This window comes from Shewanella sp. 2_MG-2023 (assembly GCF_030548905.1).
GTDB lineage: Bacteria > Pseudomonadota > Gammaproteobacteria > Enterobacterales > Shewanellaceae > Shewanella > Shewanella electrodiphila.
The window spans coordinates 1-57671 of the sequence record NZ_JAUOSO010000023.1 but is presented as its reverse complement, the minus strand read 5'-3'; the positions used below and the strand labels follow the sequence as shown (position 1 = coordinate 57671).

Sequence of the window (57671 nt, the reverse complement as noted above, 5' to 3'; positions counted from 1 at the left end):
TTGCAATATGTCTTCAGTTGTTTGGGTTAAGTAACCACGTTCATCAACGGCATCGATAATCGCTGTAGCAATTACCAGATCGTTTTCAGAAAAAGGGGTGAGATTTTTTTGCCACTCTAAATGCTCATATAAGCCTTCTGTGGTTTCACCCTGAAAAGGCATATCGTCATCACGAGCCACTGCGCCAGAACCTGAACTTGGGGATGCTGTGTAAACTTCATCCCATGTGGTATCCATTGGTAATTCGTCAGGCATGGATTCTTTGGTCAACGATTCAGTGGTGTCTACGGTTGAGGTGTCTTTTTCAACAGTCACTTGGCTGTTATCACTAAAATCAGTATCGGTTTGCTGGGCGTTTTCTTTTACAGGTTCTTTTGCTTTAGCAAACTCATCTTCGAGCTCAAGGAGTGGATTTGAGTCAAGTGCTTGTTGAATTTCTTGCTGTAGCTCCAATGAGGAAAGTTGCAATAAGCGAATGGCTTGTTGCAACTGTGGGGTCATAGTCAGGTGTTGACCCATTTTAAGTTGGAGTGAGGCTTTCATTTACCGCTTATCCCTAATTGAGTTTCATCATCGCGACTAACAATTGTGTGGGTCTAGCACCTTTTTAAACTGCTTCTAGGCTTAAGCTTAACCTTGGCTTAAGTTCAGTCTAGAACATTGCACTAAAAAGTGGGACTGATACTGGTCGCGACATGCCATATTGTGCACTAAAGAATGCTAACTATAGCTTGAATTGCTCACCTAAGTATACTGACCTGACTTGCTGATTGTCTAAGATTTCAGCAGGCGTGCCTTCTGCAATTAAATCACCGTGGCTAACAATATACGCGCGCTCACATACATCAAGCGTTTCACGAACATTATGGTCGGTAATGAGTACTCCAAGTCCACGATTTTTTAATTGTTGAATAATTTTCTTGATATCTATCACAGAGATAGGATCGACACCGGCAAAAGGCTCATCTAGCAGAATGAACTTAGGATTTGCCGCTAATGCGCGTGCGATTTCAACACGTCGACGTTCACCACCCGATAATGCCATACCTTGGCTATCGCGAATGTGAGTAATATTAAACTCTTCTAATAAGTGCTCTAACTCTTCGATGCGCTGCTCAGTCGTTAAACTTTTGCGGGTTTGCAACACCGCCATAATATTATCGTGTACGGTTAACTTGCGAAAAATGCTGGCTTCTTGCGGTAAATAACCAATGCCTTTGCGTGCACGCAGGTGCATTGGATCTGCCGTGAGATCATCTGAATCAATTAATATGCGGCCTTTATCACTTTTAACTAAGCCAACGACCATATAAAAGGTGGTGGTTTTACCTGCACCATTTGGCCCTAATAGCCCAACAATTTGACCTGTTTTAACGGTAAGACTGACATTTTTGACCACTTGGCGACTTTTGTAGCTTTTAGCCAAGTTTTCAGCTGTTAAGGTAATTTGGGTCATTATTGAGTTTGCTCTAGCGCTGGTGTTTCAGGTAATGCATCTGAAGCTGGTTGCTCATCAATTGATGCAGGTTTAGCTATTGCAGGTGTTTCAGATTCAGTTGCTGCTGCCGAATCTAAACCATTTTCAGTGTTTTCGATAACGGCATCAGATTGATTTTCAATTAACTTCTCAACTGTTTCTTCAGGTGCTTGCTCTGTGACTTCTTCTGTTGAAACAGGCTCAGATGAGGCGCTATCTGGTTGCTCTGAAGTGTCTTTCGATTCATTTAAATCAGGATAGTTTTCAGGCTGGAAAATTGTGATGACTCGGTCTTTTCCGTCGCCAGTACTTTCAGCGATCAATTGCTGTTTTTCAATATTATAACTGATGAGGTTACCGGTAACTTGGCTACCTGCTTGATCAAGTTTAGCGTTACCTTTTAAGGTTAAAATACTGCTGGCTAGCTCATATCTGATTTCATTGGCACTGGCTGTACCAATACGACCATCATCTAACTCTTGCGAGAATGTAGCCGGATTACCGGTGGCAACCATGGTTTTTTGACCGCCAGACTCTTCACTAAATGCGCGCAATTCATCTGCATTAATGTTAATCGTGCCTTGGGTGACGTTAACAGGGCCAAAGAAAATAACTTGGTTATTTTTAATGTCTGCTTTTTGGCTCACAGCTGCGACTTTTAGCTCTTGTTGTAGATCGCCTTCTTTAGCGTTAACGCCAGTCATTCCAATTAGGCTTATTCCAACTAGGCTCAACTTTACAAAATGTTGTAGTGAGACAGTAAGGTTATTACTTTGCTTCATACGTTCCTTCTACTTGACTTAAAAGCTCTAATTCTTCGGCATTTAAATCAGCGTAAAGGCCTAAGCCTTGTATATTAAAATCTTGACCTGTGACATATATTTGTCTGTCAGACGTCATGATCATAGTGTTCAAATCGAGAGCCAACATAGTGGTTGTCAAAGATTGTACTGGTTCATTGATGTTTATTGCATCAATAATAACATTATTTTGTAGCACTACTTTGCCAGTTTCTTTATTAAGCTTGCCTAAATCAGCAGTTAATTGCCACTCAGCTTCACCATTTTCTGGATAGACAAGATAAACAGGTTCAGTGAACAAGGTTTCATTTGTTTGCTGAAAATGTTCCATGTGTTTTGCTGATACACGACTTTGGACTAAGCCTTGCTCGTTAAATTCAGTACTACGTAAGTCATTAGCTATAAACTCAGGACGAGCAGGATCAGGCAGCTTTGATGCTTCCATCTGGCTGCGCTTGACTTGGACTTGCCAATATAAAATCAGTGCAGCGCCAAAGAAGGCTAAAATGGCCAATGTGGTGCGGCTCATATACTCATTCCATGGGCCGATTCAAATTTGTCTTGGCTAACCAATAGCAGATCAGTTAATTCGCGTAGTGCTCCATTGCCGCCATTTATACTAGTAATCATTTGGCAGTGACGTTTTACAAAAGGGTGACCGTCTGCAACACAAACCGCAAGACCCACTTCTTTCATGACGGGTAAGTCGACCATGTCATCACCGATATAGGCGACTTCATCAGGTTTGACATTATAAATGCTCAGCAAGTCTTTAAACGGGGTAAGTTTATCATCCACGCCTTGATAGATATGGCTGACGCCAAGAGCTGTCATTCTATTTTCTACAATGGCAGATTTACGGCCTGTGATCACAGCGACTTGAATACCGCTGGTTAAAATTGAGCGGACGCCATAACCATCTCGAGTATGAAATGCTTTGAGTTCTTCACCTGCATTACTTAAGTAGATGCGGCCATCGGAAAAAACGCCGTCAACATCACAGATAAGCAGTTTGATTTTTTTAGCGCGCTGCCAAATGTCATCACTGACAGGGCCATATAAGCCTTGATGAACTTGTGTTTCAGACATATTAAATGACTCCTGCTTTAACCATATCGAGCATGTTTAATGCGCCAACAGGCTGTTGATTGTTATCAACCACGATTAAGCCGTTAATGCTTTTTTCATCCATAATTTGCAATGCTTGTGCAGCCAAAATATCGGCACTGATGGTAATACAGTTTGGTGTCATGACATCGGCAATGGCTGTGGTACGTAAATTCTTTTCTGCATCAATCACGCGGCGTAAATCTCCGTCAGTAAATATACCCACAAGTTGACCGCCATCATCAGTCACAGCAGTCATGCCTAAACCTTTATTTGAAATTTCATATAAGGACTCAGTGATACAGACACTGCTGTTAACTATAGGTACATCAGCACCTTGATGCATAACATCTGACACTTTTAACAGTAATTTGCGGCCTAAAGAGCCGCCTGGGTGAGATAAAGCGAAATCATCACGGGTAAAGCCCCTTGCTTGAAGCAAAGCGACAGCTAGTGCATCGCCCATGACCAATGTTGCCGTTGTGCTTGAAGTGGGTGCGAGTCCTAACGGACAAGCCTCTTCAGGTACTTCAATACAAAGATGCAATTTCGATAAGCGCGCCATATTCGAGTCAGGTTTCCCTGTAACCGCGATAACCGGTACGCCCATTCTTTGAATTACTGGTAGCAAAGTGAGAATTTCGCTTGATTCACCAGAATTTGAAATTGCTAAGACGATATCATTTTTAGCCAAAGCCCCTAAATCGCCATGGCTTGCTTCACCTGGGTGAACAAAAAACGCTGGTGTGCCTGTACTGGCGAGAGTGGCTGAAATCTTGTTACCAATATGGCCCGATTTTCCCATACCCATGACAATGACTTTGCCTTTACATTGCAAAATAAGTTCACAAGCTTGGCCAAACTCATCGGAATCAACATATTGATAGAGGTTATCTAATGCCGTTTTCTCGATATCAATGACCTGGCGGCCCCATTGGCGCAATTGTTTCTGATCTATCATAGGTCTCTCGCTCTGTTCTAACACTAATTAAACATTAGCATTAGTGAGATAAAAGTCTTTATGCCCCGTTATTGAGATTGAAATAAGACAATCTGGTACGCAATAAAGACGACTAATAAAATGACGCCATGCCAGCGAGTTAGCTGCTTTTTGGCGCCACTGGATAAAACGAGTACTGCTAATGCGGTACTGGTACCCAGCACCATATAAAAATCTCGGCTACTTGCTTGCGCATCAATCTCACCTGGAGCGATGAGCCCAGGAATAGCCAATACTGCTAAAATATTAAATAAGTTCGATCCGACAATGTTACCAATGGCGAGGTCGTCTTCTTTCTTCAACACCCCAGCAATACATGCAGCAAGCTCAGGTAAGCTGGTACCCACTGCAATAATGGTCAATCCGATGACTAAGTCGGAAAGCCCGAATGTCTTGGCAATGCCTACAGCACCAGTCACCATCCAATCGGCAGAAAGCGGCAGTAGGATCATGCCCACAATGATCCAGATAATAGCATGTAATGTGGGTACATTTTTAGGGATCTCTGCATCAGATTCGTCAGATAACGGATCTATTTGCTTATTTCTCATGGCTTGCCAAATGAAATAGCCCATTAATCCAAAAAATGCGACTAATAAAACACCGCCTTCAAAACGAGTTAGCATGCCGTCATGGATGAGGTAACCGGCTAAAACAGTCGCTGCTAGCATTAGCGGTATTTCTCTTTTGAGTGTTTGAGAACTCACTGAAATAGCACCAAGTAGGGCAGTAATACCAAGAATTAAGGTGATGTTAGCAACGTTTGAGCCCAGCACATTACCTACGGCTGTATTGCTCATGCCTTCCATTGATGCTGTGGCTGCGACAAACATTTCGGGTGCTGAACTTCCCATTGCAACAATGGTTAAACCAATCAGCATTGGCGGCAGTCCAAGGTTACGAGCGAAAGCGGCTGCGCCATATACGAAGCGATCTGCGCTCCAAACTAATACGCCTAGGCCAGCGATTAGCATCAAGATATTAAAAAGCATGTTTGTCCAAAAAAAGTGTTGATAGCTATATTTGTGCAGAATTTTAACAAAAATATGAGCAGATGCGATAATTGTTGTGGATTGTAACTCATGGTGATTGATTTGTTGTAGGTTCTTACACAATTTCGTACAATTCAGATCTACATCTTGCGGGCCAGGAAGGCTATTATTTCCTCTATGTCAGATTCAAGTTCATTACAAAATACATCCCCTTTGGTTGAAATTCGTCATATGAAATTCAATCGTGGTTCACGTGTCATCTTTGATGATATTTGTTTGAACATTCCTAAGGGAAAAGTTACCGCAATTATGGGCCCCAGCGGCATCGGTAAAACGACGCTCCTTAAATTAATTGGTGGTCAATTAACCCCAGACAGCGGTGAAGTATTATTCAGTGGTGAAAATATTCACCAACTCAAACGTCAGCAATTATTTGAGCTGCGTAAACGCATGAGCATGCTATTTCAAAGTGGTGCCTTATTCACCGACATGAATGTATTTGATAATGTGGCTTTTGCATTACGTGAGCATTCTGGTTTACCTGAAAGCATTATTCGTAAAGTGGTGATGATGAAGTTGCAAGCGGTGGGATTACGAGGCGCAGCTCAGATGAACCCTAATGAGTTATCAGGTGGTATGCAAAGGCGAGCAGCGTTAGCGAGAGCGATTGCCTTAGAGCCTGAAATGATCCTTTATGATGAGCCATTTGCTGGGCAAGATCCTATTTCAATGGGGATGCTGGTGAAATTAATCGGTGAGCTATCCAGTACCTTAAAACTCACTTCTGTCGTTGTTTCCCATGATGTTGACGCTGTTCTGAGCATTGCTGATTACGTGTACGTGATTGCTGAAAAGAAAGTGATTGCCTCAGGGACTCCCGACGAGCTTAGAGCATCAAATAACCCTCAAATTGAACAGTTTATTAATGGCCGACCAGACGGGCCTGTGCCTTTTCATTTCCCCGCTGAAGATTACCAACAGGAGATGCTAAATGGGCGTAGTTAGTCGTGTGGCGGACTTAGGCCGAGTTGCATTGGATGTTTTAGCAGGGCTAGGCCGTGCAGGCTTAATGCTTTGGGGTGCGATTATCAATGTGCCTAATATCAGTAAAGGTTTGCCATTAGTGGTTAAGCAAATTTATGTGCTTGGTGTGCGCTCAATGGTGATAATCATCGTATCAGGCTTATTTATTGGTATGGTTTTGGCGCTTCAAGGTTATACCGTTTTAGCTGATTTTGGCACTGTTGAAAGTTTAGGCCCGATGGTTGCGCTGAGTTTACTGCGTGAACTTGGCCCTGTCGTGACGGCATTATTATTTGCGGGACGTGCAGGTTCAGCATTAACCGCAGAAATAGGCTTAATGAAATCCACTGAGCAATTATCTAGCTTAGAGATGATGGCTATCGATCCATTAAGGCAAGTGATTGCGCCGCGTTTTTGGGCAGGGGTGATAAGTGTACCTTTATTAACAATGATGTTCTGCCTCGTTGGTATTTTAGGTGGTCATCTTGTTGGGGTTGAATGGAAAGGCATCGATAGCGGGTCTTTTTGGTCAATACTGCAAGCATCTATCGAATGGCGCCAAGATATTGTGAATTGTTTGATTAAAAGTGCTCTATTTGGCGTGGTAGTAACTTGGATTGCTTTGTACCGCGGGTATGAGGTCACGCCAAACCCAGAAGGGATAAGTAAGGCAACCACTTCGACAGTGGTGCAAGCAAGTTTAGCGGTACTCGCACTCGACTTTTTGCTTACAGCAATCATGTTTGGTCAGTAACAAATTTCGCATTCATTAATTAAGTGGTTGAAGCATATGTTGACAAGGAAAGTAGAATTATTCGTTGGGCTCTTTTTACTAACAGGGTTGTTGGCATTTTGTGTATTGGTGTTTAACGTTGCCAATGTGGAACTAAAGTCGAGTAAAGAGACCTATACTTTAAGAGCTGAGTTTAACAATATCGGCGGTTTAAAGGTGCGTTCACCTGTGAAGGTTGGCGGTGTTGTCGTTGGCCGAGTCTCGAAAATTACACTGGATAATAAGAAGCTGGTGCCCGTAGTTACCTTAACCATGGATAAAGAGTTTAATCAGTTCCCTGAAACGAGTAGCTTATCAATTTTAACGTCAGGGTTATTAGGTGAGCAATTTTTAGGGCTGACCCCAGGCTTTATGGACGATGACATAGAAATGTTAGCAGATGGGGATAGAGTGCATGACACTCGCTCTGCATTGATTTTAGAGGATTTAATTGGGCAGTTATTATATAGCGTTTCTTCAAAGGACAATTAGGAGAGAAGTATGAGCCAAGTCTTTAAACGTATTTTGCAAACTATGGTGTTGTTAGTTGGCAGTGCTGTGAGTCTCACAATGTCAGCGAGTGAAGTGACAAGTGAAGTTATAGATACTCATGATCCTTTTAAGTTAGTCCAGCAAGTATCGAATAAAACCTTTGATCGCTTTAATACTGATAAAGCGTTAATTGATGCAGATTTAAGTCATTTAAAGGTGATTGTGCGTGAAGAATTAATGCCATATGTCGATTACAAATATGCTGCTTATAAAGTCATGGGGCAGTATTTACGCGACACGACACCAGAACAACGTGAGCGTTTTGTCGAAGCGTTTGAAGGTTACTTGGTGGCGACTTACGCTCAAGCCTTTACCGAGTATACAGGTCAAAAAGTACAGTTTTCCCCTGCGAGTGATTTTGCCGATGAGAAATTCGTCGATGTAAATGTGCAAATTATTGAAGATGGCCGCCCACCGATTAAAGTGATGTTTAAAGCAAGACGCCTTAAAGATGATAGTTGGAAGGCATTTGATTTAGTCGCTGAAGGGGTGAGTCTACTTGCGTCAAAACAGTCTGAAATTTCAAACTTAATTCGCCAGAAAGGGGTGGATTCCGTAATTGAAATGCTAAAAGATCGTACCCAACAAGAAATCAATTACAAACAGGATAAGGAAAATGCTGCGTGATTGAGTTTTTACAACAAGGTGACACTTGTGAAATTAAAGGGCAATTAAGGCAAACAGAGGTCATTGATTTATGGCCAAAACGACAACAGTTGTTTACTGATAGCACGCAAGTGTTAGACTTGTCTGCTTTAGAGTATGCCGACAGCGCAGGCGTCGCATTTTTACTTGAGCTGATATGCTTAGGTAATTGCAGTAAAAGCACTACTCAGCCAAGAACATTGGCAAATCCGAGTACACATCTAAAAAAACTCATTGAGTTATATGATTTAGAATCCTTTTTTCTAGAAAACTAGCATTGAATTTAAGGTAGCAAATTCCATGGATTGCAAAGTAATCGAACAAATTTTATCAGACGCACTCACTGTAGATGAAGTTCATGTCACGTCTGACGGTAGTCATTTTAAGGTCGTTGCCGTAGGCGAATGCTTTGATGGCATGAGTAAAGTAAAGCAACAACAGACGATTTACGCACCATTGAATGAATTCATAGCCAGTGGTGAGTTGCATGCGCTGACCATCAAAACTTTTACGCCGACACAGTGGAAGCGTGAAAAACTATTTAATATGTAATTTCAGAGAGTCAGTGTGGATAAACTAACAATTCAAGCCAGTCAGCCGCTTTCTGGAAATGTGACCATTTCTGGGGCGAAAAATGCCGCTTTGCCGATTTTGTTCGCAAGTGTGCTAGCAGAGACTGACTTTATCGTTTCTAACGTACCGAGTCTTCGAGACGTCAATACAACGTGTAAGTTATTGCGTTGTTTAGGCGCAGAAGTGAAAGAGTTAGGCGACAGCAAGTACTGTATTTCAACTCAAAACTTAAATGAGTTTTGTGCTCCTTACGATCTCGTTAAAACCATGCGAGCGTCTATTTTAATCTTAGGCCCATTACTCGCAAGGTTTGGTACTGCAGATGTATCATTACCTGGTGGTTGTGCCATTGGTGCCCGCCCTGTAAACCTTCACTTGCAAGGCTTAGAGCAAATGGGCGCTAAGATTGAAGTGAAAGAAGGTTACATCAAAGCGCGTGTTGATGGCCGTCTTAAGGGCGCGCATATCTTTATGGATATGGTCAGCGTCGGCGCGACTGAAAACTTACTTATGGCCGCCACACTTGCAGATGGTGAAACAATCATCGAAAACGCTGCGCGTGAACCTGAAATTAATGATTTAGCCCATTGCTTAATTAGCATGGGGGCCAAAATATCTGGTGTAGGCACTGCAACACTAAAAATTGAAGGTGTTGAACGCTTGTCTGGCTGTGAGCATCGAGTGATGCCAGATCGAATCGAAACCGGTTCGTTTTTGGTTGCAGCAGCAGTAACGCGCGGAAGTATTCGTTGTGTTGATGCTGACCCTTCATCACTTGAAGCTGTACTTGCCAAACTTGAAGATGCAGGTGCGAAAATTACCACAGGTGATGATTGGATCGAGCTTGATATGCAGGGTAAACGTCCTGTCGCTGTTAATATTAAAACAGCGCCATATCCTGCATTTCCAACCGATATGCAAGCTCAGTTTTGTGTACTTAATGCATTAGCTGAAGGCACCAGTCATGTGACTGAAACGATTTTTGAAAATCGTTTTATGCATGTACCTGAGCTAAGTCGTATGGGCGCCGAGATGGAACTTGAAGGTAATACTTGCATCATTAAAGGTATAGAGCGCATGAATGGTGCTCAAGTGATGGCGACGGATTTACGTGCATCAGCAAGTTTAGTGATTGCGGGCTTAATGGCTGATGGTGTCACAACTGTCGATCGGATTTATCATTTAGATCGCGGCTATGAACATATCGAAGATAAATTTGCAGGCTTAGGCGGCAAAGTGGTTCGCGTTAGCTAAGCTAATATCTGTATTGATAACTAAAGCCGCTTTTTGAGCGGCTTTTTTATGTCTTAATATTTAGTCATCATGAATTTGGAGTGATTAAAAAGCCTGCATAAGCAGGCTTTATTTGAGGATAAACCAGTTTAAATTAACTATCAGTAGGGAGCTTCTCTCCAATAACAACGGGTAGTTCTAGTGGTTTGCCTTCACGAATAATAGTGATATTCACTTGATTACCTGGTGTGGTTTCAGCAATTCTATCCATTAACATTTCAACGCCTGGTACGCTTTCTTCTTCGTATTGAATAATCACATCACGAGGACGCAGCGTTGCTTTTGATGCTGGGCCATTTGGATCAACACCTGTGACTAATACGCCTTTAAGGTCGGGTAAGTTGAGAATTTGCGCCATTACAGGACTCAAAGGTTCGCCTGAAATACCCAGTGCACCACGGATCACGCGGCCGTTAGTAATCAATTTCCCCATAATGCTATGGGCAAGCTTTATAGGAATAGCAAAGTTAATCCCGTGACCACCACCTTCAGCGCCAATTTGGAAAGCAGCAGTATTAATACCAATAAGCTCACCACCGGTATCAATTAACGCGCCGCCAGAGTTACCAGCGTTAATTGCTGCGTCAGTTTGTAAAAAGTCGAGATAACCAGAGCTTAAGCCATTGCGACCTGTGGCACTGATGATGCCTTGTGTGATGGTTTGACCTAAATTATATGGATTACCAATGGCTAAAACCACATCACCCACTTGTGCGGGGTTATTAAGATTAATAGGCACAATAGGCACATTGTCGCCATCAATTTCAATTTTAAGGACCGCTAAATCAGTGATTTGATCTGAACCCACAACTTCAGACGTAAACTTACGACCATCTTGCAGCGCGATAACAATCTCATCGGCTTTTTTGATCACGTGGTAGTTAGTTAAAATGTAGCCTTCTTTGCTCATGATCACTCCGGAGCCAAGGCCTTGGAGTGAGCTTGAGTTCAGTGGACTATTTTGATCTAAACTTAAGCTGTATATGTTTACAACTGCTGGAGCGGCTCTACGTACAGCGCTAGCAAATGACAATTCATTATGATGTTGAGTCGTCGTTAAGCCGTTATTGAAGCTATTGTTGTTAGTAATGGAATTAACAAATAAGAATACAGCAGCCATGACCAAACCAAATACCACAGCCTTGCTTAAGTAAAGAATAGTGTCTTTGAAGTTCATTGGTCGACTACATATAGGAAAGATGAGCAAATATTATCATGACTAAAAAAATTAAGCATCGTAGCGACAAACTACAATGCTTAATTTATGTTTGATAATAAGATTTAATTTAAGGCTTTATCTCAGTACTAAGTACATTAATTTGTTATCGCGGAGCACCTTTAACGCAACAGCACCTTGTGGATTCTTTAGCTCTTCTTTTAACGCGTTCAGGTTTTTGACCTTACTGCGATTTAAGCCGACAATTAAGTCTCCTTCTTGAAGGCCATTTCGTGCTGCTGGAGAGCCCTGTGCAATACTCGTAATTTCGATACCTTTACGGCTATTACTCAGTTCTGCCCCTTCTAACATTGGGTGGAGGGCATTATCGGCAGAACCTGAACTCGAGGTTGATTCACCTAGAACTACGTTCGCGGTTTCTTCATCGCCATCACGAATAATGCCAATTTCAACTTTTGCACCAGCGCCCATCGTGGCTACTTTGGCTCTAAGCTCTTGGAAATTTTTAATCTTTTTACCATTAACGCTAACAATAATGTCGCCAGCTTCTATGCCTGCTTTATCAGCGGCGCTATCAGGCATGACTTCACTGATAAACCCGCCATGTTGGGTTTCAAGGCCAAACGCTTTTGCCAGCTCGTTATCTAAATCGCGCCCCGTGACACCAAGTACGCCACGCTTCACTTCACCATGTTCAATAATTTGATTAATGAGGTTGTTCACCATATTGGCGGGAATTGCAAAACCAATCCCGACGTTACCGCCACTTGGTGCAACGATTGCTGTATTGATACCGATAAGCTCACCATTTAAATTAACGAGTGCGCCGCCAGAATTACCGCTGTTAATCGCGGCGTCGGTTTGAATAAAGTTCTCAAGCATTTCAATGCCAAGGCCACTACGTCCTAGAGCACTAACAATCCCTGAAGTTACGGTTTGTCCAAGGCCAAATGGGTTACCAATAGCCACAGCAAAGTCACCCACTCGAATATCATCTGAGTTAGTCTGTTTAATTGCCGTTAGGTTTTTTGCTTCAATTTGCAGTAGCGCAATATCAGATTCTGGATCAGCGCCTATTAATTTAGCATCAATTTCTCGTCCATCATGTAGGCCAATTTTGATTTCATCCGCGCCGTTAATGACGTGGTTATTGGTGACGATATAGCCTTCTTTGGCATCAATAATAACCCCTGAACCTAAGCCTCTGAATGGTCGCTCTTGGACTTGCTCTTGCGGCGCATTAGGGCCAAAGAAATACTTAAATACATCTGGGATTTGTTGTTTCGATGTTTGGGTACCACTTACCGCAACCGATACAACAGCAGGTGTTGTTCTTTCAAGCATGGGCGCTAGGCTTGGTAATGCTTGACCATCAACAGTTTGGGGAATTGCCGCTTGTGATAAGGCCGGCATTAAAGATAGCGAGGCTGATAAAATTGCTGCTGAGAGTAAAGTTAATTTTGGTTTCATTAATTATTGCTCCTTGAAAAATTAAATCATGGCTCGGTAAAAGTTTACAGTTATCGCCTTTGATCAAATTTAATCTGATAATCGTACATGGTATATATAACCTCGGAGTCTATGCTGTTTCAATAAGTTCAGCCTATATTAACAAAGGTTAATTTTTTGTAGTTATAAACGTTACCTCAATTGTAGCTGCATGCTATGATTGTTTCGAATTTTCAGCAGTATAAGAGAGTCGTACTTGTGTCGCAGTTAAGCCCTTGGCAGCATTACCAGCAAGATTTAACCCGTGATGGTTTTTCTCACGATATAGCACAAGAGCAAGCGGTAAAATCGCTACAACGAGTTTATGAAGAAGTCATTGCTGCCGATGTCCAACCTTCAGGTATTGGCAAGTTGTTTAGTGCGATAGGATTGAAAAAATCTGACTCATCGATTCAAGGACTGTATTTATGGGGTGGAGTAGGGCGCGGTAAAACCTACTTGATGGATACCTTTTATGATGCACTGCCTACAGATAAAAAATTGCGTGCACATTTCCATCGTTTTATGCACCAGCTGCATCATGATCTCGGTGAAATGGAAGGGGTACAAGATCCGCTCATTAGCATTGCTAAGAAAATGGCGCAGCAATATAAGATAATCTGCTTTGATGAATTTTTTGTCTCAGACATTACCGACGCGATGTTACTGGGCACCTTATTCCAATATCTCTTCAAAGAAGGTGTTGCCTTAGTGGCGACCTCTAATATCATTCCTGACGACTTATATAAGAACGGGTTACAACGCGCACGCTTCTTACCTGCAATTAAACTGATTAATGAGCATTGTGAAATATTAAATGTCGATTCGGGAATTGATTACCGTTTACGTACTCTTGAACAAGCAGAGATTTATCATTTCCCCTTAGATCAGCAAGCGGATACCAATTTAATCACTTACTTTGGTCAACTCGCGCCAGAATCAGAAGTGCTTACAGGTTCTATTGAAATTGAAGGCCGTGAGATTGCTATTCGCCAACAATCTCAAGGTGTCTTATTAGCTAACTTTAGAGACTTATGTGATGGTCCTCGTTCGCAACGTGACTATATGGAAGTGGCGAGGCTGTATCACACTGTTTTAGTGAGTGGCCTCGAGCAAATGGGGTCTTCAACCACAGGTGACGATATCGCGAGGCGCTTTTTGGCCATGGTCGATGAATTTTACGAACGTAATGTAAAACTGATTATTTCTGCAGAAGTCTCATTAGAAGATATCTATACCGATGGCTTATTGAGCTTTGAGTTTAGGCGCTGCCGTTCAAGACTGATTGAAATGCAGTCTCATGACTATTTAACTTTAGAGCATCTTCCTTAAATAGGGCATATATCAAATTGCTGTTTAGGCTTACTTATATAGGTAACTTATTCGCTAGCTATATTTGAGTTGACAGGCTTGAGTGTTTATTGAACAACTCATGTCGGTGGGATAGTGAATATTCAGCATAAAATCCAGAAATCACCTTCATAGGTGATTTTTTTATAATTATGAAAAAATTAGATGATTTTTAACTCAAGTTTGTCTATAATCCGCCACCTGCCCTCGTTACTCCACCGAATTTGGGTGGAAGATTTAAACCAATTTCAGCTCGAAGGGGCTTTGAAATGGTCATTGTGTTGATTGCATGTGCAGTCAGCATTGAGACAGAATTTTAATCATTGGGTTTTTGTAAAATGAAGACTACATTTACTGCTACACCAGAAACAGTCACACGTGACTGGTTCGTCGTTGATGCTGAAGGTAAAACTTTAGGTCGTATCGCTACTGAAATTGCTACTCGTTTACGCGGTAAGCATAAGCCAGAGTATACTCCTCATGTTGACACTGGTGACTACATCATCGTTATTAACGCTGAGAAAGTTACAGTGACTGGTAACAAAGCTAAAGGCAAAGTTTACTACTCACATTCAGGTTTCATCGGTGGTATCAAGCAGATTACTTTTGAAAAGCTGCAAGATCATAAGCCTGAGATGATTATCGAGAAAGCAGTTAAGGGTATGTTACCAAAAGGTCCTTTGGGCCGCGCTATGTTCCGTAAACTTAAAGTTTACTCTGGCGCTGAACATAACCACGCTGCACAACAACCACAAGTTCTTGATATCTAATCCGGGAGTAAGCTAATGTCTGCAACTCAGTACTACGGCACTGGCCGTCGTAAAACATCAACTGCTCGCGTATTCGCTAAAGCAGGTAGTGGTCAAATCGTTGTTAACCAACGTCCACTAGATGTATATTTTGGTCGTGAAACTGCTCGTATGGTTGTTCGTCAACCACTTGAGCTAGTTGAAATGACAGATAAACTTGACATCTATGTAACTGTTAAAGGCGGTGGAACCACTGGCCAAGCAGGTGCAATTCGTCACGGTATTACTCGTGCATTGCTTCAGTTAGACGAAGCTCTACGTCCTTCTTTACGCGGCGCTGGTTTCGTTACCCGTGATGCTCGTAAAGTTGAGCGTAAGAAAGTTGGTCTACGTAAAGCACGTCGTAAGCCACAATTCTCAAAACGTTAATTCGTTTTTGGAATTCAAAAAGCCCAGCTATATGCTGGGTTTTTTATTGCCTTTTTTTTATCAAATACAGCTATGATACAAAATGATAATGGTGTTTCATTTGTTTGATGCTGCCACTGTTCTGTTGTTGAGTTAATAATAAATTGTGGGATGAATGATGGATTTTCAAGTGTGGATGTTTGCGATTGGTTTAGTTTTGGTTTTAGAAGGGATTGGACCGTTACTATTTCCACTGCAATGGAAAAAATATTTAGCTGAGATTTCGAGCCAAAATAAGAATGTTCTCAGGAGGTTAGGTGGATCATTGGTGTCTGCTGGCATAGTACTATTAATAATTTTCGCATAAAATACTTGCAATACACCCCCAAAAATCTGTTAAAATTCGCCTTTATACCGCAACCTTGCAGCAGACGATGGGCAAAAACGTAGTAGTACTCGGCACTCAATGGGGTGACGAAGGAAAAGGTAAGATTGTCGACCTTCTAACAGAACAGGCAAAATATGTAGTTCGTTACCAAGGCGGCCACAATGCTGGTCATACTCTTGTTATCGACGGCGATAAAACAGTACTTCATTTGATTCCGTCAGGGATCTTACGCGACAATGTGAAATGCATTATCGGTAATGGTGTAGTGCTCGCTCCCGATGCTTTGATGAAAGAGATCAACATGCTTAAAGAGCGTGGTGTTCCTGTCGAAGAGCGTCTTCTTATTTCAGAAGCATGTCCACTAATTCTACCTTTCCATTGTGCTCTTGATGTGGCTCGCGAAAAAGCGCGCGGCAATCAAGCTATCGGTACAACGGGTCGTGGTATTGGTCCAGCTTATGAAGATAAAATTTCTCGTCGTGGTCTTCGCGTAGGTGATTTGTTCAATGCTGAACTTTTCGCTGTTAAGCTAAAAGAAGTGATGAAATATCACAACTTCATGCTAACCGAATACTATGATTGTGAAGCTGTTGACTATCAAACAACGCTAGATGATGCATTAGCTATCGCTGATTATCTGAAAAGCATGTGTACTGATGTGACTGAATTACTAGATACTGCCCGTAAAGCGGGTGAGCCAATCTTGTTTGAAGGCGCACAAGGTACATTACTTGATATCGACCATGGTACATACCCATATGTGACTTCATCAAACACTACAGCAGGTGGCGTAGCTACTGGTTCTGGTTTTGGTCCTCGTCACTTAGATTATGTATTAGGTATCATGAAAGCTTACACCACTCGTGTAGGTGCTGGTCCATTCCCAACAGAGCTTGAGAATGAGATTGGTGACTACTTAGGCCATAAAGGTCAAGAGTTCGGTGCGACAACTGGTCGTAAACGTCGTCCAGGTTGGTTAGATGCTGTGGCAATGCGCCGTGCAGTTCAAATCAACAGTGTAAGCGGCTTCTGTCTAACCAAACTTGACGTTCTAGATGGCCTAGAAGAAGTTAAGATTTGTGTTGGTTACCAGTATCCAGATGGGTCTGTTGAAACAGTGACTCCTTTAGCTGCTGAAGGTTACGAGCAGGTAACACCTGTTTTCGAAACTATGCCAGGCTGGAGCGAAACCACTTTCGGTGCGACATCAATTGAGCAACTGCCACAAGCAGCACTTAATTATATTGCGCGTATCGAAGAGTTACTTGAAGCGCCAGTTGATATCGTATCAACGGGTCCTGACAGAAACGAAACAATCGTATTAGTTAATCCATTTAACTAATACATTGAAGGCCGCTAATTAGCGGCCTTTTTATTGTGTAGTTGACCTAGTTTTATTGATTGAAAATTTACATCGAACATTCACTGTTATCCTCCAGTTACCTTCGTCATTTTCTCCTATCTAATACAAGCGATTCAGTTTTCTATTGTGTTGAATAATTGCGGTTTGTGCAGTTAATACTCAAGAATTGAGCTATAATGCCGATGCATTGGGTAACTAAAGTGTCATTGAGAATCGTTATGCTGCGTTTAAGTTTATTGTTGTTGTGTTTTATTCCATATATTACCGTTGCCGAAATGGCTTCAGTGGATATTTATAATGATGAGCAATTACTTAAATTGATCCGAACGAATCAATATTTACAGCAAGTTAAAGCCGATGATTGCCAGCTAGTACAAGACATCGAAGCGAGAGCCGAAGTGCTAAAGCAGCCCATGTATCAATTTTTGTGGGGTGAGATGCTTAATCATGGTGTTTGTGTGCCGCAGCATGCATCCAGAGGCATGAAACAATTACAAATTGCTGCAGAGCAAGGTAGCGCAGAGGCGATGCTAAAACTGGCCGAGTATTACTATCACGGTAAAATGGTAGTCAAAGATAAAAATCGTGCAGTGCAGTATGTGATGCCTGCTGCTGCTAATGGCGATGTGCCAGCACGATTAATGTTAGTTCGCCTTTTTGGCGAAGGTTATGGTAGCCCTGTAGATTACAAGTTAGGTTACCATTGGTTATATAACAGCGTATTTAATGATGAAGCGACACAGAAAAAAGCGTCTTCATTATTGCAGACATTAGCCGCTAAGATGCCCGCGAGTATAGTCGCGCGAGCACAGCAGCCGCAGCTGCACTAAACGCTAATACTCCAACATTGGAGTAAATTATTTGGAAATTGAATGATCAACGATCCTCATTTTGAGAGAGAGCAAGACAAGTACGAAAACCCAATCCCTAGCCGTGAATACATCTTAGAGTATTTACGCGCCCAGAAATCACCTGTGACTAGAGAGCACATTGCCGCAGCATTAAACATGGTCGATGAAGATCATCTTGAAGCGTTAAGAAGACGTTTGCGTGCAATGGAGCGTGATGGACAACTGGTGTACACCCGCGGACATAGCTATGGTTTACCTGAAAAGATGGATTTACTTTCAGGGAGCGTGATTGGTCACCGAGATGGATTTGGATTTTTTAAATCTGATGAAGGCGGAGATGACTTATTTATTAATAACCGCGATATGCAGATGTATTTTCACGGCGATAAAGTCCTAGCACAAAAAGCGGGCTCAGATCGTCGTGGACGTCGTGAAGCACGTATTGTACGTCTAGTTCAGCAACGGGCAGCACCATTAGTAGGCCGCTATCACGTTGATGCTGGCATGGCATTTGTTATTGCTGATGATAGACGTATTACCCAAGAAATCTTAATTGCTAAAGAAGACAGCAATGGCGCTCGCGCAGGCGACGTGGTTGTAGTTGAGTTAACTCGCAGACCTGGCCGCTTTGTTAAAGCCGCTGCGAAAGTCACAGAAGTACTTGGTAAAACGATGGCCCCCGGTATGGAAATTGAAATTGCACTGCGCAATTATGATTTACCCCATAAATGGTCATCAGTGATTGAGAAAAAGCTCAAGCGCATTCCTGATGAAGTACCAGAGTCTGATAAGCAAGGACGAGTCGATTTACGTCACTTACCTTTAGTGACGATTGATGGTGAAGATGCCCGTGATTTTGATGATGCAGTTTATGCTGAGACAAAACCTAGCGGTGGCTGGCGTTTATGGGTAGCGATTGCTGATGTGAGTCATTATGTGCGTACTGATTCTGCATTAGATGAAGAGGCGCGTGCCCGTGGTAACTCGGTGTACTTCCCATCGCAAGTTATTCCAATGCTGCCAGAGAAAATTTCCAACGGCTTATGTTCGCTTAATCCGCATGTTGACCGTTTATGTATGGTCGCAGAAATGACAATTTCAGCGGCGGGTAAGTTATCTGGCTATAAGTTTTATCCTGCAGTGATGCATTCACATGCAAGATTTACTTATACCCAAGTCGCAGCAATGCTCGAAGGCGGCGAAATCGCGCCTGAGCATGAAGCACTATTCCCGCATCTTCAATGTTTACAGTCTCTGTATTTAACTTTGAACGAGCGTAGAGCTGAACGCGGTGCAATTGCATTTGAAACCGTTGAAACCCAGTTCATCTTTAATGAACAACGTAAGATTGAAGCGATTGTGCCCCGTGGACGTAATCAAGCTCATAAGATTATTGAAGAGTGCATGATCCTCGCAAACGTCGCTTCTGCTAAGTTTGTGAAGAAACATAAAGGTGAAGTGCTATATCGTGTCCATGAAGCGCCATCTGAAACTAAGCTAGCAAACTTTAAAGAGTTTTTAGCTGAACGCGGATTATCAATGAATGGCGGTGATGAACCTACACCATCTGATTATCAAGATGTGATGCTGAAAATTGCTGATAGACCGGATGCAGAACTGATTCAAATCATGTTACTGCGTTCAATGCGCCAAGCGGTATATAGCCCTGATGATGATGGTCACTTTGGGTTAGCATTAACCGAATACTCGCATTTCACTTCGCCAATTCGACGCTATCCAGATCTGGTGTTGCACCGTGTGATCCGCTATTTATTAGCTGCACAAGATGGCAATGTTAAGGATAAATGGACTCCTGAAGGGGGTTATCATTATGACCTTGAAGAGTTGGATAAGTTAGGCGAAGAATGTTCAACGACTGAACGCCGTGCAGATGAAGCGACGCGTGATGTAGCTGATTGGCTTAAATGCGAATACATGCAAGATCATGTTGGTGATGATTTTGAAGCCGTTATCGCTTCGGTAACAAGCTTTGGTTTATTTGTGAGGCTGAAAGATCTCTACATCGATGGCTTGGTGCATATTTCAAGTTTAGTCAGTGATTACTACCAATTTGATCCAATGCGTCAACGTTTGATTGGTGAAAACACCAAGAACGTATATCAAGTGGGCGATGAAGTGAATGTAAAAGTGGCCGCAGTTAACTTGGATGATCGTCAAATAGACCTTATCATGCTTGGCGATCATGGGAAGAGCCGTAAAAAAGCTAATCGTAAACCGTTAACAGCACGTGAACGCGCTAACCTTGAAGGCGCTAAAGCGGGGGTTGGAAAATCTGGTTCAAGCAAGTCAGGAGCGGGTAAAGATAGTTCTGATGCTAAAGATGAGAAAAGTGGGGCAAAACGTAGCCCAAGTACTAAAAAGCCACGTTCTAAATCTAGCGCTAAGAAAAAAAGTGCAGGAAAATCATCTAAAAAACCGGTAAACAGTTCAGCTACAACAGCTGCAAAAAAACCATCTAAAGCAAAGCGTAAGAGAAAATAAGTAAATGAAAAAACAAGATATCATTTTTGGCATACATGCTGTTGAAGCTTTGCTACGAAATGCACCAGAGCGTGTGATTGAATTATGGGTAGTACAGGGACGCGAAGATGAACGTGTACTGCCATTAATTAACACTGCAAACCAATATGGTGTTTCTGTGCAGCGCTCTGGACGTAAAGTGCTTGATGACAAATCAGCAAGTAGCCAACATCAAGGTATTGTCGCACGAGTGAAACCAGCCAAAATACTCACTGAAAATGATTTAGATGCCTTGCTTGAAAAAACAGAGCAGCCATTTCTACTTATTCTTGATGGTGTTACCGACCCTCATAACCTTGGTGCATGTTTGCGAAATGCGGATGCTGCAGGGGTTCAAGGTATTATTGTACCAAAGGATAATTCAGTTGGTTTAACTGCAACCGTGAGTAAAGTGGCATGTGGCGCAGCTGAAACTGTTCCTTTGTTTCAAGTGACTAATCTTGCCCGCACTATGCGCCATATTCAGCAAAAAGGTGTGTGGATTATTGGTGCTGCAGGTGAAGCAGATTGTGAATTGTACCAAGCCGACTTAAAAGGTCCACTTGCTATCGCAATGGGCGCTGAAGATAAAGGCTTGCGCCGCCTAACACGTGAAAGCTGCGATTCAATCGTATCTATCCCAATGGCGGGTAGTGTTTCAAGTTTAAATGTATCTGTTGCAACGGGTATTTGTTTATTTGAAGCGGTGCGCCAGCGTAAAGGCTAATCTTGCTAAGATAAATTATCAGCATTAAAAAACGGGCTTATGCCCGTTTTTATTTGCTTTGAATTTGAATGCTACTGGAAAGTATAAAGCAGGTTAAACGTGGTAATGGTATCGGTTTTAAAACTGTCTTCAGGAACAACGGCGGTGTACTTAACATTAACGCCAATTTTAAATGCCCAATCCTGTAAAAAGGTATTTTTATAACTTAAATCTAAAGTCAGGGTATTGTTGTCTTCACCGACTTCTGAGGTGAGATCGGCATTTAAACTGGTATATTCCTGTAGCTTGACCGAATACTTTGCTGCAGTACGTAAAATGATGTCTTGGTTGGCTTCTGGATTTAAATCGGAATCGGTGGCTTTAGGCAAATCATAACGATAACCAGGACCCACTTCTAAACTGAGTTTGGTTTGGTAATTGGAAATAATATCGAAACCGTAACCAGCAGATATCGTTGACAGTTTGGTATAACTACCAAAATCATCCCAAGTGAATTCCCCGCGTCCGAATACATAACCGCTATCCAGTTTATAACTAGATTGCGCGTAAAGATCATATTTTTCAGCTGTCGTCGATTCATCATCAGCTGCATAGTAGGCTTTTAAGGTTAATTCTTGTCGGGCTTTTTCAGTGTCGTAATTTAAGTAAGTACGGCCATTGAAGTTTTGCGACTGGTTGTTACCGGTGTTTAGTTGCATTCCCGCTTCAATTTCAGCGTTAAAGTCACTTGGTGGCTCTTTGTAATCTGGTGGTACTAATGCCCATGCAGAAGATGAGGCGAGCAAAGTAGAAGTAAAAATGATGACTTTATTCATTACGCTTATCTATGGGTTGTTATGAGGAACGCCTGGAATACGGATGAAGCGTCATAATACCTGTATTCGTGTAGGCTGCAAAGCAATCCGTTACTTAAACACTGTCTTGAAGGGTTAAGTTATTCATTTTTATATCGTATTTATGTGTTGTTAAGTTAAATGACAGTCTCACTTTTAGTAGAGACTAAACGAATAGACTTGATGGCAAAGTATTACTTGAGTTTGCTGTTGTGTTTATGTACTATGTCGCGCTCAAATCAGTCATTTAATTTCGTTCCTTGCCTCCAACTTGGTCTGACTGAGCCACACGTGAGGCTAATTAACCGTAAGGAGCAATAAATGCGTCATTATGAAATCGTATTTATGGTTCACCCAGATCAAAGTGAACAAGTCCCAGGTATGATCGAGCGTTACAGCAGTGTAATTACTGATGCTAACGGTACTATCAGCCGTCTAGAAGATTGGGGTCGTCGTCAATTGGCTTACCCAATTCAAGACCTACATAAAGCTCACTATGTTCTTATGAACGTAGAAGCAACTGCAGAGTCTATCGAAGAGTTAGAAACAGCTTTCCGTTTCAATGACGCTGTTCTGCGTAACATGGTAATGCGCACTAAAACTGCTGTTACTGAAGCTTCTCCAATGGCTAAAGCAAAAGATGAGCGTGATTCACGTCGTGCTCCTACTGCTGCACCAGCTGCTGAAAAAGAAGTTGAAGCAAGCGCTGAAGAATCTGCTGAATAATTAATCTGTGGTTAATCACTTAGTATTGTCAGGAACGATAACTCGTTCTAAGCGGTTTGATAGCCCAAGCGGGATTCCACATAAGGTAATCACGTTAGAGCACAAAGCGCAGCGGTATGAAGGCCAGATGTTGAGAAACGTTTATTGCCTCATCCAAGTCATATTAAGTGGACAACGTTTTAATAGCGTTACAGAAGAATTAAAAGCAGGCGTGCAGGTCCAAGTTGAAGGGTTTATCTCTATGCAGCAAGGACGAAATGGCCAAAATAAATTGGTTATGCACGCCGAAAATGTCGAATTGAAAACTTAGGAGACTGTCAACATGGCACGTTATTTCCGTCGTCGCAAGTTCTGTCGTTTCACCTCTGAAGGTGTTGCAGAAATTGATTACAAAGATATCGTTACTTTAAAAAACTACGTAACAGAAAGCGGTAAGATTGTTCCTAGCCGTATCACTGGTACTAGTGCTAAATATCAACGCCAACTAGCTCGCGCGATTAAGCGTGCTCGTTATCTTTCTCTACTGCCTTACACTGATTTACATCAGTAATCGCAGTATTAATCAGAGGAATTAGATAATGAACGTTATTCTGCTTGATAAAATCGCTAACCTTGGAAACCTAGGTGACCAAGTTTCAGTTAAAGCCGGTTACGCACGTAACTTCCTTTTGCCACAAGGCAAAGCTGTTGTTGCTAATGACGAAAACGTTAAAGTTTTCGAAGCACGTCGCGCTGAATTAGAAGCTAAATTAGCTGCTGAATTAGGTGTTTGTGCTGCACGAGCTGAAAAGCTTGCTGCATTAGAAGCAGTTGTTATCGCTTCTAAAGCTGGTGACGAAGGTAAACTATTCGGTTCAGTTGGTACTCGCGACATCGCTGATGCAGTTACTGCTGCTGGCGTTGAGCTTGCTAAAGCTGAAGTACGTCTACCTTTAGGTGCTTTACGCACTTTAGGTGACTTCGAAGTTGAAGTTCAGCTTCACACTGAAGTTAAAGCTGTTGTTAAAGTTTCTGTTGTTGCAGAAGACTAATAGCAATTTGCTTTAAAGAAAACACCGCCAATTGGCGGTGTTTTTTTATGTCTGGAATATGTAAATTGCAATGAGATGGGCTGCATACTTTGACTTGAAATAATTCAATGAAAGTAATTTTGACGAAAGTAATCTGGACTTACTCTGGCAAAAAGTTCAGGCAAAAAACTCATGAAAAAAACGCATAAAAAAGGCACTTTGATAAAAGTGCCTTTTGTTTCATGAACAAGAGAATTAGTCTCTGACTAACTCTAACTCATCTATTAAGTTTTGTGCATTATCAACCTTATCCATCATCCAAAGGATATAACGGAAGTCGACATGGACTGCGCGGGTAATGGTTGGATTGAAGAACCAATCTTTAGTAATCGCTTCGTAAGTTGAATCAAAGTTCAAACCAACTAACTCACCTTTACCGTTGAATACCGGCGAACCTGAGTTGCCACCTGTAGTATCAACACTTGATAAGAAGTTAACCGGCACAGAGTTAAACTCTTCTGGTTTATCAAGACACGAGAACAAGCTGCAAATCCATGAGCGAGGATCTTGATAGACAGACGCAACAGTATGGTTGCCATAGTCATTAGTTGCGATTGCATCTAATAACTTCTTCGGTGCGTTATAAGGCGCTTCACCAGTGTGCTTACCTACAATGCCTTCTAAGCGCGTAAACGGCTGCTTGTAAAGGGCATCTCTTGATTGGTAACCATCTACCATGCCGTATGTGATACGTAAGGTACGGTTTGCATCTGGATACACAGGCCAATCATTGGCTTTGTAGTAAGCAATAATGGCTTCCATATATTCTGGGCGTGCAGTAGACAACTCACCTTTTAATGTGTTTTCTGCTTTCTCTTGCGCCATATTGGTGTCGTGCAGTGCAACAGCTAAACGGATAAATGGATCAGAGCTGGTTTCAAATGCTTGTGCATCTTGTTCCATCCAAGCAAGTCGTTGCTCTTTATCAGTAAGACCTGTTAAAGCGTAGTAGCCATCTAATTTTGCTGATAGTGCCTCTGCATCAGAGATTTTATTCAGTGCATCATCTAAAATTGCCACGCGCTGGCTTTGTGCCATGTATGCATTTAAATCTTGAAGCCAAAGCGTTTTATCAACAGATACATCAAAACTGCGTTCTAAGCGTGTTAAGTTAGCGGCGAACATTTTCATGTCTCGCTCTTGAAAGCCTTGTTCACGTTTTGCGTCAGGGAGCTGTTTTTCTTTCGCTAAACGATACAGTTTTTTCGCTGCTGACAATAACGAACTTGATTGCGCATTATTGAAAAAGTAATCCGTTTGAACTTGAGTTTGCTGCTTGGCAAGCAGAGCTTCTAATTCAGTGATTAAGTTCTGGTTTGCTTGAGTGTCTTTTTTCAACCAAGCTAAGAAATCATTCTCACGATCTTGCTTAATGCCGACAATATCAGTGGCTTTAAAGCCATCTAACAAGCCGTTAAGTTTCTTCATACGGTTAGCCATTGACGCAAGGCTGCCAGCATATTTTATCGCGATAGTATTATTATCTGCCGCCATTTGATTAATGGTGTCGATTTGTAGCTGATAGCGCTTGGCGTATGTTGGATACATCCAATCACTGGCAAACTCTAATTCACTGGTTAGGCGATAACGACTGGTAGAACCTGGGTAACCTGCAGCAAAGACTCCGTCACCTGCTTTAACGCCGTCAGCATTAATTTTTAAAAAGCTCTTAGGCTCAAACGGTACGTTGTCTTCAGCATAGCTTGCTGGTTTACCGTCTTTGCCAACGTAAGCACGTAAGAAAGTAAAGTCGCCTGAGTGGCGAGGGTATTCGTAATTATCGATGTCACCGCCAAAAGCGCCGACGCTTTCTGGTGGTGCATAGACTAGGCGAACATCCCGAATAATCAGCTGTTTAATTAAGTAGTACTCTAAACCGTTATGGAAACTACTAACCGAACAGCGGTAGTTTTCATCGGTTTCACATTCTTTAATGAGTGCTTTGCGGTTTGACTGAATATCTTCGTAACGTGCTAGCGGCTCGCTACTTAAATTGGCATTTACTTGTTTAGTGACATCCGTTACGGCTTCAGTAATGTATAATCGCTCGTTTGGACCCGCTGAAGGTTCTTCTGCTTTAGTATTGGCAAGAAAGCCATCGGCCAAGTAATTATGTTCTGTTTTACTGTTATATTGTATTGCTCGGTAGGCACAATGATGATTGGTAACAACTAGACCTTGGGGCGAAACGAAACTGGCGGTACAATAGCCGAGGCCGACAACCGCATTCATTGGGTATTGGGTTAGATCTGCAAGTTGTTTTGCAGGAATTTCGATGCCACGTTGTGCTAATTTATCTGCGATAGAAGGCATTTGATAGGGTTGCCATTGGCCTTCATCGGCATGGGCTAGCCCGGAAGACAGCACAAGGGCTGCAACGAGTGCAATACGCATGTTCTTTCCTTAAATATTATTATTGTTAGTCCGCATGAGCGGTAATGTTGCACATTTTAAGGTGCAACATGTTTGCATGACCTCGGTGTTATACCATATTTTACAAACAGGTTGGGAATTGGGAGTTTTAATGTCACAAAAAGGTCCTTTTAAGGCTAAAGAAAGGTTAAGAGATGCACAAGTTGATGCGCTCAAATTACCGCCTCACTCTATTGAAGCTGAACAGTCTGTTTTAGGTGGCTTGATGCTCGATGCTGAAGCTTGGGACAGAGTCTCAGAGGCTATCGTGGCAGATGATTTCTACTCTCGCTCTCACCGAATGATTTATGCGGCGATGAGCCGTCTTGTTGAAACCGGCCAACCTATCGATTTGATTACGGTATCTGAGCGACTTGAAGTTGAAGATCAACTTGAAGATGCCGGTGGTTTTGCCTATTTAGGTGAGATTGCTAAAAACACCCCGAGTGCAGGTAATATTTTATCGTATGCCGATATCGTACGTGAGCGCGCGGTTGTGCGTGACATGATTGGTGTCGCCCATGAGATTGCCGATGCAGGTTATAACCCAGAAGGACGTAATTCAGGTGACTTACTCGATTTAGCTGAAACTAAAGTCTTTAAAATTGCAGAGTCGCGAGCGAATGCCAATGAGGGCCCTGAAGGGATTAAATCGATTCTTGAAAAGACTGTCGATAAAATTGAGCAGTTATACAATAACCCACATAACGGTGTAACAGGGGTTTCGAGTGGCTTTAGTGACCTAGATAAAATGACCGCTGGTTTTCAGTCTGGCGATTTGGTCATTGTGGCAGCGCGTCCATCGATGGGTAAAACTACCTTTGCGATGAACCTGTGTGAACAAGCTGCGATGAATGAGGATAAGCCGGTACTTATTTTCAGTTTAGAGATGCCGTCAGAACAAATTATGATGCGTATGTTGGCGTCTTTAGGCCGAGTGGATCAAACTAAAATTCGTACCGGTCAGCTCGATGATGAAGATTGGGCTCGTGTGTCATCGACCATGGGTATCATGCTTGAGCAAGGCAAGATGTACATTGATGATGGCTCTGGTTTAACCCCAACAGAAGTACGCAGTCGTGCTCGACGGATTGCCCGTGAGTATGGCGGTTTATCGATGATCATGATCGATTACCTGCAGTTAATGCAAGTGCCTTCATTAAAAGATAACCGTACCTTAGAAATTGCAGAAATTTCTCGCTCACTGAAGTCTCTGGCTAAAGAACTCGAGATTCCAGTTATTGCACTTTCACAGCTTAACCGCTCGCTAGAGCAACGTGCTGATAAGCGACCTGTTAACTCGGATTTACGTGAATCTGGTTCGATTGAGCAAGATGCGGATTTGATCATGTTTATTTATCGTGATGAAGTGTATAACGATGATTCTGAACAAAAAGGTGTCGCAGAAATTATTATTGGTAAACAGCGTAACGGCCCGATTGGTCGAGTGCCTTTGACCTTCCAAGGCCAGTTCTCTCGCTTTGATAATTACTCAGGAACGCAAATATTTGATGAAGATTAATCCTGTTTCATAAATCAGTATTGTGTCTATAAATTGCTATTATCAAACAAGCCTCTGTTAATGAAACAGAGGCTCAATTTTTTGTTTTCATGGTGAAGAACACCTGAATATATTCGTCATTTAAGGTTAATTATTTGAAACCGTTTCCCCGTGCTGAAATTAGTCGTCAGGCTTTACAGGATAACCTTGTCAGGCTGAGAGAGATTGCTCCTAACAGTAAAGTCATGGCAGTGGTTAAAGCTAATGGTTACGGTCATGGCTTACTGAATGTTGCACAGTGTGTAGATAATGCCGATGGATTTGGTTTAGCAAGGCTTGAGGAGGCGCTGCAATTGCGTGAAGGTGGGGTGAAAGCGAAACTGCTATTACTTGAAGGTTGCTTTCGTCAGACAGATCTCCCGTTATTAGTACAGCATCAAATCGACACCGTAGTTCATCATGAATCTCAGCTTGAGATGCTTGAAAACTCGACATTATCAGCTCCTATCACCGTGTGGCTCAAAGTGGATTCAGGTATGCATCGACTGGGTTTTGGCTTAGAACAGTTCGATGATGTATACCAGCGTTTAATTGATTGCCCCAACGTGAAAAAGCCGGTTCATTTAATGACACACTTTGCCTGTGCTGATGAGCCTGACAATAATCTCACTCAGCAACAAATGGATGCGTTTACTCAACTCATATCTGACCTTCCTGGGGACCGTACTTTAGCAAACTCAGCAGGTACCTTATTTTGGCCTCAAAGCCAATGTGATTGGATAAGACCTGGTATTGCTTTATATGGGGTTTCTCCTGTATTTGGGGATAAGGGGACCCATCACGGTTTACAACCTGCGATGGAGTTAGTATCTAATTTGATTGCTGTTCGTGAGCATAAAGCGGGTCAAAGTGTGGGTTATGGTGCGCATTGGACTGCCGATAAAGACACTAAATTAGGTGTGGTCGCGATTGGTTATGGTGATGGTTATCCCCGTAATGCACCTGAAGGAACGCCTGTTTGGTTAAATGGTCGAAGAGTGCCGATTGTTGGCCGCGTATCGATGGACATGCTAACGGTTGATTTAGGCGCAGAAGCGACAGATCAAGTTGGTGATCTTGTACAGTTATGGGGACAAGCACTAGCCGTTGAAGAGGTCGCTGAACATATTGGTACCATCGCTTACGAACTCGTGACCAAACTCACCCCACGAGTGGTTGTCGATTTACAAGAATAAAGCCCTTAGGGGCATCTAGATGTTGCAAGGCTACACACGTTTAACAGTGCCTTGTATTAGAAGGAAGATTGAGTGCAGTTGTATAAAACCGCGCTAGTGACTTACTGCGTTATTTATAGTGGTTGGGCCTTTGCTCAAACACAGCCTATTCAAAGCCTTATGTCAGAAGATACTATTGTATCTGTTGACATTGCGGGCGACGATAAGCAAACAACATCAACGTCAGTTGAGTTAGAAAAGAATAAACAAGCCAAGAATTCAGCCGACAGTTATGATGCTGAATTTGTTGCTGTGCCCATTATATTTTCAACTGAAACGTTGAGTACAACAATTGGTGGTGCTGGTGTCATAAAGCATGCTGGGCAAGCTCAAGCCGTTGCACTGGGTATAGGTTTATATTCAGCCAATGACAGCTGGCTAAGTTATGCTGGATTCTACAATTATCAAATTCCCAAACTCGATCAATGGTTATTCAGCGCGGAGTTATTTCGTGGCCATTATGAGCAAGGCATATACTATCTCCCGCAAGCAAACACCGAGACTGAAACTGAACGCATAATCAGTGTAGGCGATGAAGGCTTTTCAAAATTACATATTAAATATGTTTTGCCGATGGCTGGCGGGGCAAACGGCGCTGCAGCGTCTCTAGCCAGAAAGAAAAATGCAATAAGCTGGAATCCACTAGAGTCAGGTGTCACATCGATAACTTTGACGCCCTTTAATAAGTATCGCGAACTTGAAACGCTGGATTATTTACCTGATGAAGCAAATGGCATAGAGCTGGCTTTAGATTGGGATAATCGTGACTCAATGAATAACAGTTCAGAGGGCGGACAAACCAATCTTACATTAACGCTTGGCAGTGAAGTAAGCGATAACCCAAGTTGGTTTATGTGGGAATTTGAACAAAGTGCTTTTATGTCACTGGGAAGTAATGGCTGGTTTGAAGAACAAGTACTCGCCGCCAACGTCTATATTGCCGATACACCAAGTTGGAATAGCTTTGATGGCGATAGCCAAAGTTACCAGCGCCCCCCAACCTTTGCAGGCGTTTCACTCGGTGGGTTTGATAGGTTAAGAGGTTATGACTCGAAGCAGTTTACTGGAAGAAGCGCGGTCAATTATGCGCTAGAATATCGTATGACTCCTCGTTGGCAGCCACTACAAAATTTACCAGTGTTTAATTTATATGATGTGCCTTGGTGGCAGTGGGCATTATTGATTGAAGCGGGAAATGTGACCGACGAGTTTAGCCTTGATGACTTACACAAAGACATGAAAACCTCTTATGGTGTGAGTGTCCGTTTTGAAGTTGAAGATATTGTTATCAGAAGTGATTTTGTCACTGGTGGTGATGAAAGCCAGTTTTGGGTAATGATTAATCAGCCTTTTTAATGTAAAGGCTATTTATTACTGCGCTCAGATAGCAGATTAGATATTCATCATTAACAATATTAATTGAAAGCCGCATAGTGATATAATGTGCGGCTGAAATTTTGACTGGTATTAGATTGCACTATGCCGCTTAAACTCAAAATCAATAAGTCGCTGATATTCATCTAAAAGGTACATCTCTTGGCTGCAACAACACTTAACAGATCGCTTTCAATCGCTCCAATGCTTGATTGGACGAAAGTAAAAATATATATTTGATTTTGTTGGTTTTATATTTTTACGGGGTACCTCGGGGGTACCATAGGGTACATATTTTAAGAATCTGGGGTACCCCAGAAAACTACATTTAGTTAGTTCCTATAAAATCCTTTTCAGCAAGCCTTCTACATTTATCAATATGCTTTGCAAGTTCAGAAATATGAACAAAATATGGGCTTTTTGCACTTTCATTGATCTTAAAAACAGGGAAGGGTAAAGCTCCAGCTTTTGCACGGTTTTTGGCTACTCGGTTGGACAGTCCTAAAAGTGGTCTAGCTATTTCATCAAGTTCAATAATCACTCTGTTTGAGTATTGTTGAAGCAATAACTCTTGTGTTTTGAGCATCCCAGTCTTAGGTTTCATAGAGCTTACTTTTGTCCCTAAATTGGGTACATTGTATCTTGTCTCTAAAATCGGGACAATGAGTAAAACATTACATGCTCCTGAATATAGAAAACTAATAGAGTGGCTAAAATCTGCTCGAATTGAGCGTGGGTTGACGATGCGTGAGCTAGCTGCAGAATTAGGTGTCCCGCATTCTTACATTGGGAAAATAGAGCAATATGAGCGTAAACTCGATGTGCTAGAGTACATCGAGTATTGTAAGGCATTAAAATTAGAGCCATACGAAGGCTTTATAATTTTAGCAATGTAAAATTTAAATTTGTTTTAAAAAGAACTTCATTAGCTTCTGCTAAATAAACATCATTTCCCTTCAAGACGGTAGTTAGCGTTTCTTTTAGTTCAACTTCTTTTTTATTAAGACCGTGTTCAGATTCTCGTTGCATTAGCGATTTTAAAGCTGTTTCTATGTGTAGACGTAAATGCAATATATGTAAGCTTAACTGTCTAGATATAAAGTTAGTAAATTGGAACGTAGAGCCAAAGTAATTCGGATAAGCTTTCTTTAACGAACGAACACCTTCTGTTGATACTAGTACAGACATATCGTATTGATCTTCAAGTTCTGACTTATTTAGTTCATTGAGTGCTGCGTCAGTTTGGTTTCGTTTGAAGTAATCAAGGCTCACAAAGTATTTATTATCTTTTCTACTGCTTTTAATCATTCTTACCAAGACTAAATCTTTGTTATTTTTGGGATTACTTCTTATTGATTGTTTAGAAGATGCGCTAATGGCGATGTTGTATTTGTTAAGCTTATTGCTGACATCTAGTTTGTTATGTAAAGTTACGAACTCTTCAATAACGGCTTCGTGCTCTTTTTTTTCCAATAAACATAACTCTTCCTCATGAGCTACCAGTAGCCCTGCTATTTTAAAGAATTGACGCCATTCAAGTGACCCTGTTATAGACGTCTTAAGCTCTATATCTTCTAAAGTATCAATGATTTCTAAACTCGTAGCCCAAGCATGTTGGAGAGTCGTTCTTAGCTGGACTTCCACATTCGTACCTTTCCAAGGGTGCTCTGCTTTTTTACCTTCGTAACAGCTATACACTAGGTGCAGGCCACCGTAACCACTATCCTTAGGGCGATCCAAATAATTTGTTGTTCTAACTATTTGATGTATAGATTTACTGTTTTCCAATTTTTTCTTTAATTCATATAGCTCTAATTTATTCTTAACAATGGCCCTGCATCCAGCAATATCTTGCATTCTTACTAATTTTATAGCGTTATTCGTTTCCCCATCTAGAGTTGACCTTTCTAGTTTGTTGATGATCGTCGGTAGACGTTTCAAGCGTCTCGCAACAATAACTTGTGGGCTGACTTTTTTAGCTGTTCTAGCTAGATGATTTTTCATCAACATTAAGGGGTATAAATGAAATTCTCTAAAATTCTGGATTTTTTCTATAGCTTCCAGTCGCAAGTCTCCCGTAACGCCATGACGAATACTCCTAGCTGCTTTTTCAATTTTCTTTTTTGAAACTGTTAAAGGTCTCTTTTGGTCTTCGTACTGTCCATTAGCCATGTCTAATCCTAAATTGTAAATATAAGGTGCAAAAACCATCATTAAATTATTTGAGATTACTTTTATGTTATGCATAAATTGGGGGACTCAATCAAGGTTTATTGGATCGATAGCAAGGTTTTTCGAAGACCCGAATTTGTGAAAATTAATCAAAATAGTCAAAAATAGTCAAAAATAGCTTAGAATAGTCACATAATTAGGTGTTATTGAGTTTGTGTAAATTAATTAAATGAAAAAAAAGTCAATTAAACCAATGGATAGGAAGATATCGTTAGCACCTATGCTTGATTGGACTGATAGGCATTATCGATATTTTGCTAGACTGATGTCGGCACATACTGTGCTTTATACCGAGATGGTGACGACTGGTGCGATTATTCATGGTCAAGGTGATTACTTAGCTTATAACCAAGAAGAACATCCTGTTGCATTGCAGTTAGGTGGTTCGAATCCAAAAGATTTAGCGACGTGTGCCAAATTGGCATTTGAGCGTGGCTATGATGAGATTAACCTTAATGTCGGTTGTCCGTCTGATAGAGTGCAGAACGGACGTTTTGGTGCCTGTTTAATGGGTGAGCCTGCGTTAGTGGCTGAATGTGTTGATGCGATGAAACAAGTGGCCGATATTCCCGTGACAGTTAAAACGCGAATCGGTATTGATGAGCAAGACAGCTACGAGTTTTTGACTGATTTTGTTGATACCGTTAAGGCTGTTGGTTGCGATACGTTCATTGTGCATGCCCGTAAGGCATGGCTACAGGGCTTAAGCCCGAAAGAAAACCGCGAAATACCTGAACTTAACTATGAGCGCGTTTATCAGTTAAAGCGTGATTATGCTGATTTGAACATTAGTATTAATGGCGGTGTTAAAACCTTAGAGGACTCACTGAGCCATTTACAACAACTTGATGGTGTGATGATCGGCCGTGAGGCTTATCAGAACCCGTATTTATTGGCTAAAGTGGATCAGTTGATATACGGCGAAGAAAAGCCGGTTATCACCCGTGAACAAGTGATTGAGCAAATGATGCCTTACATTGAGCAGCATTTAAAAGACGGTGGCAGGTTAAACCATATTACTCGTCACATGATTGGCTTATTCCAGGGGTTACCTGGTTCAAGAGGCTGGCGAAGACATTTAAGTGAGAACGCCCATAAAGCAGGCGCGGGTGTTTCAGTTATATGGGATGCCGTAGCAAGAATGGAGCAGAGTCGTCCGCCAGCGGATGTGACTTTTTACCCTAATAATAATGTGTAAAAGCAACGCGAGATAATTGTTTAAGAAGACCCTTAAACGAGATTTAAAGCGCCAATCATTGGCGCTTTTTTTATGCCGTTAATTTGGATAATTAAGTTTTAGCTAATTTCACTATTATAGTGGTGAGAATTACTAATTGTTTAATTGTTGCTCACTTTTATTTTTGGCTAAAAATAGCAATCATAATAAAAGCTCTTTAAATTCAGGTGTTAATGAATAATTTAAAACTTGGCACGTAGCTTGTAATAACCATGGTGTACCCAACAATTGAAAAGGAAGACATCATGTTTAACTCAACTACTAATACAAATGGTTTAATCTCTACAACTAATACTAACGCAAACTCATCAGCAAAAAGTGTATTGAAAAAAGTCGCTTTAGTCGCGTTAATTGCAACTGCAAGTATGAGCGCTCAGGCTAACGATTTAAACAGTCAAGATATGATTGATGTGTTAGAAACGCGTTTAAGTGAAACGGCTTCTGAAATGTTGCAATCAGCAAAACAAGAAATCGTACTTTCGCTTCACAGTCAAATTGCAGAGCAAGCATTTGAGTTAAACAGTTCACTAGAATTAGCTGAAACAGCATCGGATACAGTATCAGAAACAACTACAGATTCTGTATTAGCGAGCAATGAGGATTAATTCATGGATTTAATGATGATTTTTCATTTAGCAGATCCATTAATTTCATTACTTCTGCTTCCCGTGATTAGTTTTATTATTTGTTCGTTACTGATATGTGGGTTGCAGTGGTATCAATTTAAAAGTGTCGATGCAATTTCTGAAGAAATAATCAATTTAGAATTTGCTGGAGAAACAAAATGAACATGTCCGATGTAGAAACGTTTTTAAAGTCAGATAAAAGCATTATATGCGGTGCAGTAAACTCGCTTTCAAAGCAGTTTGGTTGGTCTGTAATGTGGTCTCGTGTGTTAACATTGATTGCTATATTTTTAAGCCCAACGATGGGACTGATTGCTTACTTTGTTACCGCTATTGTCGTAAGCCAGCAAAAAACAAAATATTAATGTTAGGGATGAATTTACCCTAACATCAATTTTCGCTAGTAACACAGCACAGGAAGAGGTCGTTTTATCACTATCGTACCATCACGATAAAAGTGTTCTTTATTCCTTCCAAGTGCCGCAGTCACCATTTTCAAACAGCGCTTACGAGTCTTATAAAAGTATTCAACTAACGTTAGCAAATAGCTGTTTGGCTCATTAGCGAGTGACACTTAACTCTATCTTTTTAAGAAAGCTTGGAAGCGTGCTTTTGCTTCATCACTTTTTAGTCTTTCGCTAAATACTTCTAACTCCGCTAGCATTTGCTGCTTAACATCAGCTTGGTTATAGCGCAGAAGCTTTTTAGATGCTTGCAGTGATAATGGCGGTTGATTCGCGAGTTTTTTGGCTTGTTCAAAAACAAAATCGTTTAATTCTGATGACTCAATCACCCGATTGATAATATTCAGTTCGCAAGCCGTTTCTGCCGTAAAGCTTTCGCCTAATAGAATTAATTCAGCTGCTTTTTGTTGGCCAACAATAAGTGGTAACAATAAACTTGAAGCTGCTTCAGGCACCAGGGCTAGATTTACGAAAGGTAATTGAAACTTGGCGCTGTTGTCAGCATAAACTAGGTCGCAATGGAGTAGCATTGTTGTGCCGATGCCTACAGCTGCACCAGATACTGCTGCTACGATGGGCTTTTTAAGATTAAGCAGACAATGTAAGAATTGTACTGTCGGATGAGACTCGTTAAGTTCGCCACTGGCGAGGAAATCAGCAATATCATTACCTGAGGTGAAGCAGTTCCCTTCGCCGCGTAACATAAAGGTACGAATGTCGTTGTCGCTCTCACCTTGGATCAGGTATTCTGTAAGCTGTTGGTACATTTTAAGATTAAATGCATTACGTTTCTCAGGGCGATTGAAACTGATAATACGTACGCCTTGATCATCCTTAACCTGAATCTGACTCATTCGTTGTTTTCCTTATGGACACGAGTAGGGTGTAAATGGAGTTTATGACATTGAAAGCAATATTCAAACAACTGTTTAGTTTTTTAGCGTTAACCGTATTTTCTTTTTCAGCATCAGCAGGGATAATGCTCAGTGAAGGACATGTAAGAGCGATGCCCGCCAGTGTGCCTAATACAGCAGCATATTTGACATTAATGAACCACTCAGATGATGCTGTAACATTAGTTTCTGTGACAACACCAGTGGCTAAAGAAGCGCAATTACACACTTTGGTTGAAGAGAATGGCATGGTAAAAATGCGTCAAGTTGACGGCTTTGACATTCCATCTCATGGCACCTTAACGCTTCAACCATCGGGTGACCATATTATGCTGCTATCATTAACGACGCCGCTAGCGATAGGGGATACAGTTCCTTTAGTGCTGACGTTTAAGGATGGCAAAACATTGGCAATCGAACTGGCGGTAGAAAAAAGGGCGAGTAATGATAAGCAAGAAAGCCATCACCACCATCATCACTAAGGAGTTGTATTGATGCAAATGACAAGGAATAAAGTATTTGGCGTTGTAGGAATAATCTTATTAATCGGTTATTTCATTGCGGTTTGGTGGAGTGTTGAGCCTGATATTCTTGAGCCAGAAGTACTGCAAAATGAACGTGGTGAAGACATTGTTGGTTATGCGACAACTTCTTCGTTAATTTCTACCATGGAAACCCTATTGGACAAACCAGGTGGCTGGCTATCAAATGATATTATGCCTCCCTCTGTGATCATGGATAACATGCCAGCATTCGAGTTTGGGGCACTAGAGCAATCACGTGACTTAGCATTGATTATGCGTAAAGAGTTCAGTCGTTCTCAGTCGCAATCTACAGCTGATGCAGACTTACTTGCCGCGCACTCAAAGCTCAATATTGAGCACACTAGCTGGTTAGTGCCAAGTGCAGAAGGCGAATATCGTGAAGCAATCAAATTACTGAAACTTTATCGCGCTAAAATTAGTGATACAGAAAACAGTAATGCACAGTTTTATGCTCGTGCAGATAACCTAAATGAATGGCTGAAAGAAGTGCAGAAACGTTTAGGCAGTATGTCGCAACGCTTATCTGCCAGTGTTGGTCAAGATCGTTTAAATACCGATTTAGCAGGCGACAGCACAGCAAGACAGTCAACACCGTCTTTAGCCAGTAACGAAATTAAAACAAGCTGGTGGAAAATTGATGATGTGCTTTATGAAAGCCGAGGTTCAGCTTGGGCATTATTAAATTTCATGAAAGCTATCGAAGTTGATTTTGCCGATGTGCTAGAAAAGAAAAATGCTGAAGTGAGTTTACGTCAAATTATTCGTGAACTTGAAGCAACTCAGCAAACTGTTTGGAGCCCAATGGTTTTAAATGGTGATGGTTTTGGATTAGTGGCTAACCACTCGTTAGTGATGGCCAACTATATATCGCGTGCAAATGCCGCGGTAATTGATTTAACTAACTTACTCTCTCAGGGATAATGATGAAAAAGACACTTCTTGCTACGGCCGCTGTAGGCATGTTAAGCATATCTTCTGCACAAGCTTCAACGCTTGTGGGCTTCAAAGTTGGTGGTGATTACTGGGATGCTGATACCAGTGGCTCATTTAACAGTGATGATGGTGTGGCGCAAACCTATAATTATGAGTCTAAAGCTCAAGGTAGCGTTTGGATTGCCATTGAGCATCCAATTCCATTAGTACCTAATATCAAAATTCGTGAGAACCGTTTAGAAGGTAAAGGCAGCCAAGTTGGCTCTAACTTTATGTTCAATGGTCATCAATTTGATAGTGATACCACGGTATACAACGATTTAAGTAACACTGATTTTGTTCTTTATTATGAAATCTTAGACAATGATTTAGTCGCCTTAGATTTAGGTGCTGCTTACAAGCAAATGCATGGCTCACTACGCGTTCAAGATCCTGGACATCCAGAAGAGGTGGACGTAGATAGCGGCATCGTTATGGTTTATGCGAACGCTGAAGTGGGCATTCCTGGACTTGGCTTATATGCTTTTGCTGATGTCATGTTAGGTGTTGATGAAACCAGTGTTTACGATTACAACGCAGGTCTAGGTTGGAGGTTTGATGGTGTTGCACTAGATACTGCAATTCGCGTTGGTTACCGTGAGTTTAACTTCGACGTTGATGACTTTTCTGACACTACGCAAAATATGACGTTTAAAGGCGCATTTGCAGGTGTTGAATTGACGTTCTAATCGACTCAGTTTACAGACATTAAAAAACCGCCAATTGGCGGTTTTTTTGTCTCTTATTTTCAATCGTTTGCTTTGAATAACAGCGGTAAGTGTTTTAGCTTACCGCCAGCTAATCATTATTGTGCGATTAAACCATTGTTAATAGAGATAATGTCGTCTTCACTCAATGTACCAGCGGCTTGCTTAAGCGCCAAGATAGAGTTGATGTAACCATAACGAGCATCAGATAGCTGACGCTTTGAATCATATAAATCACGGGTACGGTTTAATACGTCAACGATAGTACGTGTACCTACTTCAAAACCGGCTTGAGTGGCTTTTAGTGCACTTTCAGATGAAATCACTGATTGCTCATAAGCACGGATTGAACTGATTGATGCACCGACGTTGTTAAAGTTATTACGTACATCTTTAACGACACCACGATGAACTTGTTCCAGTTTTTCGCTAGCTTCAACATATTGGAACTGCGCCTGCTTAACTTGCGAAGTCACTTTAAAACCTTCAAAAATCGGTACACTCAAAGTCAATGCAATGTTGGCATTATCATAATCAGCTGAACCGGTTTGCTTTACACCTTTAGTGTAACCAGCACCAAAGTTAAGTGAAGGCATGTGACCTGCTTTATAAAGCGAAATGGTTTCACTAGCGATATCACGACCGATACGCTGAGTCATTAAATCAATACTGTTAGTTTCAGCAATTTTTAACCACTCAGATGACGTTGTTGGGTTTGCTGCACCAGCTGAGAAACGATTAGTATCAAGTGTATTGATTGATTTGTGATCAATTCCGGTGATTTCACGTAATGCTTCATAACTGTTTGCTAGCGTATTTTCTGCCAGAATTTCGGTTGCCGAAGCTAAATCGTATTGTGCTTGTGCTTCATGCACGTCAGTAATCGCAGTAAGACCGACAGCAAAACGTTGTTTAGTTTGCTCTAGTTGACGCTCAATCGCGCGTTTTTCTGCACCTTGGAATTCAAAGTTGTCTTTTGCAGTCAATACATCAAAATATGCTGTGGTTACACGAATGATTAATGCTTGAAGCGCAGAGGCATAAGCTGAATCAGCTTGTGATGCTGCCATTTCGGCTAAGTCTAAGCCAACCCATGCACTGTGGTCATAAATAACTTGGTTTAATGACAAGCCGCCAGTGAAACCATCAGGTTTAGAAGTAGCAGAGCCGTCATCAATGTCATTCCATGCTTTAGCATATCCAACATTCGCGCTGATAGTAGGTAGTAAGGGAGCACGATTTTCTTCAATTGTCTCATACAGTGCATCACGCTGAGATTGTGCTTGAAGTACGATAGTATCGCTAGTTAGCGCTTGCTGATAGATTTGCAGTAAATCATCAGCATTTGCTGCAGGTGCAGCAACGGCTAGTGTTAGCGCTGCGTATAAAGAACGTATTTTAAATTTCATTTGCTGCCCTTTTAGACATAGTCTCCACTTGGGAGGTAAGATAATCTCGTTTATTCACATTTTATATTGATAAGCAAGATTGCTTTAGCATATTGTGAACTCGCTAAAACTTTGTGCAATCCCGCTATGTATCTAGTGTGTATGATAAAAAGACTATCATCTTTAAGCTAAATATCAACTTTCAAGTTGTAACAGACTTTTTTAAACTCACATGCTTAAATGCTTAACTAACATAATAGTGCATTAAATATTTCAAAGGGCTTACAAACTGTAAGAAAAAATATGAAAGATAGTGAATTAATAGAACAATTTAACGCAAAAAGCGATATTGAAGTCATTTCCACTAAAACCTTGTACAAAGGCTTCTTCCAATTAGATGAATATAAATTCAAACATAAATTGTTTTCAGGTGGTTGGAGCGAGGTCGTCACCAGGGAAGTTTTTGAACGTGGTAATGCCGTGGTTGTTTTGCCTTATGATCCCATCACTCATCAAGTCGTATTAATTGAACAAATCAGGTTACCTGCATTAGCAACGACTAATTCAGTTTGGCTTCTTGAGCTTGTGGCAGGTATGATTGCAGCCGATGAAATTCCAGCTGAAGTCGCGGAGCGTGAATTAATGGAAGAAACCGGCTTAAAAGCCAGCGAAGTCCATTTAGTGAATAGTTATTTAGCAACACCTGGCGGTTCATCGGAACGTTTTCATTTTTATTGGGCCAAAGTCGATGCAAGCAAAGCCGAAGGCATCCATGGTCTCGATTATGAGCATGAAGATATCAAAGTCCATGTTGTAGACTTTGATGCGGCTATGGCTATGGTTAATTCAGGTCGAATAGATAATGCATCTACTGTTATTGGCTTACAATGGTTAGCGTTAAACCTAGATACAGTAAGACAAGCATAGCTTGATAGATTTATCGTCAAAGATTTGAAATAAAGAAGCAAAAAGTAAGTGAGTTAATTTTGAAGCAACAAACTGCGAAAGATAAATATCAGCCTAACGTGAGTGCTTTTCTAGCACTGTGCGGGCGAAATTATGCGTTGATTTTAAAGTGGTTGCCAGATGTTGCAGAAGTCAATGAGTCTTGGACTGTTGAAGGGCCGTTTGGATTATTAGATGTCACAATTATTGAGAACACAAAGTATACTCAATTAATTGAAATAACACGCCATTTACCCAATAACGATTTCCTTATCACACCTAAAGCCTGTGTGCGAGTCTATCATGATGCCCAATTGGCAGAAGTGTTAACTAGTCAACAGATCTACCGGTTAAAAGCAGTGTATGATTATCCAAATGTACATATGCATCAAACGGATGAGAAGTATCAAGTTAATGCATTTCTTGAAGAGCTGTTAAAGATTGGATGTCGCCCTGCGAAAATCTGTTCTTCTTCAGTCTAAACATTGAATTAATTTATTTTGGGATTAATTAGTGCTTAAAGAGCCTGTGTCTTATTCAATTGCTGATACGGATGTCGTGCGACTTATTCAAGTTACTGACCCGCATTTGTTTGCTGATCCTGAAGCGAAGCTATTAGGTGTGAATACGGCTGCCAGTTTTCAGGCCGTTTTAGATACATTCCTTGCAACTGAATATCCTGCCGACATGGTTCTAGCTACGGGTGATATCAGCCAAGATTACTCACCGCAGTCTTATCAACACTTTTCATCGACCATTGCCAAACTAGACCTTCCATGCCATTACTTACCGGGTAATCATGATGACCCTCGGTTAATGAGTTTGCATATGCAGGGTAATCATTTATTTGGTCAGCAGCGCATCATAGCGGGTGAGTGGCAAATTTTGATGTTGGACTCTACAGTGCGTGGTAAGCCAGGTGGTTATATGGCTGAACAACAAATGGCACTTATTGACGCGGCAATTGCTGCTGAGCCCAATAAGCATGTTCTACTTGTTATGCATCATAACCCTATATTAGTTGAATGTAGTTGGCTTGATCAGCATTGCATGGCTAATGGTGAAGATTTCTTAAAGCGTGTAAGTCGGTACCCACAAGTTAAAGGTGCGCTATGGGGACACGTTCATCAAACCATTGATAGCCAGTATTCTACTGCAGAAGGTGGGATTCATTTAATGGCGACGCCATCTACTTGTATACAATTTAAGCCAAAATCATCCTATTTTGCGTTAGATGGACTTCAACCTGGCTATCGTTTGCTGGAGTTAGCTAGCAATGGTAGCATTCAAACTAATGTTTATCGGGTGCCTGGTGAAAAATTCTCTCCAGACAATGATGCCAGCGGTTATTAAACGCTAACTATTCATGTGTAGACCTGATTATAATCGCTGTTTAAGCATTCAGGTTAATTAACGCGAGAGGAAGTATGCTTCTCTATATACATGGATTTAATAGTTCCCCTCAGTCAGATAAAGCAACCGAAACGGCGCAGTATATTCAACACCGTTTTCCGAATTTACCCTTCATTCAACCTCAATTACCCTCATCGCCTAAAGAAGCGATGGCATTATTATGTGGTATTGTAGAGCGCGCTAAAGTGCAAGGTGAGCCTTTAACATACATAGGCTCCTCGTTAGGTGGGTATTTTGCAAGTTATCTCGCTGAAACTTATGGTGGAAAAGCCGTTTTAGTTAACCCAGCGGTAAAACCATTTGAATTGTTTGATGAATTTTTAGGGCCTCAACATAACCCTTATACTGACGAGCATTACCAAGTGTTGCCACAACATAAGTTTGATGTGGCTGAATTCAACACTGAGGTGATATATCGTCCCGATCGTTTCTTAGTATTTTTGCAAACTGGCGATGAAGTGTTAGATTATCGTCAAGCGTTATCCAAATATCACTGTTGTGAGCTTCATTTAGAACCCAATGGTGACCACAGTTTTATTGGCTATAAAAATCAGCTAGATAAGATTTGTGAGTTTTTACAGCTTTCTTAATCAGTTTTCATAATGGCCCAATAATGTGGGCTAACAATTGACCAAATGTGTGGACTATGACCAATCAATACACTTCTGACGCCATCGAGGTTCTCAACGGACTCGACCCTGTAAAACGCCGTCCAGGTATGTACACCGATACCACTCGACCTAACCATTTAGGTCAAGAGGTCATCGATAACAGTGTCGATGAAGCTTTAGCCGGTCATGCGACTAAAATTGATGTCGTTCTTCATACGGATAACTCACTAGAAGTGACCGATGATGGTCGTGGTATGCCTGTGGATATTCACCCTGAAGAAGGGATCCCGGGTGTCGAATTAATCCTGACCAAACTACATGCTGGTGGTAAGTTTTCAAATGATAGTTACCAATTTTCTGGTGGTTTACATGGTGTAGGGATTTCGGTCGTCAACGCCTTGTCGAAGCGGGTTGAGATCAGCGTTCGTCGTGATGCGCAAGTTTACGAGATAGCATTTGAGAATGGCGATAAAGTTGAAGACCTAAAAGTAACAGGCACCTGTGGCAGACGTAATACAGGTACTCGTGTGCATTTCTGGCCAGATGCGAGCTACTTTGACTCTGGCAATTTCTCAATCACTAAGCTGTTGTATCAATTACGCGCTAAAGCCGTGTTGTGTCCAGGTTTACGTATTAAGTTCACTAATAAGCAAAATGGTGAGGTTAATGAATGGTTTTACGAAAGTGGTTTAACAGATTATTTGAAAGAAGCAGTGAAGGGATCCGTTCTATTACCAGAAGAACCTTTCATTGGTGAGTTTTCGGGTAAAACCGATGCTGCCGAATGGGCCATTACTTGGCTGCCAGAAGGCGGAAACAGTATTTATGAAAGCTACGTAAACTTGATCCCAACGCCACTAGGTGGAACCCATGTAAATGGTTTCAGACAAGGCTTGTTGGAATCAATGCGTGAGTTTTGTGAATTCAGGAATTTGGTTCCACGAGGCATTAAATTATCTCCTGAAGATATTTGGGATAAAGCATCGTTTATTTTATCAATTAAAATGCAAGACCCTCAGTTCTCTGGTCAAACTAAAGAGAAACTATCAAGCCGTCAAAGTTCTGCGTTTGTTTCTGGCATTGTCCGTGATGCATTTTCACTTTGGTTAAACTCAAATACTGAGCAGGCTGAACAACTTGCAGAACTGTGCATTAGTAATGCGCAGCGCCGCCTAAAAGCAGCGAAAAAAGTCGCCCGTAAAAAAGTCACTTCAGGTCCCGCTTTACCGGGTAAATTAACTGACTGTAGCGGGCAAGACCCTATGCGAGGCGAGTTATTTTTAGTGGAAGGTGACTCTGCTGGTGGCAGTGCAAAACAGGCTCGAGACCGAGAGTTTCAAGCGATTATGCCGCTACGTGGTAAAATCTTAAACACCTGGGAAGTCGATGCATCTCAAGTGCTAGCATCGCAAGAAGTCCATGATATTTCAGTCGCAATAGGCTGTGATCCTGATAGCGAAGACATTTCAGAGTTACGTTACGGTAAAGTCTGTATTTTAGCCGATGCCGATTCTGATGGTCTTCACATTGCTACACTGTTGTGCGCCTTGTTTATGAAGCACTATCGCATTTTAGTTGAGAAAGGCCATGTTTATATCGCGATGCCGCCTTTATTCCGTATCGATTTAGGCAAAGAAGTATTTTATGCCTTAGATGAAGGTGAAAAAAACGGTATATTAGATAGAATTGTTGCAGAAAAGAAAAAAGGCAAAGTGCAGGTCACTCGATTCAAAGGATTGGGTGAGATGAACCCACTGCAGTTACGTGAAACCACTATGGATCCTAATACTCGTCGATTGGTACAACTTACCATTGATGATAATGACGATACGATGGCATTGATGGATATGTTATTAGCTAAAAAGCGCTCACCAGACCGAAAAGTTTGGTTAGAGTCGAAAGGCGACTTAGCAGAGATCTAACACGTTACTAGGGTACGTATTAAGCAGTTGCGCATTGCCACAAAAGATAAAGGCAAAGAATAAATATAATGTCGAGAATAATAATTAAAATGGATATCAAGCAAATTTCAACAGCGTTAAAAACACTGTCTGTCATCGCTTTAGCTCAGTTCGCTGTAGTTAAAGCATTTGCTGCTGATCCTATGATGATTACTGTTACAAAAGGATTTGGACTCACTTTATATGCTTCTGATTTGGGCGACTCCAAGCAGATGGCTATAGGCAGTAAAGGCACCTTGTTTGTTGGTTCAAGAAAGAGTGGCACCATATACGCTTTGGTTGATTCCGATAATGATGGTCAAGTAAATAAACGATATTTGATTGGCAAAGGTTTAGATTATCCAGAGGCGATTGCGTTTCATAATGGTGATTTATACGTTGCTGAAGATGACCGAATCTTACGATATCAAGATATTGAAAATCGTCTTCGCCGTCCGGGTAGGCCCAAAGAGGTGTATTCAGGTTTACCCAGCATAGAGCGAAAACACGCTCGAGGTATGGAGTTTGGTCCTGATGGCCGTTTATATTTATCAATAGGCTCACCTTGTAATGTCTGTGAGGCACCTGCGCCTTTTGGTAGCTTGCTGGCCATTGATATTGAATCAGGAGATACCGAACAAGTCGCTTCAGGGCTTCGTCGTGTGATTGGTTTTGATTGGTCACCGACCACAGATAAGCTCTGGTTTGCAGATCAAGGTCGAAACTGGATGGGTGATAATATGCCCGCTGATGAAATCAATCGGATTGACATCAAAGGCAGTCATTTTGGCTTCCCATATATTCATGGCACTGATGTTGCTGAGCCCGCATTTAAAAAGCCTGATACCCTCAATATTACCGCTCCAGCATTTGAGCTTCCTGCTCACGTGAAGCCGACAAGTTTACTGTTCTATGAAGGTAAATTATTTCCCGAGCGTTACCATAATCAACTCTTTGTTGCCGAAAATGGCTCTTGGAACCGTTCTAGTAAGATTGGATACCAGGTTGTCATGCTAAGTCTTGACGATGGCCAAGTTACTAAACGTGAAAGAGTGGTAAGCTTTTTAGACGGCGAGTTTCCCGTCGCTAGACCTTATGACCTGATAAATGCACCTGATGGGGCTATGTTCATCTCTGATGACTTAAAAGGCAATATATACCGCTTGTATTACAAAGCGACAGAACAATCACAGGATATTAAATAATGAGTGATGCGATTGAATTAAGCCTTGATGGTGTTGAGCAAATGCCTCTGCGCCGTTTTACTGAAGAGGCTTATTTAAACTATTCAATGTACGTGATTATGGACCGTGCATTGCCACATATTGGCGATGGTTTAAAACCCGTTCAACGTCGTATTATTTATGCAATGAGTGAGCTTGGTTTATCGGCTCAATCTAAACATAAAAAATCTGCTCGTACAGTTGGTGACGTGTTAGGTAAATATCACCCACACGGTGATAGCGCGTGTTATGAAGCAATGGTATTAATGGCACAACCATTTTCATACCGTTACCCGTTAGTTGACGGTCAAGGCAACTGGGGTGCACCTGACGATCCTAAATCGTTTGCTGCAATGCGTTACACCGAAGCTAAACTATCTAAATTTTCAGAAGTACTCCTGTCAGAGTTAGGGCAAGGCACCGTCGATTGGGGCGTCAACTTTGACGGCACCATGAAAGAGCCAAAATCGCTACCTGCTCGTTTACCACATATTTTATTGAATGGTATTACTGGTATTGCTGTTGGTATGGCGACTGACATTCCGCCGCATAACGTGCGTGAATTGGTGTCAGCTTGTGTTGAATTACTGGAAAATCCAAAGGCCGATTTAGAGCGCCTAATGGAATTTGTTCCGGGCCCAGACTATCCGACTTATGCTGAAATTATTACCCCTAGCAAAGATATTGCTAAGATTTATGACACCGGCCGCGGCTCAATTAAAATGCGAGCGGTTTATGATATCGATAATGGTGAAGTAGTCATTTCAGCTTTGCCACACCAAGCGGGCAGCGGCAAGATTTTAGAGCAAATCGCTAATCAAATGCAGGCAAAAAAACTGCCTATGGTTGCGGATTTACGCGACGAATCAGACCACGAAAACCCAGTGCGTTTAGTGATTGTCCCGCGTTCGAATAGAGTGGATTGCGATCAGTTGATGGCGCATTTGTTTGCGACAACTGATTTGGAAAAGAGTTTTAGAGTTAACTTAAACGTCTTGGGTTTGGATGGTCGTCCAAAAGTTAAAGGTTTAAAAGAGCTATTAACGGAATGGCTGACCTATCGTATCTCAACAGTGACACGTCGTTTACAGTTCCGTTTAGATAAAGTGTTGGCAAGACTTCATATCCTTGATGCATTAATGATTGCATTCTTGAATATCGATGAAGTCATTGAAATCATCAGATTTCACGATGAACCTAAAGCAGAGTTAATGGCTCGTTTTGAGTTATCCGAAAAGCAAGCTGAAGCCATTTTAGATTTAAAACTACGTCATTTAGCTAAGCTTGAAGAATTTAAAATTAAAGGCGAGCAAGAAGAGCTTGCAGCTGAACGCGATAAGCTGGAATTAATTTTAGGTTCAGAGCGTCGTTTAAAAACTTTAGTGAAAAAAGAGTTAATTCAAGACGGTGAAACCTTTGGTGATGACAGACGTTCACCGATTATTGAACGTTTAGAATCTAAAGCACTCACTGAGCAAGAACTGACCCCAGCTGAATCAGTTACCGTAGTGTTATCGGATAAAGGCTGGGTACGTTGTGCTAAAGGCCATGATGTCGATGGTGAAGGCTTAAATTATAAAGCGGGTGATGCGTTCCTGTGCAGTGCCAGTGGTAAGAGTAATCAACCGACGGTATTTATTGACTCAACAGGGCGGGCGTTTGCAACTGACACCCATACCTTGCCTTCTGCAAGAAGCCAGGGTGAGCCAATAACAACACGCTTTAACCTGTCTCCAGGTGCGGTGATGCGACATGTGCTACTGGGAGTTGATAGCCAATGCTATCTACTCGCCAGTGATGCTGGTTATGGTTTTATTGGTTCTTACGCCGATATGATAAGCCGTAATAAGGCGGGTAAAGCGTTATTGAGTTTACCAGCTAATGCACAGTCGCTAATGCCAAAATTGGTGAATAAAGGGGTGACACAATCGATTATTGCCATCACTAACGAAGGTCGGATGTTGATATTTGATGTCGATGCTCTGCCGCAATTATCCAAAGGTAAAGGCAACAAAATAATTGGCATTCCAACGGATCGCGCTAAGAGCCGTGAAGAGCTATTAATCCACTTAGATATTATCCCTGAGGACGCATCAGTGACCTTATGGGCGGGTAAACGTAAGTTGACCTTGAAACCATCTGACTTAGAACACTATCGCGGTGAAAGGGGACGTCGAGGCGCTAAACTGCCAAGAGGTTTACAGCGTGTTGACAGTGTTCAAATTGAGCAGGGTTCACAAGTTGTTGAAGATGGAACTGAAGAACCGAGCGAGTAATATGCTCAGAGGTTTTTCCTGCATAAAAAATGCTGCCTAAGGGCAGCATTTTTTATGAATACGATTTGAAGTTAACGCTTATATTTTTGAGAAATGAAGGACTGAAAATATAATAGAAATTATGCGACTTCGTAGAAGTTAGGTTCGACATCGACTTGTGCTTTAATGATGTTGGTCGCCATACGAGAACATTTACCACACTGATCAGCAACACCTAAGCGTTTTTTAACGTCAGCTAAAGAGCTGTCGCCATGTTTGCTTACTGCTTCTCTGATTTGGGTATCAGTAATTCCGTGACAAAGACAAACGTACATAAAGCCTCTTCGTAAAGTCTGATGACATATTTATTCTTGGTAATAGTAAATATGCTAGCTAATCAACAATAATGTAATTGTAAATGAAAACAGTTCTCATTGCTAATAACTTTTTGAACAAATCTGACTTTTATCGAAAAGTAATAGTTATTACAAACTGCAAACTGGCTCACGAAATTTGTAATAACGAGTCATAAGTAAGGCTTTATGGCGAGTGCTAATAGCCTTTGATGAAATCAACTTGATGATTGAGAGGTTGCTGCTGACGCCATAAGTGGAAGTTCTCAACAAAGACTTCTACTACTTGCTCAGGAAAACTCGGCGCGGCAATGTGAGGGGTAATAATAGCATTAGGGCATTGCCAAATAACGTGTTCGCTAGGCAAAGGTTCTTGATTGAATACATCTAACACTGCATGTTGCAGTGGTTGAACTTGCAGCTGGCTTGCTAGCGCATCCAAATCTAATACATTACCTCTACCTAGGTTAAATAATACTGATTCAGCAGGTAATAATGCCAACATGGATTTATTGAGTATGTTTTCAGTATCCAAAGTATTGGGCAATATACTCGCAACAGCTTGTGCATTGGGTAAATGTTCAGCTAAGTGTTCAATGGTATCAACATGATCAAAGTAAGGTTTTACAATCCCTGTTTTACTTAACCCAGTGACTTTCATACCGAAATGCTTTGCTGTTTGAGCAATATGTTGCGCAATTGAACCTGTGCCTAACAATAATAATTGTTGCCCTTGAAGAGTACGGTAGCTTCCTGGTGCCCAATGTTGTTGCAGTTGCTGCTGCTTATATTTTGCATGTTCTCGTTGATGAGCGAGTAAGTAGCCGAATAAGTACTCACTCATTAAAGGCCCGAAAATCCCTTTAATATTGGTTAAGCTGTAATCGCGGCGTTGTCTTGAACCCGTTATTTTATCGACTCCAGCAAATGTTGATTGTAACCACTGTAACTCAGAGCCTAAATTTAACAGAGGCGCGGCCAGTTTTGGCTCTGCAAACCAAATATTTGCTTCACAAATACTGCTTGGATCATCCCCTAAAATAATCAAATCTGGTAAGTTATAGTCAGTTAATAACTTTCGATATTTGTCATTTTCTTGGGTTAATAGCAGTAATTTATGCGCCATAAATATTCCCTGATAGTCGTAATTAAAGAGGTAGGTTAATGAATCAAATCATAGCATTTTTATCTAAAATTGGCGCTATGTTGCATCCGTGGATGAGTGAGATTGCTACTGCATTAGTGGCCTGTACGATTGTTATTTTTGCCACAGATATCAATCGGGCATTAAGGCGGTCATTGTCAGGCAGTGGCTTCATTATTAGAACTTCAGCATTTGTTCTGGTCAATGCTTTTGGTTACGGTCTGGCTATTGTGAGTATCAGTCCATGGCTAGCGAGTCAACTTAGAGGAATGCCATCACAGTGGATGTTACTGGTTGTGATTGGAGTGTTTATTGGAATAGGTGCATGGGCTCAGCGAAACAGGCAAGTGTAAACGCGTTATTTACGCTGAATCCATTTGTTATTTAGTGAAAAATTAACCAAACCATTTTTCATGACTTGTTGTATGGGAGTTGTCATGGCTGCAATTGGTTAACACGATAGCGGCTTTATCTGGATAATTACTAAAAATCCCATCGACACCAAGTCCTTTTAATGCATGAATATCTTCAGGATTATCTACGGTATAAACATAAATTTTGGCGCCACGTTGATGGGCATCTTGAACCATTTCGTGGGTAACAAAATGAAGATCAACATGAATAGAATACGCATCTAGTGCTGTGACAGATTCAGCATAGTGCAATGGTACGCCAGCTAAAATGGGTGCGACCCTCGCGTGGGGTAAATGCTGTTTTACCACAGATAAATAGGGCTGGTTGAATGATGAAATCAGTAATTGCTCAGCAGTGAAGTTTAGCTCACTGATAAGTTTGGGGTAAATAGCAACTAAGGGCTCTGCAGTGTGGTAGCCTTTGAGTTCAATATTGACGATACAACGGCCACGAATTAACGTCATCACTTGCCACAACGTTGGAATTGAGTGCTGTTGAATGGTCACTTTACTGAGTTCATCTTTTGAAGCAAGGTGAGTCACTCCGCGACCCGTTGTTTTTGTTTCTAATCGACGATCATGAAACACAAACAGCTCACCTTCAATATTATATACGTCCAGCTCAATGGCTTGGACATTAATTGACAGTGCTTTTTCCATAGCAGCTAAGGTGTTCTCAACCTCGTAACCGCTGGCACCGCGATGTGCAAAAATCAGCATTTAACTAACCTTTTATAATTTGATGTAAATCACGAGATTGACCATTGTTGATATGAATTTCCATTTGTGGATATGCCAGCTCAACATGATTCTCTTTCAGCTTTTTACAGATACGCTTGTGCAAATTATGTCTTAACGGCCAACGATCGTTCATGTCTTTTGCATAAGATCTGACTTCGTAATCTTGTGTGTGCTGGCCAAAACCTGCAAACCAAACCTCAGGCTCAGGGAAGCTCAATGATAAATCACATTCTCTTACCGCTTGATGAAGTAACGCTTCAACTTTTGAAGGGTCTGCATCACGTTGTACTGATACGCTAACAATCACCCGGGTAATAGGATCTGATAGTGACCAGTTGACTAATTGTTCTGTGATAAAGGCTTTATTCGGCACAATGATTTCTTTTCTGTCCCAATCCACAATTGTCGTGGCGCGAATTTCGATTTTAGTGACTGTACCAGTTAAATCGCGAATGGTGACGGTATCACCTATGCGGATGGGTTTTTCAAACAGAATAATTAAACCAGAAATGAAGTTAGCAAAAATTTCTTGTAAACCAAAACCTAAACCAACAGATAACGCTGCCACTAACCATTGTAATTTAGACCACTCAACCCCAATGGTTGAGAAACCAACGAGTAAGCCTAAAAATATGACTAGATAGCTGCTCACCGTGGTTATCGCAAAGCCTGTACCTGGGGTTAATTCCAATCGTTGCAAGATGGTTAACTCTAATAAACCAGGAAGGTTTTTGGCTATCATGGCCGAAAAGCCGACAACGATGAATGAGAATAGAATAGACTTTAAGGTAATGGGAATTTGCTGCTCTATGCCATTGATAACCGAGTGAGTATTCCACATCGTAATGCCATCTAAAAATGAGAATAAGGCGGTATGGGTTTGTGATACTAAAGCCAACAAACTGCCAAAAAAGGCTAGAATCAATAACGAGCGTACAAGGCCTAATGACTGACTTGCGATAGTCTCAAGGTCAACAATAGGTTCTTCATAGTTATCATTCACATCAGCAGCATTATTGAGTTCACCGCGTTCACGTTGGGCTAAGCGTTCTGCTCGGCGAGCTTTTGCGCGATCAAAGGCAATCAGTCGTCTTTCAATTAACATCCAGCGTTTAATTAATTGATACAGTAACAAGAAACCTAAACCTAATAGCAAGGAAAGCTGCAGCTGTAATAACACTTGGAATGCACTGAAATAGTAACCAATTGAGGCTAATACGATACAGCAGCAAGGTACTGCGATTAAAAAGATCCAAGTAATTTTATTAAATAACTTCATGTTTTTGCCATCATTCGCATTGGCACGAAAATCATTAATAAATGCATACATATCGCGGTAAAGGATAAGTAGCGTAATGGTGAAAACCAGAAATGCGCCACGACCAATACTATTGCGGATTAAGGAAGTATCAATGGCTTCGCTGAACCCCATGATACCGATCAGTGGCCAACTGATGAAAATAAAGCGTAAGGTCTTTTGCTGTAGTCGTTTCACTAGCGGTTGTGGCCGCCTGAAATGGCTGATGAGGATGCCATTGTCTAATGACAGAAGGGCAAAAAATCGATATACCCAATAGCTACAGCCAATAGAAAGTACACCAACCCCAATCGCGTGGACAAAATTAAACTCTGATGAAAAGAAAATTAACCCGCCCAGTAACAAGGGCATAGGTTTTAATAGCGAGTAAAATAGCGTTAAGCCGAGGGTTTTCGCGGTATAGATAAACTTATCTTGGGTTACGTTACCGACATTTTGACCGTAATGTTCAATGGCTTTGTTGAACCTTGGAGTTAATAAATCCTGAGCCATTAAGCAAAGGATGAGAATAATGACCCACCAAGCCCAGTAAATATTCTGTGACTGCCATGCTTGTTTTAACTTTTCCCTTTGAGGCGCCTGAGTGAGCCAAACAGTGGCATTCTTTAAATCGATGAACCATAAACCTGAAATTCTGGCTGCATTCGGTACCCAAAATAAATGTTCGTTCAGGGTGTTTTTCAGACGCAAGTATATTCGATTGAGTTGCTCGTAACTGTTTCTCAGCTTTGCCTGCTCATTCAGATATACATCGTAATTCTGCACCAATTGTTCAATCAAGCTTTGTTGTGATTCTAGTAACTTTATTTGAGTGTGATTGAGAAAATCTTCAGTATTGAGCTGTTGCTTGTTTAACGCTTGCTGCTGTTCAGCCTGATAGCGTTTCAAACGAGAGTCAGCAATTTCAGCCAGTAATACATCTTGGTTTGGCGGTTTAGGCAGCGATTGCAGCATTTGTAAGAATCGGTCGCCAAAAGCTGAGTTGGTTTCCACCCAGGTTATTTGTTCTTCAACGTTGGTTAATTGCAAAGCATGAGATTGATATTGCTTCTCTGCTTTTTCCTGTTGAGTAATGACTTGAGTAATGCCATTAGTGATGCGAATTAACTCTTGAGCATATTGCTGGTTTTTTTGGCTTATCTCTTGAGAAATCGTATCGGCCAGCTGCTGCTGATCAATAATATTATTGGCAATGGTATTGGCTGCTTGTTGCTGGCGATATTGATTATTTTGTTTATTTAACGATTCGATCAACTTCTCTTGCTGTGCATGTTCAATACGCAATAACTGTAATTGTAATTGGGCGATTTGTTTTTGCTTAGGGCTGCTAGACAGTTCAGCCGTTAAGGTTTCAATATGTTGCTCAAGCAATTGACCTTGGAGTAAATGCAACTGGCCCAATGGCGTATCTACGGGAGCTAGCTGGGTTCTTTTATGTTGATTCGAGGCATCCTTTGCCTGTCTGATTAAGCTTGGTAATTGCTGCTGCCTTTTTGAAAGGCGCACTAATTGTTCGCTTAAATCATTTTCAGATTGTTTGAGTTCAGATAAATGGTAATAAGCCATCGAGGCTTGCTGACCCATGTCAATATCGGCACTGATGTTAATGTCAGTTATTGGTTGATTAATCTCTGCTGAAATCTTTTGAGTAATAACGTCGCTGTTTTGCTCAAGCTCCAAGTAACCGTTCTGTTCATTACTCAGCTTTGTGATGCTGGTTTTGACGTTTTCTATTTGAGTGGGTAGGTCAACGACTTGCGATGAGTTGTTGCTTTGAGAAAATCCCAAGCGTTTATCCAGTTGCAGGGGAGAATTAGCCGATGCAACAAAGGAGATAAAGCTGAGTATAAAAAACGCAATACGTAACATAGGGAATGATTGCTAGTGAGAGACTAATACAATGGTAACAAAAACCTGAGTTTACGCTTTATTTTTTTTATGATTTTGCTGAGTTTCGAATATTGCTGTGAGCAAGATAATCAATCCACCAATAATGGTATTAAGGTTAACTTGTTCGTTCAGCAGTAAGAAGGCTAAAACTGTGCCGTAAAAAGGCTGTAAGCAAGACACTAAACTTGCGGTTTTAGCGCTTAGTTGACGCAGTGAGGAGGCAAATAACGCATGGGGCGCAGCAGTAAAGAATACGCCTAAAATGGCTATGGTTAACCATATATCTAGCGTAATTGAGGTGAGTTCGACTTCTAAAAAAGGAGACAAGATTATCACAGCGACTAATGTTTGATAGAACATTGCTTGTGGCCCGCTGTATTGTGAGAAGTATTTTTTGTGCAATAAGTTACGTGCAGTAAATAGAGCAGCTGAGAGTACACCTACAGCAATACCTAAAGTGACATCATTATCAAAGTTAGGTTCAGGAATAAGCATAAATACTCCTGTGAGTACTGCGATGCCTGAGAGTAAGTCTATAAACCTTAAGCGAGTTCTATTGACGAGAGGTTCAACTAAGACTGTCATGACAGGGTAGGTAAAAAAAGCAATCATTCCGATGGCGACAGAAGATAACTGCATTGCAGCAAAGTAGGTTACCCAATGTAAACTCACCAAAATACCTAATCCAAGGGCAATTAAATAATGCTTGGGCTGAGATAACAGCAATGCTTGACGAGAAATTTTGACAATACATCCCAGAACGAAAAATGCGACGGTACACCGAAGAACGGTAATATCTAATGCATTAAGGGGAAGTATTTTTGAAAATAATGCAGTAATACCAAATAACAGTACTGCAATATGTAACTGAATTAGCCCTGAAGCATTTGATACTTCAGGGCGCTGCGCTTTTATCATGCCGATAGGCATATTTAATATTTTACTTTAAGTGAGCGAATGCTTGACCCATACGAGTCGTTTCAGTCGGCTCTACACCTTCTGCAAAGGTATCAATGGCATCTTGACCAAATAACATCACCACTGTTGAGCCTAACTTGAAACGGCCCATTTCTGCGCCTTTCTCAAGTGTAAGTGCTTCAGCACCTTCAGTTGGGTAATCCCAAGTAAATACTTGCTTACCACAAGGTGGTGTTACTGTACCTGCCCAAATGGTTTCAATGCTGGCAACAATGGTCGCCCCAACTAATACCATGGCCATTGGGCCCACTTCGGTTTCAAAAATGGCAACAACACGCTCATTACGGGCGAATAACCCTGGAACGTTTTGTGCCGTGAGTGGATTAACTGAGAACAGTTCACCGGGCACATAAGTCATTTTTGACAAGGTGCCAGTGATAGGCATGTGAATACGATGATAATCTTTAGGCGCTAAGTAAATCGTGGCAAAGTCACCACCATTAAAGCGCTCAGCATCTTTTTGCTGTCCGCCAAGTAATGCAAGCGTCGTGTAATCATGGTTTTTAGCTTGGACAATTTTGCCAGCTTCAATAGGACCACATTGACTGACTGCACCATCAACAGGGTGAGCCATGATTTTGTCGTTTGCAACAATAGGGCGAAGGCCAGGTTTTAAAGCACGGGTAAAAAATGCATTAAAGGTTTTGTATGCTTCAGGCTCACTTTGTGCCGCTTCTGACATATCAATTTTATATTGCTTGATAAACCATTTAATACCTGCGGTAGTAATCGCTCCCGCTTCCGCAGCTGCAAGCTTACCCACAAGACGTGATAGTAAATGTTTAGGTAAGATATATTGCAAAGCAATTTTAACAGAATCCAATTGAGTACCCTTTTTAGTTATTTATGTCGTGCTAATCTTGAGAATTGTAAACCAGATTAATGAGTTTACTCATCTATTGCTCTGAAGTGTCGAGCATGGCGCTGTTCATCAAGGCTGGCAATAATTCGGTGATAATTGTTAAATCTATCTTGAGTTATTTTCCCATCCGCGAGAGCCTCTTGCAAGGCGCAACCCGGATCATTACCGTGTTTACAATCTCTGAATTTACATGTGCCGATGTATTCTCGAAATTCAATAAAGCATTCGCCGACGCGAGGTGCGGGTAAATGCCATAATGCAAACTCACGGACACCGGGCGAGTCAATTAAGTCTCCACCACTTTCAAAGTGCAGTAACTTGGCTGTAGTTGTGGTGTGTTGGCCTAAGCCAGAGTTTCCAGATACATCACCAATGAGAAGATCCGCTTCTGGCATGAGTGCATTAATCAGCGATGATTTTCCGACACCAGATTGGCCTGCAAATACGCTGATTTTATCTGATAACAGTGATTTTATTTGTTCGACTCCCTCACCGGTGTGACTACTCACCATATAAACAGGGTAACCAATTTGGCGATAACGGGCTAAAGCGACTTCAACTTCTTCACGATTGTCATTGGTTAGTAAATCCATTTTATTAAGGATAATGACAGGTGGAATTTCAGTGTCTTCTGCAGCCACTAAATATCGGTCGATAATTTGTGTGGTGAAGCTAGGTAAAATTGAAGAGACAATTAATATCTGATCAATATTGGCTGCGATAATTTTTACGCCGTCATATAAATCTGGACGGGTAAGGGAAGATGTTCGTGGATGAACTGCTTCAACGATCCCGCCAATACCACGATCTGTTTCAGTGGCTAAGCGCACAAGCACTTTGTCGCCAGTGACAAGGCTGGTGATATTTCGACGGAGATTACAACGTGCAACAATACCATCTTCGGTTTCAATATCAGCATGCTGACCGAAGCGTGAAATGACGATACCCTGTTGTTCTGGTCCAAGTAGACTATCCTGTAGATCGGTTGTCTGATCAGGATTATCTTTACGCTTTAAACGTTTACTTTGGTTGTCGCGCATTCTGCGCTTTTGACCTTGGCTAAGTGGTTTCTTTTTACTCACAGGCAAATCTTCATTAATTAGTGGTTTTTTTGTCGTATAAAAAAACAGTATGATACACCCTCTTTAATAAAAAAGCCTGAATTTAGGGCTTTTGACAGAATAAGGCAGATATTATGGCTGTAAACTCGAGCAATCTGATTTGGGTTGATTTAGAAATGACTGGTTTAGAGCCCAGTGTCGATCGTATTATTGAAATTGCGACGATTGTGACTGACCAAGAATTAAATATTATTGCCCAAGGGCCAGTTATGGCGGTTCATCAGTCTGATGAAGTGTTAAATGGCATGGATGATTGGAATCAAAAGCATCATGGTGAGTCTGGATTAATTGATCGCGTTAAGAGCAGTAAATATTCTGAAGAAGACGTTATTAGAGCAACGATTGAATTTTTAGAGCAATATGTCCCTAAAGGTGCTTCGCCTATGTGTGGAAATAGCATTGGCCAAGATCGCCGTTTTTTGAACAAATACATGCTTGAGCTAGAAGACTTCTTCCATTATCGCAATATTGATGTCAGCACCATAAAAGAGCTAACAAATCGATGGAAGCCAGAAGTTATGAAAGGCTTTAGCAAAAATAATACCCACCAAGCACTAGAAGACATCAAGGAATCTATTGCTGAATTGCAGTTTTATCGCCAAGAAGTATTTAAAATTTAAGCAATCAAACCTTTTTTTTGAATTAGGGGTTGCAGTGTAGTGAATATTACATATAATGCGGCCTCAACTTTTTACAGCGAGCCACTTGCTATTTGAAGTTGTAATTTGAAGATTTGCTGCATTAGCTCAGTTGGTTTTGGTTCAAACGATACCTTGCCAAATGTTTTAATAAAGCAAGAAGAGATGCGATATTAGCTCAGTTGGCTTTGAATCAGACGATACCTTGCCAAGTGTTTTAATAAAGCAACAAGATGCGACATTAGCTCAGTTGGCTTTGAATCAGACGATACCTTGCCAAGTGTTTTAATAAAGCAACAAGATGCGACATTAGCTCA

At 41.4% G+C, this 57671-nt stretch carries 60 protein-coding genes and 1 pseudogene (1 of these 61 running past the window's edge); 39 read left to right on the top strand and 22 right to left on the bottom strand.

Annotated features, from left to right (window positions below):
- The 7 genes and pseudogenes from Q4600_RS19090 to Q4600_RS19060 all read right to left on the bottom strand — a co-directional run.
- Positions 1-543, bottom strand: the 5' end (the start) of a protein-coding gene (locus tag Q4600_RS19090; RefSeq protein ID WP_102528029.1) for an RNA polymerase factor sigma-54. It extends 942 nt beyond the left edge of the window; only the first 543 of its 1485 coding nucleotides appear in the window; its start codon is at positions 541-543; its stop codon lies off the left edge, out of view.
- 181 nt (positions 544-724) lie between these two features.
- A complete protein-coding gene (lptB, locus tag Q4600_RS19085) occupies positions 725-1456 on the bottom strand; it encodes an LPS export ABC transporter ATP-binding protein (protein ID WP_102528028.1) in 732 nt (243 codons plus the stop codon).
- Between the two features lie 272 nt (positions 1457-1728).
- Positions 1729-2259: pseudogene (lptA, locus tag Q4600_RS19080) on the bottom strand (lipopolysaccharide transport periplasmic protein LptA); the annotation flags it as partial.
- The gene (gene lptC / locus Q4600_RS19075) at positions 2246-2806 is read right to left on the bottom strand and encodes an LPS export ABC transporter periplasmic protein LptC (protein WP_102528026.1); all 561 of its coding nucleotides are present in this window, start codon (positions 2804-2806) and stop codon (positions 2246-2248) included. The pseudogene lptA and the gene lptC, both read right to left, overlap by 14 nt.
- Positions 2803-3366 (bottom strand): 3-deoxy-manno-octulosonate-8-phosphatase KdsC, encoded by a 564-nt coding sequence (gene kdsC / locus Q4600_RS19070; protein WP_102528025.1) that lies wholly within the window; start codon positions 3364-3366, stop codon positions 2803-2805. The genes lptC and kdsC overlap by 4 nt, the downstream gene beginning before the upstream one ends.
- A 1-nt stretch (position 3367) precedes the next feature.
- On the bottom strand, positions 3368-4345 hold the full coding sequence (locus tag Q4600_RS19065; protein ID WP_102528024.1) for a KpsF/GutQ family sugar-phosphate isomerase: 978 nt from the start codon (positions 4343-4345) through the stop codon (positions 3368-3370).
- Between the two features lie 68 nt (positions 4346-4413).
- The gene (locus Q4600_RS19060; RefSeq protein WP_102528023.1) at positions 4414-5376 is read right to left on the bottom strand and encodes a calcium/sodium antiporter; all 963 of its coding nucleotides are present in this window, start codon (positions 5374-5376) and stop codon (positions 4414-4416) included.
- A gap of 177 nt (positions 5377-5553) precedes the next feature.
- Between Q4600_RS19060 and mlaF the strand changes: the two genes are divergently transcribed.
- From mlaF to murA, 7 genes are read left to right on the top strand one after another with little or no spacing between them, the layout of a single operon-like run.
- Positions 5554-6381, top strand: coding sequence for a phospholipid ABC transporter ATP-binding protein MlaF (gene mlaF, locus Q4600_RS19055; RefSeq protein ID WP_229371080.1), 828 nt, complete (start codon positions 5554-5556; stop codon positions 6379-6381).
- Positions 6368-7153 carry a lipid asymmetry maintenance ABC transporter permease subunit MlaE gene (gene mlaE / locus Q4600_RS19050; RefSeq protein WP_102528021.1) on the top strand — a complete coding sequence of 262 codons (786 nt, stop codon included), beginning with the start codon at positions 6368-6370 and terminating at the stop codon, positions 7151-7153. Before mlaF ends, mlaE begins: the two co-directional genes overlap by 14 nt.
- A 36-nt stretch (positions 7154-7189) precedes the next feature.
- Complete coding sequence (gene mlaD, locus Q4600_RS19045; protein ID WP_102528020.1) at positions 7190-7663, top strand: outer membrane lipid asymmetry maintenance protein MlaD; 474 nt, start codon at positions 7190-7192, stop codon at positions 7661-7663.
- 9 nt (positions 7664-7672) lie between these two features.
- Positions 7673-8350, top strand: a complete 678-nt coding sequence (locus Q4600_RS19040) for a phospholipid-binding protein MlaC (protein ID WP_102528019.1) — start codon at positions 7673-7675, stop codon at positions 8348-8350.
- A complete protein-coding gene (locus tag Q4600_RS19035; RefSeq protein ID WP_248955657.1) occupies positions 8347-8643 on the top strand; it encodes an STAS domain-containing protein in 297 nt (98 codons plus the stop codon). The genes Q4600_RS19040 and Q4600_RS19035 overlap by 4 nt, the downstream gene beginning before the upstream one ends.
- Before the next feature lie 25 nt (positions 8644-8668).
- Positions 8669-8920 (top strand): BolA family protein, encoded by a 252-nt coding sequence (locus tag Q4600_RS19030; protein ID WP_102528017.1) that lies wholly within the window; start codon positions 8669-8671, stop codon positions 8918-8920.
- Between the two features lie 15 nt (positions 8921-8935).
- The gene (murA, locus tag Q4600_RS19025; protein ID WP_102528016.1) at positions 8936-10195 is read left to right on the top strand and encodes a UDP-N-acetylglucosamine 1-carboxyvinyltransferase; all 1260 of its coding nucleotides are present in this window, start codon (positions 8936-8938) and stop codon (positions 10193-10195) included.
- Between the two features lie 133 nt (positions 10196-10328).
- On the opposite strand, the gene degS is transcribed toward murA, so the two are convergent.
- Complete coding sequence (gene degS / locus Q4600_RS19020) at positions 10329-11411, bottom strand: outer membrane-stress sensor serine endopeptidase DegS (RefSeq protein ID WP_102528015.1); 1083 nt, start codon at positions 11409-11411, stop codon at positions 10329-10331.
- 117 nt (positions 11412-11528) lie between these two features.
- Complete coding sequence (locus tag Q4600_RS19015) at positions 11529-12881, bottom strand: DegQ family serine endoprotease (protein WP_102528014.1); 1353 nt, start codon at positions 12879-12881, stop codon at positions 11529-11531.
- A gap of 237 nt (positions 12882-13118) precedes the next feature.
- Here Q4600_RS19015 and zapE point away from each other — a divergent pair, with 237 nt between their 5' ends.
- The 8 genes from zapE (at position 13119) to rlmB (ending at position 21255) form a co-directional block, all read left to right on the top strand.
- On the top strand, positions 13119-14231 hold the full coding sequence (gene zapE, locus Q4600_RS19010; protein ID WP_102528013.1) for a cell division protein ZapE: 1113 nt from the start codon (positions 13119-13121) through the stop codon (positions 14229-14231).
- A 356-nt stretch (positions 14232-14587) separates the two neighbouring features.
- On the top strand, positions 14588-15019 hold the full coding sequence (rplM, locus tag Q4600_RS19005) for a 50S ribosomal protein L13 (RefSeq protein ID WP_102528012.1): 432 nt from the start codon (positions 14588-14590) through the stop codon (positions 15017-15019).
- Between the two features lie 15 nt (positions 15020-15034).
- Positions 15035-15427, top strand: a complete 393-nt coding sequence (rpsI, locus tag Q4600_RS19000) for a 30S ribosomal protein S9 (protein ID WP_102528011.1) — start codon at positions 15035-15037, stop codon at positions 15425-15427.
- 157 nt (positions 15428-15584) lie between these two features.
- Positions 15585-15773: a DUF2065 family protein gene (locus Q4600_RS18995; RefSeq protein WP_229371090.1), complete on the top strand. Its 189-nt coding sequence runs from the start codon at positions 15585-15587 to the stop codon at positions 15771-15773.
- A 67-nt stretch (positions 15774-15840) separates the two neighbouring features.
- Positions 15841-17136: an adenylosuccinate synthase gene (locus Q4600_RS18990; RefSeq protein ID WP_229371092.1), complete on the top strand. Its 1296-nt coding sequence runs from the start codon at positions 15841-15843 to the stop codon at positions 17134-17136.
- Between the two features lie 203 nt (positions 17137-17339).
- Entirely contained in the window at positions 17340-17987 is a 648-nt protein-coding gene (locus Q4600_RS18985; RefSeq protein WP_303517783.1) for a tetratricopeptide repeat protein, read from the top strand.
- Positions 17988-18029: 42 nt separating this feature from the next.
- A complete protein-coding gene (gene rnr / locus Q4600_RS18980; protein ID WP_303517763.1) occupies positions 18030-20510 on the top strand; it encodes a ribonuclease R in 2481 nt (826 codons plus the stop codon).
- Between the two features lie 4 nt (positions 20511-20514).
- Positions 20515-21255 carry a 23S rRNA (guanosine(2251)-2'-O)-methyltransferase RlmB gene (gene rlmB, locus Q4600_RS18975; RefSeq protein WP_229371098.1) on the top strand — a complete coding sequence of 247 codons (741 nt, stop codon included), beginning with the start codon at positions 20515-20517 and terminating at the stop codon, positions 21253-21255.
- Between the two features lie 71 nt (positions 21256-21326).
- Here the strand turns inward: rlmB and Q4600_RS18970 are convergent, their stop codons facing one another.
- Positions 21327-22070 (bottom strand): YdiY family protein, encoded by a 744-nt coding sequence (locus tag Q4600_RS18970; RefSeq protein ID WP_102528005.1) that lies wholly within the window; start codon positions 22068-22070, stop codon positions 21327-21329.
- A 339-nt stretch (positions 22071-22409) separates the two neighbouring features.
- Here Q4600_RS18970 and rpsF point away from each other — a divergent pair, with 339 nt between their 5' ends.
- The 4 genes from rpsF to rplI are packed head-to-tail and all read left to right on the top strand — an operon-like array spanning position 22410 to position 23845.
- Positions 22410-22814 (top strand): 30S ribosomal protein S6, encoded by a 405-nt coding sequence (rpsF, locus tag Q4600_RS18965; protein ID WP_055023456.1) that lies wholly within the window; start codon positions 22410-22412, stop codon positions 22812-22814.
- A 7-nt stretch (positions 22815-22821) separates the two neighbouring features.
- Positions 22822-23124, top strand: a complete 303-nt coding sequence (priB, locus tag Q4600_RS18960) for a primosomal replication protein N (RefSeq protein ID WP_102528004.1) — start codon at positions 22822-22824, stop codon at positions 23122-23124.
- Between the two features lie 12 nt (positions 23125-23136).
- Complete coding sequence (gene rpsR, locus Q4600_RS18955; RefSeq protein ID WP_055023454.1) at positions 23137-23364, top strand: 30S ribosomal protein S18; 228 nt, start codon at positions 23137-23139, stop codon at positions 23362-23364.
- A 28-nt stretch (positions 23365-23392) separates the two neighbouring features.
- Positions 23393-23845, top strand: coding sequence for a 50S ribosomal protein L9 (rplI, locus tag Q4600_RS18950; protein ID WP_102528003.1), 453 nt, complete (start codon positions 23393-23395; stop codon positions 23843-23845).
- A 234-nt stretch (positions 23846-24079) separates the two neighbouring features.
- On the opposite strand, the gene Q4600_RS18945 is transcribed toward rplI, so the two are convergent.
- The gene (locus tag Q4600_RS18945; RefSeq protein ID WP_303517757.1) at positions 24080-26278 is read right to left on the bottom strand and encodes a S46 family peptidase; all 2199 of its coding nucleotides are present in this window, start codon (positions 26276-26278) and stop codon (positions 24080-24082) included.
- A 130-nt stretch (positions 26279-26408) separates the two neighbouring features.
- Between Q4600_RS18945 and dnaB the strand changes: the two genes are divergently transcribed.
- The 3 genes from dnaB to Q4600_RS18930 all read left to right on the top strand — a co-directional run bounded on the left by dnaB (position 26409) and on the right by Q4600_RS18930 (position 30427).
- Positions 26409-27818, top strand: coding sequence for a replicative DNA helicase (dnaB, locus tag Q4600_RS18940; RefSeq protein ID WP_102528049.1), 1410 nt, complete (start codon positions 26409-26411; stop codon positions 27816-27818).
- A 134-nt stretch (positions 27819-27952) separates the two neighbouring features.
- Positions 27953-29032, top strand: a complete 1080-nt coding sequence (gene alr / locus Q4600_RS18935) for an alanine racemase (protein WP_102528001.1) — start codon at positions 27953-27955, stop codon at positions 29030-29032.
- Positions 29033-29104: 72 nt separating this feature from the next.
- Positions 29105-30427 carry a hypothetical protein gene (locus tag Q4600_RS18930; protein WP_303517753.1) on the top strand — a complete coding sequence of 441 codons (1323 nt, stop codon included), beginning with the start codon at positions 29105-29107 and terminating at the stop codon, positions 30425-30427.
- A gap of 346 nt (positions 30428-30773) precedes the next feature.
- Here Q4600_RS18930 and Q4600_RS18925 read toward each other — a convergent pair whose 3' ends face one another.
- Complete coding sequence (locus tag Q4600_RS18925) at positions 30774-31049, bottom strand: pyocin activator PrtN family protein (RefSeq protein WP_303517752.1); 276 nt, start codon at positions 31047-31049, stop codon at positions 30774-30776.
- Between the two features lie 58 nt (positions 31050-31107).
- Here Q4600_RS18925 and Q4600_RS18920 point away from each other — a divergent pair, with 58 nt between their 5' ends.
- A complete protein-coding gene (locus Q4600_RS18920) occupies positions 31108-31341 on the top strand; it encodes a helix-turn-helix transcriptional regulator (RefSeq protein ID WP_303517750.1) in 234 nt (77 codons plus the stop codon).
- Here Q4600_RS18920 and Q4600_RS18915 read toward each other — a convergent pair.
- Positions 31322-32617 (bottom strand): RelA/SpoT domain-containing protein, encoded by a 1296-nt coding sequence (locus tag Q4600_RS18915; RefSeq protein WP_303517748.1) that lies wholly within the window; start codon positions 32615-32617, stop codon positions 31322-31324. The two genes, Q4600_RS18920 and Q4600_RS18915, sit on opposite strands and share 20 nt — an antisense overlap.
- A gap of 229 nt (positions 32618-32846) precedes the next feature.
- Here Q4600_RS18915 and dusA point away from each other — a divergent pair, with 229 nt between their 5' ends.
- From dusA to Q4600_RS18895, 4 genes are all read left to right on the top strand, one after another.
- The gene (gene dusA / locus Q4600_RS18910; protein ID WP_303517746.1) at positions 32847-33875 is read left to right on the top strand and encodes a tRNA dihydrouridine(20/20a) synthase DusA; all 1029 of its coding nucleotides are present in this window, start codon (positions 32847-32849) and stop codon (positions 33873-33875) included.
- A gap of 284 nt (positions 33876-34159) precedes the next feature.
- Positions 34160-34519, top strand: coding sequence for a hypothetical protein (locus Q4600_RS18905; RefSeq protein ID WP_102527995.1), 360 nt, complete (start codon positions 34160-34162; stop codon positions 34517-34519).
- Positions 34520-34522: 3 nt separating this feature from the next.
- Entirely contained in the window at positions 34523-34702 is a 180-nt protein-coding gene (locus Q4600_RS18900; protein ID WP_229371105.1) for a hypothetical protein, read from the top strand.
- Complete coding sequence (locus Q4600_RS18895; RefSeq protein WP_102527993.1) at positions 34699-34905, top strand: PspC domain-containing protein; 207 nt, start codon at positions 34699-34701, stop codon at positions 34903-34905. Before Q4600_RS18900 ends, Q4600_RS18895 begins: the two co-directional genes overlap by 4 nt.
- 215 nt (positions 34906-35120) lie before the next feature.
- Here Q4600_RS18895 and Q4600_RS18890 read toward each other — a convergent pair whose 3' ends face one another.
- On the bottom strand, positions 35121-35858 hold the full coding sequence (locus Q4600_RS18890) for an enoyl-CoA hydratase (RefSeq protein ID WP_229371107.1): 738 nt from the start codon (positions 35856-35858) through the stop codon (positions 35121-35123).
- A 35-nt stretch (positions 35859-35893) separates the two neighbouring features.
- Here Q4600_RS18890 and Q4600_RS18885 point away from each other — a divergent pair, with 35 nt between their 5' ends.
- The 3 genes from Q4600_RS18885 to Q4600_RS18875 are packed head-to-tail and all read left to right on the top strand — an operon-like array spanning position 35894 to position 38103.
- Positions 35894-36379, top strand: coding sequence for a copper chaperone PCu(A)C (locus tag Q4600_RS18885; RefSeq protein WP_102527991.1), 486 nt, complete (start codon positions 35894-35896; stop codon positions 36377-36379).
- Between the two features lie 12 nt (positions 36380-36391).
- Positions 36392-37363, top strand: a complete 972-nt coding sequence (locus Q4600_RS18880; protein WP_102527990.1) for a DUF2333 family protein — start codon at positions 36392-36394, stop codon at positions 37361-37363.
- A 2-nt stretch (positions 37364-37365) separates the two neighbouring features.
- Positions 37366-38103: a TIGR04219 family outer membrane beta-barrel protein gene (locus tag Q4600_RS18875; RefSeq protein ID WP_303517738.1), complete on the top strand. Its 738-nt coding sequence runs from the start codon at positions 37366-37368 to the stop codon at positions 38101-38103.
- A 116-nt stretch (positions 38104-38219) separates the two neighbouring features.
- Here the strand turns inward: Q4600_RS18875 and tolC are convergent, their stop codons facing one another.
- Positions 38220-39530, bottom strand: a complete 1311-nt coding sequence (gene tolC / locus Q4600_RS18870) for an outer membrane channel protein TolC (RefSeq protein ID WP_102527988.1) — start codon at positions 39528-39530, stop codon at positions 38220-38222.
- Positions 39531-39812: 282 nt separating this feature from the next.
- Here tolC and nudF point away from each other — a divergent pair, with 282 nt between their 5' ends.
- The 7 genes from nudF (at position 39813) to parC (ending at position 47917) form a co-directional block, all read left to right on the top strand.
- Positions 39813-40436: an ADP-ribose diphosphatase gene (gene nudF, locus Q4600_RS18865; RefSeq protein ID WP_102527987.1), complete on the top strand. Its 624-nt coding sequence runs from the start codon at positions 39813-39815 to the stop codon at positions 40434-40436.
- A 59-nt stretch (positions 40437-40495) separates the two neighbouring features.
- Positions 40496-40936: a DUF1249 domain-containing protein gene (locus Q4600_RS18860; RefSeq protein WP_303517734.1), complete on the top strand. Its 441-nt coding sequence runs from the start codon at positions 40496-40498 to the stop codon at positions 40934-40936.
- A gap of 31 nt (positions 40937-40967) precedes the next feature.
- Positions 40968-41807: a 3',5'-cyclic-AMP phosphodiesterase gene (gene cpdA, locus Q4600_RS18855; RefSeq protein ID WP_248955640.1), complete on the top strand. Its 840-nt coding sequence runs from the start codon at positions 40968-40970 to the stop codon at positions 41805-41807.
- Between the two features lie 74 nt (positions 41808-41881).
- On the top strand, positions 41882-42457 hold the full coding sequence (locus Q4600_RS18850) for a YqiA/YcfP family alpha/beta fold hydrolase (protein ID WP_102527984.1): 576 nt from the start codon (positions 41882-41884) through the stop codon (positions 42455-42457).
- Positions 42458-42513: 56 nt separating this feature from the next.
- On the top strand, positions 42514-44400 hold the full coding sequence (gene parE, locus Q4600_RS18845) for a DNA topoisomerase IV subunit B (protein WP_102527983.1): 1887 nt from the start codon (positions 42514-42516) through the stop codon (positions 44398-44400).
- Positions 44401-44582: 182 nt separating this feature from the next.
- Positions 44583-45623 carry a sorbosone dehydrogenase family protein gene (locus Q4600_RS18840; protein WP_241906409.1) on the top strand — a complete coding sequence of 347 codons (1041 nt, stop codon included), beginning with the start codon at positions 44583-44585 and terminating at the stop codon, positions 45621-45623.
- On the top strand, positions 45623-47917 hold the full coding sequence (gene parC, locus Q4600_RS18835; protein WP_102527981.1) for a DNA topoisomerase IV subunit A: 2295 nt from the start codon (positions 45623-45625) through the stop codon (positions 47915-47917). Before Q4600_RS18840 ends, parC begins: the two co-directional genes overlap by 1 nt.
- Positions 47918-48036: 119 nt before the next feature.
- On the opposite strand, the gene Q4600_RS18830 is transcribed toward parC, so the two are convergent.
- Together Q4600_RS18830 and Q4600_RS18825 are read right to left on the bottom strand one after the other, a co-directional pair.
- On the bottom strand, positions 48037-48231 hold the full coding sequence (locus Q4600_RS18830) for a bacterioferritin-associated ferredoxin (protein ID WP_055023428.1): 195 nt from the start codon (positions 48229-48231) through the stop codon (positions 48037-48039).
- A 217-nt stretch (positions 48232-48448) separates the two neighbouring features.
- Complete coding sequence (locus Q4600_RS18825; RefSeq protein ID WP_303517726.1) at positions 48449-49375, bottom strand: D-2-hydroxyacid dehydrogenase; 927 nt, start codon at positions 49373-49375, stop codon at positions 48449-48451.
- Positions 49376-49413: 38 nt separating this feature from the next.
- Here Q4600_RS18825 and Q4600_RS18820 point away from each other — a divergent pair, with 38 nt between their 5' ends.
- The gene (locus Q4600_RS18820; protein ID WP_229371127.1) at positions 49414-49746 is read left to right on the top strand and encodes a DUF3392 domain-containing protein; all 333 of its coding nucleotides are present in this window, start codon (positions 49414-49416) and stop codon (positions 49744-49746) included.
- A gap of 42 nt (positions 49747-49788) precedes the next feature.
- Here the strand turns inward: Q4600_RS18820 and Q4600_RS18815 are convergent, their stop codons facing one another.
- The 5 genes from Q4600_RS18815 to rsgA form a co-directional block, all read right to left on the bottom strand.
- Entirely contained in the window at positions 49789-50526 is a 738-nt protein-coding gene (locus tag Q4600_RS18815) for a glycerophosphodiester phosphodiesterase (protein ID WP_303517723.1), read from the bottom strand.
- 4 nt (positions 50527-50530) lie between these two features.
- Entirely contained in the window at positions 50531-53734 is a 3204-nt protein-coding gene (locus Q4600_RS18810) for a mechanosensitive ion channel domain-containing protein (protein WP_303517720.1), read from the bottom strand.
- A 51-nt stretch (positions 53735-53785) separates the two neighbouring features.
- Positions 53786-54685: a DMT family transporter gene (locus Q4600_RS18805; protein WP_229371134.1), complete on the bottom strand. Its 900-nt coding sequence runs from the start codon at positions 54683-54685 to the stop codon at positions 53786-53788.
- Positions 54686-54695: 10 nt separating this feature from the next.
- Positions 54696-55556 carry an archaetidylserine decarboxylase gene (gene asd, locus Q4600_RS18800; RefSeq protein WP_229371136.1) on the bottom strand — a complete coding sequence of 287 codons (861 nt, stop codon included), beginning with the start codon at positions 55554-55556 and terminating at the stop codon, positions 54696-54698.
- A gap of 65 nt (positions 55557-55621) precedes the next feature.
- Positions 55622-56677 carry a small ribosomal subunit biogenesis GTPase RsgA gene (gene rsgA / locus Q4600_RS18795; protein ID WP_102527975.1) on the bottom strand — a complete coding sequence of 352 codons (1056 nt, stop codon included), beginning with the start codon at positions 56675-56677 and terminating at the stop codon, positions 55622-55624.
- 113 nt (positions 56678-56790) lie between these two features.
- On the opposite strand from rsgA, the gene orn reads away from it, so the two are divergent.
- A complete protein-coding gene (gene orn / locus Q4600_RS18790; RefSeq protein ID WP_303517714.1) occupies positions 56791-57336 on the top strand; it encodes an oligoribonuclease in 546 nt (181 codons plus the stop codon).
- Positions 57337-57671: the final 335 nt, after the last annotated feature.

Coding starts and splice junctions, on each gene's coding strand:
- lptB (WP_102528028.1), bottom strand. CDS start 1,456: ATGACCCAAATTACCTTAACAGCTGAAAACTTGGCTAAAAGCTACAAA.
- lptC (WP_102528026.1), bottom strand. CDS start 2,806: ATGAGCCGCACCACATTGGCCATTTTAGCCTTCTTTGGCGCTGCACTG.
- kdsC (WP_102528025.1), bottom strand. CDS start 3,366: ATGTCTGAAACACAAGTTCATCAAGGCTTATATGGCCCTGTCAGTGAT.
- Q4600_RS19065 (WP_102528024.1), bottom strand. CDS start 4,345: ATGATAGATCAGAAACAATTGCGCCAATGGGGCCGCCAGGTCATTGAT.
- Q4600_RS19060 (WP_102528023.1), bottom strand. CDS start 5,376: ATGCTTTTTAATATCTTGATGCTAATCGCTGGCCTAGGCGTATTAGTT.
- mlaF (WP_229371080.1), top strand. CDS start 5,554: ATGTCAGATTCAAGTTCATTACAAAATACATCCCCTTTGGTTGAAATT.
- mlaE (WP_102528021.1), top strand. CDS start 6,368: ATGGGCGTAGTTAGTCGTGTGGCGGACTTAGGCCGAGTTGCATTGGAT.
- mlaD (WP_102528020.1), top strand. CDS start 7,190: ATGTTGACAAGGAAAGTAGAATTATTCGTTGGGCTCTTTTTACTAACA.
- Q4600_RS19040 (WP_102528019.1), top strand. CDS start 7,673: ATGAGCCAAGTCTTTAAACGTATTTTGCAAACTATGGTGTTGTTAGTT.
- Q4600_RS19030 (WP_102528017.1), top strand. CDS start 8,669: ATGGATTGCAAAGTAATCGAACAAATTTTATCAGACGCACTCACTGTA.
- degS (WP_102528015.1), bottom strand. CDS start 11,411: ATGAACTTCAAAGACACTATTCTTTACTTAAGCAAGGCTGTGGTATTT.
- Q4600_RS19015 (WP_102528014.1), bottom strand. CDS start 12,881: ATGAAACCAAAATTAACTTTACTCTCAGCAGCAATTTTATCAGCCTCG.
- rplM (WP_102528012.1), top strand. CDS start 14,588: ATGAAGACTACATTTACTGCTACACCAGAAACAGTCACACGTGACTGG.
- rpsI (WP_102528011.1), top strand. CDS start 15,035: ATGTCTGCAACTCAGTACTACGGCACTGGCCGTCGTAAAACATCAACT.
- Q4600_RS18995 (WP_229371090.1), top strand. CDS start 15,585: ATGGATTTTCAAGTGTGGATGTTTGCGATTGGTTTAGTTTTGGTTTTA.
- Q4600_RS18990 (WP_229371092.1), top strand. CDS start 15,841: ATGGGCAAAAACGTAGTAGTACTCGGCACTCAATGGGGTGACGAAGGA.
- Q4600_RS18985 (WP_303517783.1), top strand. CDS start 17,340: ATGCATTGGGTAACTAAAGTGTCATTGAGAATCGTTATGCTGCGTTTA.
- rnr (WP_303517763.1), top strand. CDS start 18,030: ATGATCAACGATCCTCATTTTGAGAGAGAGCAAGACAAGTACGAAAAC.
- rlmB (WP_229371098.1), top strand. CDS start 20,515: ATGAAAAAACAAGATATCATTTTTGGCATACATGCTGTTGAAGCTTTG.
- Q4600_RS18970 (WP_102528005.1), bottom strand. CDS start 22,070: ATGAATAAAGTCATCATTTTTACTTCTACTTTGCTCGCCTCATCTTCT.
- rpsF (WP_055023456.1), top strand. CDS start 22,410: ATGCGTCATTATGAAATCGTATTTATGGTTCACCCAGATCAAAGTGAA.
- rpsR (WP_055023454.1), top strand. CDS start 23,137: ATGGCACGTTATTTCCGTCGTCGCAAGTTCTGTCGTTTCACCTCTGAA.
- rplI (WP_102528003.1), top strand. CDS start 23,393: ATGAACGTTATTCTGCTTGATAAAATCGCTAACCTTGGAAACCTAGGT.
- Q4600_RS18945 (WP_303517757.1), bottom strand. CDS start 26,278: ATGCGTATTGCACTCGTTGCAGCCCTTGTGCTGTCTTCCGGGCTAGCC.
- dnaB (WP_102528049.1), top strand. CDS start 26,409: ATGTCACAAAAAGGTCCTTTTAAGGCTAAAGAAAGGTTAAGAGATGCA.
- Q4600_RS18925 (WP_303517752.1), bottom strand. CDS start 31,049: ATGAAACCTAAGACTGGGATGCTCAAAACACAAGAGTTATTGCTTCAA.
- Q4600_RS18920 (WP_303517750.1), top strand. CDS start 31,108: ATGAGTAAAACATTACATGCTCCTGAATATAGAAAACTAATAGAGTGG.
- Q4600_RS18915 (WP_303517748.1), bottom strand. CDS start 32,617: ATGGCTAATGGACAGTACGAAGACCAAAAGAGACCTTTAACAGTTTCA.
- dusA (WP_303517746.1), top strand. CDS start 32,847: ATGAAAAAAAAGTCAATTAAACCAATGGATAGGAAGATATCGTTAGCA.
- Q4600_RS18905 (WP_102527995.1), top strand. CDS start 34,160: ATGTTTAACTCAACTACTAATACAAATGGTTTAATCTCTACAACTAAT.
- Q4600_RS18900 (WP_229371105.1), top strand. CDS start 34,523: ATGGATTTAATGATGATTTTTCATTTAGCAGATCCATTAATTTCATTA.
- Q4600_RS18895 (WP_102527993.1), top strand. CDS start 34,699: ATGAACATGTCCGATGTAGAAACGTTTTTAAAGTCAGATAAAAGCATT.
- Q4600_RS18890 (WP_229371107.1), bottom strand. CDS start 35,858: ATGAGTCAGATTCAGGTTAAGGATGATCAAGGCGTACGTATTATCAGT.
- Q4600_RS18885 (WP_102527991.1), top strand. CDS start 35,894: ATGGAGTTTATGACATTGAAAGCAATATTCAAACAACTGTTTAGTTTT.
- Q4600_RS18880 (WP_102527990.1), top strand. CDS start 36,392: ATGCAAATGACAAGGAATAAAGTATTTGGCGTTGTAGGAATAATCTTA.
- Q4600_RS18875 (WP_303517738.1), top strand. CDS start 37,366: ATGAAAAAGACACTTCTTGCTACGGCCGCTGTAGGCATGTTAAGCATA.
- tolC (WP_102527988.1), bottom strand. CDS start 39,530: ATGAAATTTAAAATACGTTCTTTATACGCAGCGCTAACACTAGCCGTT.
- nudF (WP_102527987.1), top strand. CDS start 39,813: ATGAAAGATAGTGAATTAATAGAACAATTTAACGCAAAAAGCGATATT.
- Q4600_RS18850 (WP_102527984.1), top strand. CDS start 41,882: ATGCTTCTCTATATACATGGATTTAATAGTTCCCCTCAGTCAGATAAA.
- parE (WP_102527983.1), top strand. CDS start 42,514: ATGACCAATCAATACACTTCTGACGCCATCGAGGTTCTCAACGGACTC.
- Q4600_RS18840 (WP_241906409.1), top strand. CDS start 44,583: ATGATGATTACTGTTACAAAAGGATTTGGACTCACTTTATATGCTTCT.
- parC (WP_102527981.1), top strand. CDS start 45,623: ATGAGTGATGCGATTGAATTAAGCCTTGATGGTGTTGAGCAAATGCCT.
- Q4600_RS18830 (WP_055023428.1), bottom strand. CDS start 48,231: ATGTACGTTTGTCTTTGTCACGGAATTACTGATACCCAAATCAGAGAA.
- Q4600_RS18825 (WP_303517726.1), bottom strand. CDS start 49,375: ATGGCGCATAAATTACTGCTATTAACCCAAGAAAATGACAAATATCGA.
- Q4600_RS18820 (WP_229371127.1), top strand. CDS start 49,414: ATGAATCAAATCATAGCATTTTTATCTAAAATTGGCGCTATGTTGCAT.
- Q4600_RS18815 (WP_303517723.1), bottom strand. CDS start 50,526: ATGCTGATTTTTGCACATCGCGGTGCCAGCGGTTACGAGGTTGAGAAC.
- Q4600_RS18810 (WP_303517720.1), bottom strand. CDS start 53,734: ATGTTACGTATTGCGTTTTTTATACTCAGCTTTATCTCCTTTGTTGCA.
- Q4600_RS18805 (WP_229371134.1), bottom strand. CDS start 54,685: ATGCCTATCGGCATGATAAAAGCGCAGCGCCCTGAAGTATCAAATGCT.
- orn (WP_303517714.1), top strand. CDS start 56,791: ATGGCTGTAAACTCGAGCAATCTGATTTGGGTTGATTTAGAAATGACT.